The sequence below is a fragment of the Streptococcus sp. 2020WUSS089 genome (assembly GCF_044427405.1).
GTDB classification, from domain to species: domain Bacteria; phylum Bacillota; class Bacilli; order Lactobacillales; family Streptococcaceae; genus Streptococcus; species Streptococcus hashimotonensis.
Window position 1 is genome coordinate 229,991 of sequence record NZ_JAOTGD010000002.1, and the last position, 49,690, is coordinate 279,680.

Below are 49,690 nucleotides of genomic sequence, written 5' to 3' on the forward strand. Positions count from 1 at the left end.
AAATTGACTCACTTACTGACTCGGAGATAGACTCAGAAACTGATTCTGAAATCGACTCGCTGACCGATTCAGAGGTAGATTCTGATACAGATTCTGAAATTGATTCTGATGTAGATTCCGAAATAGATTCGCTAACTGACTCGGAGATGGATTCAGATACGGATTCTGAAATCGACTCGCTGACCGATTCAGAGATAGATTCTGAGACGGATTCGGAAATGGATTCAGATGTAGATTCCGAAATAGATTCGCTAACTGATTCTGAAAGGGACTCAGAGACGGATTCGGAAATTGACTCGCTTACCGATTCTGAGATAGATTCTGAGACTGATTCGGAAATCGATTCACTTACTGATTCTGAAAGGGACTCACTTGCCGACTCAGAGATAGACTCAGATGTAGATTCCGAAATAGATTCGCTCACTGACTCAGAGATAGACTCGCTGACTGATTCTGAAATTGACTCAGATGTAGATTCTGAAATCGATTCACTTACTGACTCTGAGATAGATTCACTTACCGATTCAGAGATAGATTCGGAGACGGATTCGGAAATTGATTCAGATGTAGATTCAGATGTAGATTCAGATGTAGATTCAGATACGGATTCTGAAATCGAGTCGCTGACCGACTCGGAGATGGACTCAGATACAGATTCTGAAATCGATTCACTTACTGACTCTGAGATAGATTCAGATGTAGATTCAGAAATGGATTCACTCACTGACTCTGAGATAGATTCAGATGTAGATTCAGAAATGGATTCACTCACTGACTCTGAGATGGATTCAGATACAGATTCTGAAATAGATTCGCTTACCGACTCTGAGAGGGATTCAGAGACAGATTCGGAAATCGAGTCGCTGACTGACTCGGAAAGGGACTCAGATACAGATTCTGAAAGGGATTCGCTAACTGACTCGGAGATGGACTCAGATACAGATTCTGAAATCGACTCGCTGACTGACTCCGAAATAGATTCATAGACGGATTCGGAAATAGATTCGCTAACTGATTCTGAAATTGATTCTAAGACTGATTCAGAAATGGATTCGCTGACTGACTCGGAGATAGATTCAGATACGGATTCCGAAATGGATTCACTTACTGATTCGGAAATTGATTCAGATGTAGATTCAGATACGGATTCTGAAATCGATTCACTTACTGACTCGGAAATCGATTCAGATACGGATTCAGAAATCGACTCACTTACTGACTCTGAGATAGATTCAGATACGGATTCCGAAATGGATTCACTTACTGACTCGGAAATTGATTCAGATACAGATTCAGAAAGGGACTCACTCACTGACTCTGAGATTGATTCAGAGACTGATTCTGAGATAGACTCGCTAACTGATTCTGAAATTGACTCGCTGACTGACTCGGAAAGGGACTCAGATACAGATTCTGAAAGGGATTCGCTAACTGACTCGGAGATGGACTCAGAGACGGATTCAGAAATGGATTCGCTGACTGACTCTGAGATAGATTCAGATACGGATTCAGAAATGGATTCACTTACTGATTCGGAAATGGATTCGCTGACTGACTCGGAGATAGACTCAGATGTAGATTCAGAGATTGACTCGCTGACCGACTCTGAGATGGACTCAGATACAGATTCTGAAATTGATTCGCTGACTGACTCTGAGATAGATTCTGAGACCGATTCGGAAATCGACTCGCTGACTGACTCTGAGATGGATTCAGATACGGATTCTGAAAGCGATTCGCTGACTGACTCGGAAATGGACTCAGATACAGATTCTGAAATTGATTCGCTGACTGACTCTGAGATAGACTCAGATACAGATTCTGAAAGGGATTCGCTGACTGATTCTGAGACGGATTCAGAGACAGACTCGCTAACTGACTCCGATACCGATTCAGAAATGGATTCGCTGACTGACTCGGAGATAGACTCAGATGTAGATTCTGAAATCGACTCGCTGACTGACTCGGAGATAGATTCTGAGACGGATTCTGAAAGGGATTCACTAACTGACTCGGAGATAGACTCAGATACGGATTCTGAAAGCGATTCGCTGACCGACTCGGAGATGGATTCAGAGACAGATTCTGAAATTGATTCGCTGACTGACTCAGAGATAGACTCAGAGACTGATTCTGAAAGCGATTCGCTTACTGACTCGGAGATAGATTCTGATACGGATTCTGAAAGGGACTCGCTTACTGACTCGGAAATTGATTCAGATACGGATTCTGAAAGCGATTCGCTGACCGACTCGGAGATGGACTCAGAGACTGATTCTGAAATTGATTCACTCACTGACTCGGAAATCGATTCAGATACGGATTCAGAGATAGATTCTGAGACTGACTCGGAGATTGACTCGCTTACCGATTCAGAGACAGATTCAGAAAGGGACTCACTCACTGATTCAGAGATAGATTCAGATGTGGATTCTGAAATCGATTCGCTCACTGACTCGGAGATTGATTCTGAGACGGATTCTGAGATGGACTCAGAGACTGACTCGGAAATAGACTCAGATACGGATTCTGAAATCGATTCACTAACTGACTCAGAAAGTGACTCGCTTACCGATTCTGAGATGGATTCTGAAAGGGATTCACTCACTGACTCTGAGATGGATTCAGATACGGATTCAGAAATAGATTCGCTGACTGATTCTGAAATAGACTCACTTACCGACTCGGAGATAGATTCAGATGTGGATTCTGAGATGGATTCACTCACTGACTCGGAGATGGATTCACTTACTGATTCCGAAACAGACTCGCTTACCGATTCTACAACTGACTCTGAGATCGACTCACTGACTGATTCAGAAACAGATTCAATAACTGATTCGGAAATCGATTCTGAAATAGAGCTTGAAACAGACTCACTACTGGACTCCGATATAGACTGTCGGACCGACTCACTGCTAGATTCACTAGTTGATTTCGCGATAGATTCTGATTCTGAGTTAGAAATTGACTCTGACATTGACTCAAAGGTAGACTCACTAATCGAGGTAGATATTGATTCAGAAGTGGATAACGAAATGGAGGTCGAATTGTATTCACCCCTGGCAATTGCCGCATTAGAAAACATGTAGTTTTCGTTAGTCCATTGACTTCCAGTATTCATCGCACTGTTCGCATAGGTCGTTTCTGTCAAAATATTCTTTGTTGAATTGACATCAACTCGGCTGCTAACAACAATTAACAACGGTGAACCTGTATAGCCACCAATATTCAACCGTAAGGATTGACCATTTGTGCCAAAACTGGAGGTTATCCTATTTGAAGCATCTGCATAGTTCGAAAAATCCCCCTCCATACTATCAATAAACTGTCCTTGTGGCACACTATAGGCACGAATAGTAGTTGTTGCCGCTGAAAAACTGGATGCCCCTTTGGAAACAATCTGCAAAATTTCATTGTAGTTATTATTGTTCCTTCCGTTCTCGTTTAAATAGATAACATGGTCATAAGTTCCGTTTGTTAAATTAATATTGGTCAAATACGCCCGAAGAGAATAGGCACCATCTATACGAGTTGCAGGATTTGAATAAACTACGTTTGCATAACGGCTATCTGAATATTGATTATTCAAAGTGACAGCAAACTGCTGGCTTCCTTCACTCTGTACAACTTTCTGGTCCACAAATACCGAAAGATTAATACTTCCAGTAACAGATTTTAAATCATCAACATTAGAATTTAGAGTATAGGTAATTGTACGAGCATCATGATTCCAAACCCCTGTTGCAATAACTTTTCCATCTACCACAATATCAGGAATTTTTACGTCTGCCGGTACCCCGCTACCTGATAGATTCAAACTTTGGGATAACGTTACTGTGAATTGATCTCCAGCTTTAGCTAAATCATTGACAGAAAATTGAATCGTGGCACGAAGTTGTCCCCCTGATAAGCCCATTGGTTCAACCGTCGAGGGAATCGATAATGAAACAGTTCCTGAAGTGATGACTTCTTGATTGGTCAACCTTCTAAAACCACTACCGACACTTGCCGAATAAGTCCGAAACTCTTCAGCCAAACGTGTCAAATTGATTGCATCCTGACCATACTCCAAGGCTGCTTTATCTAATTCCTCTTGTGTCCGACTCTTATCTTGTAATAGTTGTTCAGCCAGTTTTAACTTTTCTTCTAAGCGAGTTCGTGCCTCCAGGTAATCTTTATAAGCCTGAGAATCTGCCTGTTCACCGGGGTCAACCAATTCCGTAAGCGCTGCTTTCATCGAAGCTATTATAGCCTCTAGTCGACTATTATCCCTTGCAAGAGGAACAGTTTCCTCCTCCGATATTGATTCTTCAACAGTCTCCTCCACTACCTCTTCTATAACAGGTTCTGTACTTTCTGAAACACTATGCTCACCATCAATAGATGCGGGCTCAGCATTCTCCGATGCAACCGTATTCATTGTGACTTCATCAGTCATTGCCAGCGCTGTTTCTTCTGTATACTCTGAAGCATATACGACATCCTCAGTCACAACTTGCTCTATCGCTACACCGCTCAATAACGCCCCTATAGATACGATCCCCTTGACCATTGATGGACTTGAAATTCTTACATCATCCAAATCTCTTGCCAATTTTCTTTTGCGAACAAGACGTGTTACTCTACGTAGCCACTTCTTTTTTACCTTATGAAGGCGCACCTTTGTCTCGCTGATTAGTTCAACAGTTCGTCCTCCATCTTCACCTGTTCCCATAGAAATACCTCCTTTTATTATATTGTTTTTTGGCCTATTATTAGTTTAACATTGTGATTTTATTTTAGAAAGGAAATATATGCAAAAATATCTGTTTTTACTCTGTTTTTTTTGTACTAAAAATCTATACATGTTTATTGGTAGTCATGAAATACTGGCAAAAGGTATCATCTAATAAGAGAAAATCTCTTACAAATCATATCTTTTCCCTGATAACATTTTTTAATTTTGACTCGCAATACGGCCATTGGAAATCAAATAAGCTCCCCCTATTCGTGTTGATACTAACACATAATAACAAGCAAAAAAAGGAATTTCTTCCTTCCCACATTCCCATCCCCCTATTACTTGAGCATAAAAAAGAGAGAGAATACTTGTATTCTCTCTACTATTTACTTAATACAACATGGGCGATAAATTTTATAAGTCAAAGTCGATGCGAAAACGCATAGTACTATCGTCAACCACTGTGAAACTATAATTAAAACCATGCTTATCCAAAACTTGCTTCACTAAATACAAACCAATCCCAGTCCCCCCATCTTGCTTAGCACGACTATAATCCGGTCTATAGAAAGGAAGGAACAACTTTTCTATCTCATCTTCAGGTAAAATATGGGCCACTTCATTATCCACAATAAACGTCCCTTGTTTGCAAATCAGACTAATCTTTCCTCCTGAACGACTGTATCGGAAAGCATTATCAATAATATTTTTTAAAGCCTTCATCAACAAGACACGATCACCTTTTATAGATGTCGGAGACAATATAGTTGAGAATTGATACTGGTTAACAATCGCTAATGCATTGTAACTCGCCATTGATTCCTGAAGTACTTCATCTAGTTGGAAAATCTCTTCCTGATTTCGAGTAGAAATTTCCATATTAGTTGCATCCAAGATGGAATGTACCAACTCTGATTGATTTTGTAAAATTGTACGACATTTTTTCAAATAAAGGTCATGATTTTTAAATTCTCCTACATTATAAATCATTCCCTCTACAAGCCCCATCATACTGGCAATCGGAGTCTTTAGTTCATGAGAAGTCATCCGAAGAAATTCTGATTTTTCACGTTCTCTATTCTGTGCCTGTTTCGTCTCTATTCTCAACTCTTCAATACTCATTAACAATTTAGAGTAGAGACGATTCACATCCTGAGCCAAAACAGAAATTTCATCCTGACCAACTACCTGACATTCAATCCCGCTTTCTAAACTTTGCATCTTACGTGCAGTTTCTGAAATCAAAGCAATTCGTCGAGTAGACAATTTACTATAAATTGCTCCCACAATCAGTGCCAGAATAACAATCAAGATCATCACGAAAGGATAGAGGGTCAAGAGTGATTGACTGACTTGTGAAAGACCTGTAAAGCCATATTCCGCCATCAGTATATAGGTTGATTTTTCTTTAGAAACAAGCGTTGTCGACCATGACCCTACTTCATCGTAGGAGCTAAGATTTTTATAATTAGGATGTCTCCCCTGATCATCAGTTATCAATTCTTCTCTTGGCCAGAGTCGCTCACCATTACTATCAAAAAGACTATACAATAAATCTGGACGATTCAAATCATACTTTTCAATATTGGTCAGAATATCTTCGTTCGATTGACCGTCCAAATTAACCATAACAGTATTAAAATTATCTCGTAATTCTTGACGTCTCTGCTGATTATAATAAATCGGCATAGCAAAATAAAGTAGGGCAACGAGAATGAGGGATGTAACTGAAATTAGAGATGTAACGATAATAAATTGTCTACGGGCAAGTTTCATCTAACCCTCTTCAATTTGGTAACCACGACCAACTACCGTTTTTAAGTGTAAGCTAGGCAACTTTTTACGAATATTTTTAATATGATTATCTAACACACGACTATCCAATTCTGTATACCCCCAAATTCCCATCATTAGATTATCTCGACTCACAATATTACCTTTTCTTTTTGCCAAGTAGAGGAAGACCTCATACTCTTTCTTCGTTAACTGTACTTCCTGCTCCCCTACATGAACATAGCCAGCCTGTTGATCAATAAGGATGTCACCTATTCGTATAGTCTCATCCACATGTTTTACTTTTAAAATATTTTCAATTCTCTTCATTAAAACAAGAGGTGAAAACGGCTTTGTCACAAAATCACTTATATCCTGATTAAAGCTAATTAATTGAGTATACTCATCACTTAAAGCAGTCAAAACCAATACTGGAACAGATGAAATTTTCCGAACTGCTGTCAATAACTCCAATCCTGTCATCGTCGGCACCATAATATCCAAAATAAGTAGATCAAATTCCATTTTCTGGATTTCTTCTAATGCCTGTCCACCGTCAAATAGAGGTAAAACATCGTGACCACTATCTCTTAAAAATTCGCAGACTACCTGATTAATAACTAAATCATCTTCTAATACTAAAATTTTTGCCATGCGCTCTCCTTCCATTTTTATAAAACAATCTAGCAATTCTAACAATTAGGTAGCCTGCAATGGCAAAACTCCTAATTCTTAGCGAAAATGATTACACGCCCGCAAACGTTCGTTCGCAAGCCTACTCGCTATCTATTTTTATCGGAAACAAAATAAAGCCTCTGCAAGAACTCAAAACTGTACAGAGGTAAATAATGTAAAAATTCCACCTCATATCACTAAGCTTACGAAACAAAAGTTCGTGTCGTCCAACTTTTTGTTCATACAGCTTGTTTTCGTTAAAAATAGATTAACGAGCATGTCAAGGTGACTAGTGGAATCAATAAAATATCTTGCTCAAAAATTAAAACATTGTAAGAAAACTAATGAAAAAACAAGTCTTCTACTTTCAAACATGTTCCAATCATTGAGCTGTCATTCAAACAATCTAACTGTCCCCCCGAACAGCCTCTATAAAATATCACAATTGCTTGGTAAAAACGAAGGTCTCATCAGATGAATTTGCTACAAAAGTAAGTAGTCTTGATCTCTGTGATTCCAAATGCAAAATATATTCATTTTAGCAAAGATATTATATATATAATCCCCAAAAAATTCAACTAATCTGTTCAAAAATATTTTTATCAATCAAACATAGTCTATTTCCCGTGCAATATCAACAGAGTTTATGTTGAAATATGTTGATATTTTTTCAAAAAACAGAAAAAAAATACATTAAACATGGTTTTTGTGTAGATTTTTTTGATATTATTATAAAGCAAGTGTGATCGGAATAATTTGAATATCAACCTAGCCATTCACTTTTTAGTATATGCTAGATTTGATTGGTCTTATATATTTATAGTTGCATTTAGCAAACTATTTTCCCCCAAAAATATACGACCAATTTTTCAAAAATATGTTGTAAATCCTCCCCCAGGTAATATACAACTCGTTTAATCACTTGCTTGGTAAAAAGAGAGAGCAATCACGTTAACTGTGACTGCTCTTTTATTTTTATATAGATTAGAGTATTCCTTAGTTTATAAAAATAGCACTCACAATAGATGAAGTGCTATTTTCATTTATCACTTAGTTGATTTCCGTACTTTGATTCCGTGGTTAAGAACTACCTCACGGTTTTCCAACTCTTCCTTATGCATGATTTTGGTGAGCATGCGCATAGCAATTGCACCAATATCGTATAGCGGCTGATTGATAGAGGTCAGGTTTGGACGGGTAAACTTGGTCACTAGGGAATCATCACTTGTAATGATTTCAAAGTCTTCTGGAACCTTGATGCCCATATCACTGACACCATTCAATAGACCAGCAGCAATCTCATCTTCTGCAACATAAGCTGCAGTTGCTCCGGCATTCAAAATACGTTCTGCTAGAGCGTAGCCTTCCTCGTATTTATACTTGGATTCAAAAACCAATCCTTCGTTAAACTCGATTCCGTTGTCCTTCAAGCCTTGTTTGTAGCCTGCAAAACGAACTTTACCATTGATGTCATCTACAAGCGGCCCTGATACAAAGGCAATTTTCTTGTTGTTCTTAGCTAACAGATTGACTGCATCAACACTAGCGGCAGCATAGTCAATATTGACACTAGGTAATTGGTGCTCCAAATCCACGGTACCAGCTAAAACAATCGGTGTACGTGAGCGTGAAAACTCCGCACGAATCTTGTCTGTCAAATGATAGCCCATGAAAATGATTCCGTCCACCTGTTTTGAGAATAGGGTATTTACTACATTGATTTCTTTCTCATCATTTTCATCACTGTTTGCTAAGACGATATTGTATTTGTACATATCGGCAATATCATCGATACCTTTGGCCAAGGTTGCAAAATAAGCATTAGCAATGTTTGGAATCACAACCCCCACAGTGGTAGTCTTCTTGCTGGCCAAGCCACGTGCAACAGCATTCGGACGATAATCCAAACGGTCGATGACTTCTAATACTTTTTTACGAGTATTTTCCTTTACGTTTTTATTCCCATTTACCACGCGCGATACTGTCGCCATGGATACACCTGCTTCGCGGGCAACGTCATAAATCGTTACCGTATCGTCAGTGTTTAACATACGTTATGTACTCCCTTTCAATAGTTCTAGTTCTATGAAAATTACGCTTTCACTCAAGTATAGTGTATCACTTTTTGAAACCACTTTCAAGAGAAAAACACCATTTTTTTGATAATACTTGCAATTTTTTTCATTTTTTGGAACAATAGTCTATATAATAAACGAAACTTTCACTTTTTTTACCACTACATGCTAGAAAGGTCTCCACTATGTCAAAATTACATCATGTTAAATCCTACTTAGAAGCCAACAAAATGGACTTGGCCATCTTCTCTGATCCAGTTAGCATCTATTATCTGACTGGCTATCATAGCGATCCTCATGAGCGCCACATGATGCTCTTTGTTATGCCTGACCACGACTCACTACTCTTTCTCCCTGCCTTGGATGTAGAACGTGCGGTTGCGACGGTTGACTTTCCTGTAGCCGGCTATATGGACTCAGAAAATCCATGGCAGATTATCAAGAGCAAATTGCCACAAAAATCTTTCTCAGCAATCGGTGCAGAATTTGATAATTTGAATTTAACCCGCTACCATGGTCTTCAGTCTATCTTTAGCCAACCATTTTCAGACATTACACCTCTGATTAATACTATGAAATTGATCAAGTCTCGTGATGAAATTGAAAAAATGCTGGTTGCTGGAGAGTTTGCGGATAAGGCTATGCAGGTTGGGTTTAACAATATCTCACTCAACGTAACCGAAACGGATATTATTGCTCAGATTGAATTTGAAATGAAGAAACAAGGCATCTCAAAAATGAGCTTTGAGACCATGGTCTTAACAGGCGACAATGCCGCAAATCCACACGGTATTCCCTCAACAAACAAAATCGAGAATAACGCTCTGCTATTGTTCGACCTAGGCGTGGAAGCTTTGGGCTATACGTCTGATATGACACGGACTGTCGCTGTCGGTAAACCTGATCAGTTTAAAAAAGATATTTACAACTTGACTCTGGAGGCTCACATGGCGGCTGTCAATATGATTAAGCCTGGTGTGACTGCTGGTGAGATTGACTATGCCGCTCGCTCTGTGATTGAAAAAGCAGGTTATGGCGAGTACTTCAACCACCGACTCGGTCACGGTTTGGGAATGAGTGTCCATGAATTCCCATCGATTATGGAAGGCAATGATTTGGTCATCGAAGAAGGTATGTGTTTCTCTGTCGAGCCTGGTATTTACATCCCTGGAAAAGTTGGTGTTCGTATCGAGGATTGTGGTTACGTTACCAAAAATGGCTTTGAAGTCTTTACAAAAACACCAAAAGAATTACTGTATTTTGAAGGGTAACCCCCTTCTTTTTTATGCTGTATACTCTTGAATAGCATCTCCACACCTCCAATTAATTATTTAAAATCACATCGTGCTATCCGTTAAAAAACTTTCCAATCTCTTATATACAAAAGTAGCTAGTACAAATTGTACTAGCTACTTTTGTATTTTATCGTAAACTCAGACGAACTATTTCTTCTCCTCTTTTTTACGTTTCTTGTACAAACCACCAAGAAGAAGACCCGCTCCAAGCATGCCTGCCCAAGCTGATGACTGTTCACCTGTATTTGGCAACACGCCTTGTCTACGCGGAGTTTGAGACTGACGAGACGGAGTTGATTCTGACTCTGAAATTGATTCAGATACTGATTCTGAAATCGATTCACTTACTGACTCGGAAATAGATTCGGAAATTGATTCACTCACTGACTCAGAGATAGACTCGCTAACTGATTCTGAAATCGATTCACTTACTGACTCGGAGATAGATTCTGATGTAGATTCAGAGATTGACTCGCTTACCGATTCTGAGATGGATTCTGAAATGGATTCACTTACCGACTCGGAGAGGGATTCAGATACGGATTCGGAAATTGATTCACTTACTGACTCGGAAATGGACTCAGAGACGGATTCGGAAATGGACTCGCTGACTGACTCGGAAAGGGACTCAGATACAGATTCGGAAATTGATTCGCTGACTGACTCTGAAAGAGATTCAGATGTGGATTCAGAAATCGACTCGCTCACTGACTCTGAGAGGGATTCAGATACCGATTCTGAAATCGACTCGCTGACTGACTCGGAAAGGGACTCAGATACAGATTCTGAAATTGATTCGCTGACTGACTCTGAAAGAGATTCAGATGTGGATTCAGAAATCGACTCGCTCACTGACTCGGAGATGGATTCAGATACCGATTCTGAAATCGACTCAGAAACTGACTCTGAAAGAGATTCAGATGTGGATTCTGAAATGGACTCGCTGACTGACTCGGAGAGGGACTCAGAAACTGATTCAGAAATCGACTCGCTGACCGACTCTGAAATTGACTCAGATACAGATTCTGAAATTGATTCGCTGACTGACTCGGAAAGGGACTCAGATACAGATTCTGAAATTGATTCGCTGACTGACTCGGAAAGGGACTCGGATACAGATTCTGAAATTGATTCGCTGACTGACTCGGAAAGGGACTCAGATACAGATTCTGAAATTGATTCGCTGACTGACTCGGAAAGGGACTCAGATACAGATTCAGAGATTGACTCGCTGACTGATTCTGAAAGCGACTCGGAGATGGATTCTGATACGGATTCAGAAATGGATTCGCTAACTGACTCAGAGATAGATTCAGAGACGGATTCAGAAATTGACTCGCTTACTGATTCTGAAAGGGACTCGCTGACCGACTCTGAGATAGATTCAGAAATCGACTCACTTACTGACTCAGAGACGGATTCGGAAAGGGACTCGGAGATTGATTCCGAAAGGGACTCGGATACAGATTCGGAAATAGATTCGCTGACGGATTCAGAAAGGGATTCTGACACAGATTCGGAAATTGACTCAGATGTAGATTCAGAAATTGATTCGCTTACCGACTCGGAGATGGACTCAGATACAGATTCGGAAATTGATTCTGAGACTGACTCTGAAAGAGATTCAGATGTGGATTCAGAAATTGACTCACTTACTGACTCGGAAATTGACTCAGAGACGGATTCGGAAATTGATTCAGATGTAGATTCCGAAATAGATTCGCTCACTGACTCAGAGATAGACTCGCTGACTGACTCGGAGATAGATTCTGAGACGGATTCGGAAATTGATTCAGATACCGATTCAGAAATAGATTCGCTGACTGACTCGGAGATGGACTCAGAAACTGATTCTGAAATCGACTCGCTGACCGATTCTGAGATGGATTCAGATGTAGATTCAGAAATAGATTCGCTCACTGACTCGGAGATAGACTCAGATGTGGATTCAGAAATTGACTCGCTCACTGACTCGGAAAGGGACTCAGATACCGATTCGGAAATCGACTCGCTGACCGATTCAGAGATAGACTCAGAGACAGATTCTGAAATAGATTCGCTGACTGATTCAGAGATAGATTCACTTACTGATTCAGAAATCGACTCGCTTACCGACTCGGAGAGGGATTCAGAGACGGATTCAGAGATAGACTCGCTTACCGACTCTGAGATAGATTCTGAGACGGATTCGGAAATCGACTCGCTGACTGATTCTGAAATTGACTCAGATGTAGATTCAGAAATAGACTCGCTGACCGATTCAGAGATAGATTCTGATACAGATTCTGAAATTGACTCAGATGTAGATTCGGAAATTGATTCACTCACTGACTCAGAGATAGACTCAGATACGGATTCTGAAATTGACTCAGATGTAGATTCGGAAATTGATTCACTCACTGACTCAGAGATAGACTCAGATACGGATTCTGAAATTGACTCGCTAACTGATTCTGAGACGGATTCGGAAATAGATTCGCTCACTGACTCTGAGATAGATTCAGAGACTGATTCTGAAAGCGATTCAGATGTAGATTCTGAAATCGACTCGCTGACTGACTCGGAGATGGACTCAGATACAGATTCGGAAATGGACTCGCTGACTGACTCGGAGATAGACTCAGATGTTGATTCAGAAATTGATTCGCTGACTGACTCGGAGATAGACTCGCTAACTGATTCTGAGATGGATTCTGATGTAGACTCAGAAATTGATTCACTTACTGACTCTGAAAGGGATTCAGAGACTGATTCGGAAATTGACTCAGAGACGGATTCTGAAAGGGACTCGCTGACCGACTCGGAGATGGATTCAGATGTAGATTCAGAAATTGACTCGCTGACTGACTCTGAGATGGATTCAGATGTAGATTCAGAAATTGACTCGCTGACTGACTCGGAGATGGATTCAGATGTAGATTCAGAAATTGACTCGCTTACTGACTCGGAGAGGGATTCAGATGTAGATTCAGAAATTGACTCGCTGACTGACTCTGAGACTGATTCGGAAATGGATTCAGAGACTGACTCAGAGATAGACTCGCTGACTGACTCGGAAATAGACTCAGAGACGGATTCGGAAATCGATTCACTTACTGATTCTGAAATTGATTCAGATGTAGATTCCGAAATAGATTCGCTGACTGACTCTGAGATGGATTCAGATGTAGATTCTGAAAGAGACTCGCTGACTGACTCGGAAATTGATTCTGAGACGGATTCGGAAATTGATTCGCTCACTGACTCTGAGATGGATTCAGATACAGACTCGGAAAGGGACTCAGATGTGGATTCTGAAATCGATTCGCTGACTGACTCGGAGAGGGATTCAGATACAGACTCGGAAAGGGACTCAGATACAGATTCTGAAATTGATTCACTCACTGACTCTGAAAGAGATTCAGATGTGGATTCAGAAATTGACTCAGAGACGGATTCGGAAATGGATTCAGAGACTGACTCTGAAATTGATTCGCTGACTGACTCTGAGATAGACTCAGATGTAGATTCTGAAATCGACTCGCTGACCGATTCGGAAATTGATTCAGATGTAGATTCAGAAATCGACTCGCTAACTGACTCGGAGATAGACTCAGATGTAGATTCAGAAATCGACTCGCTGACTGACTCTGAGATGGATTCACTTACTGATTCAACAACCGATTCTCGGACTGATTCAGAAATTGACTCTGATACCGATTCTCGAACTGACTCTGACAATGACTCTGATACCGATTCTCGAACTGACTCTGACAATGAGTTCGAAATCGAATTTGAAATAGATTCTGAACTTGAAACAGACTCTGAGTTAGACAAGGACTCGGACTTACTTGCTGATTCTGAGTTAGACAGGGACTCAGATTTACTTGCTGATTCTGAGTTAGACAGGGACTCAGATTTACTTGCTGATTCTGAATTAGACAAGGACTCGGATTTACTTGCTGACTCTGAGTTAGACAGGGACTCGGACTTACTTGCTGACTCTGAATTAGACAGGGACTCAGACTTACTTGCTGACTCTGAATTAGATAGGGACTCAGACTTACTTGCTGACTCTGAATTAGACAGGGACTCAGACTTACTTGCTGATTCTGAGTTAGACAGGGACTCAGATTTACTTGCTGATTCTGAATTAGACAAGGACTCGGATTTACTTGCTGACTCTGAATTAGACAGGGACTCAGACTTACTTGCTGATTCTGAATTAGACAGGGACTCAGATTTACTTGCTGATTCTGAATTAGACAAGGACTCGGATTTACTTGCTGACTCTGAATTAGACAGGGACTCAGACTTACTTGCTGACTCTGAATTAGACAAGGACTCAGATTTACTTGTCGACTCTGATGTTGAAATTCTACTCTCACCCTCAGCGATAGCATAGTTCGCAAAGATTGAGTTCTCTGTTGTCCAGATAGCACCTGTCGTATTCGAACTATTAGCGTAAATTGAAGTAACATGAATTTTATCTGTTGCATCAATATCTACAGATGATTTTATAAGAACAAGGAGAGGTGATGCCGTATAGCCATTCATTTGGACTTTGATCGATGAGCCATCCGGTGCATAGGTCACAGTTGTCATACTCGTCACATCTGTATACTTACTAAAATCGCCCTCCATACTGTCGATAAAGCCACCCACAGGAACGCTATAAACAATAACTTCTGAATTCTCAGGAGTATAGGTAACTGATGAAGTATCCGTTCGTACAGTCAAGCTATCATTGTAGCGTAAATTCGTGTTCATCCCATTTTCGTTCAAATAGACGACTTGTTCATAGGTTCCAGCTTTTCGATCAATATTTGTGAAAAAGCTCCTAATAGAATACATACCACCATTTGACGCAGGATTGGAGTAGACTACATTCTGTGATTTTGATACCGTCTCACCATCTACCGTAACAGTAAAAGTTTGTACTCCCTCATTCTGCACAGTTCGTTGATCAACAAATACCGAGAGTTCAATTTGTCCAGAAATATTATCATTATTAGTCACATATTCTGTCATTGTATAGGTAATTGTACGGCTTGCGTAATCCCAAGTTCCTGTTGCGACTATATTTCCATTGACAACAATATTTGGAATAACTGCATCATTAACAACACCATTTCCTGTTGTATTCAAGGTATCAGAAAGGACAATTTTAAATGTATCACCCGCTTTAGCTGCATCATCAAGTGTAAATTTAATGACCGAGTACATGTCTCCGCCATTGGCTCCCATTGGCTCGATTGCCGTATTAGGAACATTCAATTCAATATCAACATTTGAGAGAACTGAAGTGGAAGCCAATACACGGAAACCAGACCCCTCAACTACTTTGATAGTTGTAAGCTGGGTAATACGACCTGTCAAACTAATAGCTGATTGAGCTGAGGAAGTCGCAAGGCTCGTTACTTGTTCCTGGGTCAATGTTTCATCTATAAGCGCTGCTTCTGCCTTTGTTAAAGCTGCTTCTGCAGTTTCCAAGGCTTTCAAGTACTTAGCATATTTATCTGTAGTTGTATCAACATTTTCTGGAACAGACTTAGACAGTGCATCTTTCAACGACGCAATTGCTTGTTCTAGTAGGCTTTTATCGACCTTCTCTTCCTCAGTAGTCGCACTATTATCACTTTGAGCTACTTCTGAAGTGGCAGTCTCTACTGAGGTGGTTACTGAATCAGTAGACGCAGTAGTTGTTTCACTTGTCGCAGTTTCCACAGTCGGAGTCGTTTCCATAATAACCGTATCCGCCGTTCCAAGCGTTGTATCTGTTGCAACTTCTGATGCCATTGTGGTTTCCTCTGCTCGGACCGTTTCATCCAAAACTAGACCACCACCTAGAACCGTTCCTGCAGCAATTACTCCTCGTAGGATTTTAGCAGAATCCGAGATTCCCGAATTTATAGCATACTCATCTACCTCGCTTGCAGATCGCTTAAATTTGATAAAGCCAATTTGAGTCATAACAGTGCGTACCCAGTGCTTTCCAGCCTTATGCATTTTTACACGGGTTTTACGGCTTGTCTCACTCATATATTTTTGTGTTTTCTTCATTCTTTCCTCGTTCCATTGTTAGACTCTCATCCAGTTTAACTGCTTAACGATCCTGTCGCTTCCCCCAACAATTGTAACTCATAAGATATGAAAGTCTACAAAAATTATTTTCCCCCACATTCACTTCAATGAATGTTTATGTATAAAAATAAAATAGCTTCAACACTAGAGAAAACTCTAATGTTGAAGCATAATAACTAATTCAGAATTTATTCATTCCAATCAGATTAATGCTTAATCTGTTTATTTTTCTTTGCGACGACGTGACGCCACTGCAACTGTACCCAACAAAGCTAAACCTACCAATGCAAGTGCAGATGTGCTTTCACCTGTTTCTGGCAAGATTGCGCTTGTCTTAGGTGTTACTTTTGTTGTCTCAGTCACCGGTGTAGTTGACGGAGTTGTTGGTTGGTTCGGTGTTGTTGGTGTAGTAGGTGTAGTAGGTGTTGTTGGCTCCTCATTTTCTTGCTTATAAACGTAAGTTACATGAGTTTCACCTTCAACTACTTTACCTTTTGCATTATTTGGAATACGAGATTCTACAAGAATGTAACGTTTTCCATTGAATACAATCACTTTTGGACGATTGTCTGAAGTATCGTAGTCTCCGCCTACTGTACCGTTCTCAGTATCAACTACTGGTGTCTTGATAACATTACCATTTTCATCAACATAATGAACAATTACTTTACCTTGTTTTTCAACAACTGGTGGAACAACTGGTGTTTCGACTTTCTCTTTGTACTCGTATGTGATAGTTTGTTCACCTTCTACAACTGTACCGTTGCTTGGGGCATCACCTTCATTTGTACGTGTACGAACAAGTTCGTAAGTCTTACCATCTTTTGTGATAGTTGCTGGTGGTGTGTCACCATATGGCTCATCGACTGGTGTATCGGTTGGTTTAACTGACTTATCGTCTGCGATTTCAGTCTCTGTACCTTCGATAACGTAACGAGCTACTACTGAACCTGTCTTAACAACTGGTGTTTCAACAACTTCTTTGTACTCGTAAGTGATAGTTTGTTCACCTTCTACAACTGTACCGTTGCTTGGGGCATCACCTTCATTTGTACGTGTACGAACAAGTTCGTAAGTCTTACCATCTTTTGTGATAGTTGCTGGTGGTGTGTCACCATATGGCTCATCGACTGGTGTATCGGTTGGTTTAACTGACTTATCGTCTGCGATTTCAGTCTCTGTACCCTCGATAACGTAACGAGCTACTACTGAACCTGTCTTAACAACTGGTGTTTCTACAACCTCTTTGTACTCGTAAGTAATGGTTTGTTCGCCTTCAACAACTGTACCGTTGCTTGGGGCATCACCTTCGTTTGAGCGTGTACGAACGAGTTCGTAGGTCTTACCATCTTTTGTGATTGTAGCTGGTGGTGTGTCGCCGTATGGCTCATCAACTGGTGTATCGGTTGGTTTAACTGACTTATCGTCTGCGATTTCAGTTTCTGTTCCTTCGATAACGTAACGAGCTACTACTGAACCTGTCTTAACAACTGGTGTTTCAACTTTAGTATAGATATAAACTACAGTCTTCTCACCTTCTTCAACTTCACCTGTTGGTGTTGCACCTGTTTCATCAACTTTAACAAATGTGTAGCCTTCGAAGTTACCAACTGTTGTTTCATAGGTTGAACCTACTTCACCATCACGAACGACATCTGTTGTATCCGCAAGAACCTCACCTTTATCAGTGATGTGACGAACAAGGACGCTACCTGTCTTAGCAACTGGTGCTTCAACTTTAGTGTAGATGTAAACTACAGTCTTCTCACCTTCTTCAACTTCACCTGTTGGTGTAGCACCTGTTTCATCAACTTTAACAAATGTGTAGCCTTCGAAGTTACCAACTGTTGTTTCATAGGTTGAACCTACCTCACCGTCACGAACAACATCAGTTGTATCTGCAAGAACCTCACCTTTATCAGTGATGTGACGAACAAGGACGCTACCTGTTTTCTTCTCAACTGGATCTGGTGTATCAACAACTTCTTTGTACTCGTAAGTGATAGTTTGTTCACCTTCTACAACTGTACCGTTGCTTGGGGCATCACCTTCATTTGTACGAGTGCGTACAAGTGTATAAGTCTTACCGCCAAATGAAATTGTAGTTGGAGGTGTGTCGCCGTATGGCTCATCTACTGGTGTATCGGTTGGTTTAACTGTCTTATCGTCTGCGATTTCAGTTTCTGTTCCTTCGATAACGTAACGAGCTACGACTGAACCTGTCTTAACGACTGGTGTTTCTTCTTTTTCTTTGTACTCGTATGTGATGGTTTGTTCGCCTTCTACAACTGTACCGTTGCTTGGGGCATCGCCTTCATTTGTACGTGTACGAACAAGTTCGTAAGTCTTACCATCTTTTTCGATTGTAGTTGGTGGTGTGTCACCATATGGCTCATCGACTGGTGTGTCAGTTGGTTTAACTGTCTTATCGTCTGCGATTTCAGTTTCTGTACCCTCGATAACGTAACGAGCTACGACTGAACCTGTCTTAACGACTGGTGTTTCAACTTTTTCGTATACGTAAGTAACTGTCTTAGTACCTTCTTCAACAGTTCCTTCTACCGCATCTGAACTTACCAAGTGACCGTCTTCTGTTGTTTCACCAACTGTGTGTGTACCTGCAACAACACGTTTGTAAGTCACGCCATCTTTTTCAATTGTTTCTGGATACTCATCCGCTGATTCTTTAGTGTTGTAAGTTGAACCAACTTCGCCGTCAGTTGTATCTTTAACAGTTGTCTTCAACTCAAGACCGTCTGTATCAACGTAAGTGATAACAACGTTACCTGTCTTAGGTGCTTCAACTTTTTCTTTGTACTCGTATGTAATAGTTTGTTCGCCTTCTTTAACAACACCGTTTTCTGGGGCGTCACCTTCGTTTGTACGTGTACGAACAAGTTCGTAGGTCTTACCATCTTTTTCGATTGTTGCTGGTGGTGTATCACCGTATGGCTCATCTACTGGTGTATCGGTTGGTTTAACTGATTTATCATCTGCGATTTCATCTTCTGTTCCTTCGATAACGTAACGAGCTACGACTGAACCTGTCTTAACAACTGGGGTTTCTACTTTTTCTTTGTACTCGTAGGTGATGGTTTGTTCGCCTTCTTTAACAACACCGTTGTCTGGGGCATCACCTTCATTTGTACGTGTACGAACAAGCTCGTAAGTCTTACCATCTTTTGTGATAGTAGCTGGTGGTGTATCACCGTATGGCTCATCTACTGGTGTATCGGTCGGTTTAACTGATTTATCATCTGCGATTTCATCTTCTGTTCCTTCGATAACGTAACGAGCTACAACTGAACCTGTCTTAACAACTGGGGTTTCTACTTTTTCTTTGTACTCGTATGTGATAGTTTGTTCGCCTTCTTTAACAACACCGTTTTCTGGGGCGTCACCTTCGTTTGTACGTGTACGAACAAGCTCGTAAGTCTTACCATCTTTTGTGATAGTAGCTGGTGGTGTATCACCGTATGGCTCACCTACTGGTGTATCGGTTGGTTTAACTGATTTATCATCTGCGATTTCATCTTCTGTTCCTTCGATAACGTAACGAGCTACTACTGAACCTGTCTTAACAACTGGGGTTTCTACTTTTTCGTATACGTAAGTGACTGTCTTAGTACCTTCTTCAACAGTTCCTTCTGCCGCATCTGAACTTACCAAGTGACCGTCTTCTGTTGTTTCACCAACTTTGTGCGTACCTGCAACGACACGTTTGTAAGTCACACCATCTTTTTCGATTGTTTCTGGGTACTCATCCGCTGATTCTTTAGTGTTGTAAGTTGAACCAACTTCGCCGTCAGTTGTATCTTTAACAGTTGTCTTCAACTCAAGACCTTCTGTGTCAACGTAAGTAATGACAACGTTACCTGTCTTAGGTGTTTCAACTTTTTCTTTGTAGACGTAAGTGATTTTTGTTACACCTTCAGCAACTGTACCTGTTACTGGAGCAACACCAAATGTTGTCGTTGTTGCAGTAAGGTTATTGTCTTCACCGACTGTACCAACTGTATAAGTACCTGCAGGAACAAGTTCATACGTTTTACCATCTTTTTCGATAACTGCTGGTTTTTCAGTTGTACCTGTGATTTGTTCTGCGTTATATGCCGTACCTACAGCAGTTCCTTCTGGTGAATCAACGTATTGTTTCTGAAGAACATTACCTTCTGTGTCAACGTAGTCAACGACAACTGATCCAGTTTTCACTTCTTGGTATACATAGGTAACTTTCTTCGTACCTTCTGCAACTTCACCTGAAACTGCATCTGTTCCCAAATCTTTAGTTGTTACTGTCAAGTTTCCATCTGTTCCAACAGTACCTACATTGTAGTTACCAGCAGGGACTAATTTGTAAGTCTTACCATCTTTAGTAATCACAGATGGACGCTCTGAAGTGTCTGTTGAAGCTTTTGTACCTGTATCGTTTGCTGTATTGTAAGCAGTACCAGGTGCTACATTGGCAGTATCAACAAACTGTGTACCAATCTTGTTTCCGTCTGTATCAACGTAATCAACGATAACTGAACCTTTCACTTCTTCATATACGTAAGTGATTGATTTAGTACCTTCAGCAACTGTACCTGTTGGTGTATCTGTACCGAATGTAAAGCTTCCAGCATTTTCAGACAAGCTACCGTCTGCATTAACTTTACCAACTGTTGCAGTTGTTTCTTTTGCAACCAACTTGTAAGTCTTACCGTCTTTGGTAATCACTGCTGGACGCTCTGTTGTTTTATCTGATGCGACTGTACCAGAGTCTGCCGTTGTATCGTAGGCTGTACCTACCGCTTGGTTTGTAGTGTCTTTGAACTCTGTACCGATTACGTTACCTTCAGTATCGACATAGTTAACAACTACTGAACCGTACTTAGTATTACTCAAACGAACTGAGAAACGAAGAAGGTCTGCGTTTGTCGTTGAATTACCTACATCTTCAACTTTTTCTGACCAGAATTTATTCAAACCGTTGACACCATCTCCATAGCTAGTGCTGTTGAAGAATACTGGGTCAGTTTTATAAGTTTCCGTTGGATACTCTGTAAATGGAGTTGATTGATGGAAAAGTTTGAAGGTTACTTGTTTAAATGTACCTACCAATCGGATTGAACCAGTACCAGCCGGTACCAAGTTAGGAAGACGGTAATCCCATAGATACATATCATCGTTTCCAACGACTGCTTTATCATAGGTGTTCTTTTCAGTTACATTAATAGTTGTATCTGTAACTGTCAAGTTTGTTCCTGTTAGTTTTTCTAACTTAACATCAGGTGTGACAAGTTTAAAGTTTGTACTATTAAATGATCCTCTAGCAAGGAATACTTCACCTGTTTTGACATCATCGACAATTGCCTTACCACTACCACCAATACCTGAAAGGTCGATGATTGGGTTAGTTACTTCTTCGCTAAAAGTCAATGTCAACTCAGCATTCTCAACTTCACCACTATAGTTCAGTTTTTCAGAAAAATCCGCAGCTGGAGTTGAAGGTGATGGCTGAAGGTAAATCCCCATCGCTGGAATAGATGCAGGTTCTGGAGTTCCTGCCAACATATCTGGTGTAGCACTGTAAGCTGCTTGGTTCTCACCTGGCACTAGGTAGCTGACACCAACTTCATTACCATTTGTCGGAGTGATAGTTGCCGTCACAGTAATAGTTGAACCATCTTGTTCAGTAATAGTTGATTCAGCAGTTGTATGTGCTGTATAAGCCCACTCTGTCATTTGCGGGTTAACATTAGCATTACTTGATGGAATTGTATCTGTAAATGTCCATTCTCCATTTGCAGAATAAGTTTCCTCCGCTGCATAAACAACTACTTGCGGTGCAGCGAAAGATTCCACCGCTGCGCCTGCCATAAATAGCGTCGCACCTACAGTAACAGAAGCAAGTCCACGCTTAAATTTGCGCAACGAGAAATACTCCTGCTTCTTGATCATCTTTTTTGATTGATCTTTAAACATATGTCTAAATTCTCCCCTAAATTTTTTGACATCCACCTCATATAATAAAGCGAAAATCTATAAGCTAATTATATATCCTATCATATATTTCGTCAATCAAAATGGCTTAGGATTATTTTGTTTTTTTTGTGTACTTTTTATTAAGAATTAACATTTAATATATTATTTCTTGAACATTTTCTTATAAAAATATCTTTTTGTTCGTTTTTTTGTCTTTTGTATCTATTTTTTCATAGCAGGAGATTTCTACAAACAACTACTATATTTTTGAATATTTATTCTTTTTTTCTTAAACCTCTTCATTATAAACAGATGTAATCGGTTGCTATATTATTTTTTTTTAATATTTTAGTGAATAATACTTCCTATTATCTTGAAATATATTCATTTATTTTAACCATACAATTTTTCAATGTTTTTTATAATCCGAACATCAGTATTTACACAAAAAACAGATAGAAATCATCTGTTGAATAAAACAAACTCCCTACAAATAATAGGGAGTTCTAATAGCATTAAAAATTTCGTCCGTTTTTACCGTAACCGTATTTTTCCATAAAGTCTTGACGGAATTCCAAAAGGTTGTCATCCATGATTGCTTGACGGACATTCTTCATCAAATTAATCAAGAAGTAGAGATTGTGATAACTTGTCAAACGAATACCAAATGTCTCGTCAGCCTTAAGTAAATGGCGGAGATACGCACGTGTATAGTTTTTACATGTGTAGCAATCGCACTCTGGATCTAACGGTGTAAAGTCCTCAGCGAACTGAGCATTTTTCACTACAAGACGTCCACGACTGGTCATACAGGTTCCATTACGTGCAATACGTGTTGGTAATACACAGTCAAACATATCAACCCCACGAATCACGCCATCAATCAAGCTATCTGGTGCTCCAACACCCATGAGATAGCGTGGTTTATTCTCTGGTAAAAGAGGGGTCGTGAAGTCCAGTACAGCATTCATTTCAGCGTGTGTTTCACCAACAGCCAATCCTCCAATAGAGTATCCTGGAAAATCCATGCTAACCAAATCATGGGCTGATTGGCGACGGAGATCTTCAAAACCAGCACCTTGTACAATACCAAATAAGCCTTGGTCATGCGGACGGCGGTGAGCCTTGAGACCACGTTCTGCCCAACGACTTGTTCTTTCGATGGATTTTTTTACATAGTCATAAGGCTGGTAGAACTGCGGACACTCATCAAAGCTCATCATAATATCAGAGCCAAGATTGTTCTGAATAGAGATAGCTTTTTCAGGTGACAGGAACATCTTACTACCATTGAGATGGTTTTTGAAGGTCACACCTTCTTCTGAGATATTGCGACTATCCGCCAAAGAATAAACCTGGAAACCACCAGAGTCAGTCAGAATCGGTTGATCCCAATTCATAAACTTGTGCAAACCACCTGCACGCGCCACCAATTCGTCACCTGGACGAAGCCAGAGATGATAGGTATTGGATAGAATAATTCCTGAACCCATCGCCTTCAATTCTTCAGGCGACATGGTTTTTACCGTTGCCTGAGTTCCAACTGGCATAAACATGGGGGTTGGAAAGGTCCCGTGTGGGGTAATGATTTCGCCCAAACGTGCACCTGTGTGCTTTTCTTTCTTAATCAAGCGATACTTGATTGGAACATCTGTCATGTTTTATTTACCTCCCGCTAGGAAAAACAGTCCTAGGATATTAGTTCTGGATTCACAGTTCAGCTCTTTCATATCATACATAAAAGCACTTTACTGTGAATACAGTTTCTTAATCTTGCATGGTCTAATCCATCAGAATGTCTTAAATGTTCTCGCTTATTTCAGCGATATTTACCTTGTCTTCTACTTATTTAATAGTAAATAGATAGGCACATCACAACAAACTGACAAATTACCACAGCACCTTCCAGTCTATCAAAAAAAGCCTAGCTTGTCATCTAGAATTATGTTACAATGTTGGGTAAGGAGGTTATGTAGATGTTTACAATTTCTAATATACGCGAGCGGGCTCGCCAAACACTAAACGAGACACCTGGTATCTATCAAGTGGCTGTCATCCCCGTCACTATTTCTGTTATCGTTCAGTTAATTTCTTTCTCTCGCAATAGCCTTGCTGGAGTGTCGGCTGAGGAACTTGCTAGTCCTAGCTACTTTATTTCTACCTCCTTGTTTCCAATATTTTACGGATTGCTATTAGGACTACTGCACTTATCCATTATATGCACTATATTTCATCTTATCAAAGGGGTAAAAACTTCCACATCATTTAAAGATGCGCTGATGATTTTCAATCATAAAGATTTCTGGAAAATCTTTCGAACCTACATTTTAAAAAGTTTCTTGCTCTTCCTTTGGGGACTCCTGTTTTACCTTGGCATCGGTCTACTTATCGGTGCTGGAACGATGATTACAATTATAGCTGCATCCAGTCAAACCTTGGATCCTAATGCGCTTCCTATGGAAATCCTTGCCATACTGGGGCTAATGGCTATGGGAGGTATCCTACTTATGCTTTTAGGGTTGGCTCTTTATATTCCACAAATCTATGCCTACTCACAGGTAGAATATATCTTGTTTGAACAATTGGAACGCGAAGAATATACAAGTGCCTTTTCAATCATTCGGTCTAGTCGAAAGTTGATGAAAGGTTACAAGTTTAAACGCTTTACACTTGATTTATCCTTCATTGGCTGGTTCCTTCTTGTCATTATTACATTTGGCCTGGCTGGTTTATATGTATGGCCGTATCACTATGCTGCCCAAATGCACTTCCATGAAGAAATTTTAGATGATCAGGCTAAGAAAATGAGTTACGTATAAAAGTAAGAGCGATATATGCTCTTATTTTTATACACGCTTTTTATGTTGATATTTAAGAAAAAAATATAGTAATAATTGGTACAAACATTTGGATTGTGTTATACTATGACTGAGGAGCGACAAAGGACTATTTTAGCCTGCTTGGTATTGGAGCAGATTTCTTCCTTTCTATTTTTACGCCATGTGTAGTAATTTGTTCCAATTCTAAGCGTTCCTCACTTAGAGTCATCCAGCAGTTCAATGGTTCATTGAGCTGCTTTTTCGATGAAAAAGGGAGTGAGAAAGAACTCGACTGGTCTAAAAAAGAGTTCGTCTTCTCACCCCCGCACAGTTGATTAGGTCAGATTTGGAGTGTAATACACGAACAAATCTGCCAATCAACCACTGCGCTGAGATGTTGACACGAACTCTGAGTAGTAGCCGCTGGGCTTTTTGCCCAGCCTCTATTCGTATTGTTCTTTCATTTCAAGATATTCAATCTTGATACATTTATTCATGACAATATCGTTACGACCTGCCTGACGCAACAGTTTTTCTGCTTCTTGACTTTCTAAACCAAGTTGAGCCCAGAAAACTTTGGCGTTCGACTGGATAAATTCCTGGGCTACCTCTGGTAAAAATTCACTTCTACGGAAAACATCTACAATATCAATAGGTTGGTCAATCTCTGCTAGACTACTATAGACCAATTCTCCTAAAATAGTCCCACCAGCAGCCTTGGGATTAACTGGAATAATTTTATAGCCCGCTTCCTGCATGAGCTTGGAAACACGGTAGGCTGCTGTCTCTTCTCGACTAGACAAACCAACCACCGCAATGGTCTTAGCATTTTTCAGATAGTCAAAGATAATGTCCTGACTAGGATTTTGGAAGGAATAAGACATAGAGACCTCCTTTAATGTATATTAAATGTTAGAATCAATAAAAACTTAATGAATAAAGGTTGCTATAACACAATCTTGTCAGTTTTATCGTCATTTAGTTTTTCTTTTATTACTTCGTTAACTCGCTTTGCCGTACTCCAGTACAGCCTGCAGCTCGTTGCCTACTACTAAAAGTAAACTAAAAGACTATAACTCGTTACTGATTATAGCTTGTCTACCTTAATTATTTTTTAGCAATTTGGTACACGACATCCTTAACTTGCCCGATAACCTTTTTAAGGTTGGTCCGATCTTTATCGGTTCCTGGATCTAAGGAATAATAGATTGAACCCACAACCACGGAGTCATCATAAGCAGCTGTCGATTCCATCCGATAAAAAGTCAGACGAGCTAATTTTTGATCTGTTAATAACTGTCGCCCAACCTGCCATTCCTGACCATTGATTGTGACAACCGTCTTTTCACTGAAAGAATGATTTGTTTCAACCATCCGTGCTTCTAATTCCTCCGGCGTCATATTGCGACCGTCTTCCAATGGAGACTGATTAAAAGCATTGATATTATAGAGTTGGACCATGTAATTGCTGGAACCTTCTTTAACATCATAGACTGCAGCGACTGTCTCATCCTGAGTATTTTCTGCATTAATTGTCCAAGTAGATGGTACATCATAATAACGGAAATATTCCTTGATATTCCCATTTTCATCTTTTTCAGCAACACCATTATTGGCCGCATAAATCTTGTGGCCTTTTTGTGTTTCGTCAGCAGGTGGTGTACTATTAACAGCTACAAGCTCTGCATTTGCTAAAACATTGAACTGTTCGTTCGTAGTATCCTGCTTTTCTTGCAAAATCGGTAAAGTGGTTGAAAACTCTTCCCCTGAGGAAGCTGGTGTTTTCTCTGCCTTCTGCGATGTTTTTCCGCAACCTGCGAGCAGAAGACTACATAAACCAATACAAAGAACTATCTTTTTCATACTCTTCCTTTCTTACTTAGCTTCATACCATGTCGGTCCCTCATTTTCATCCGCAATCAATGGTACAGACAGGCTAATCGCCGATTCCATGGTCTCTTTTACCATGGCTTTTACCGTTTCTAGCTCTGCCACTGGGACTTCCAAAACAATCTCATCGTGTACTTGCAATAACATACGTGTCGCAAGACCTGCTTCAGTCAAAGCCTTGTCAAGATTAATCATGGCTACTTTGAGAATATCTGCAGCCGAGCCTTGAATTGGTGAGTTGATGGCTGTTCGTTCCGCAAAATTACGGACATTGAAATTGCGAGAGTTTATATCTGGTAATTCACGACGGCGTTTGTAAATCGTCTCTACATAACCCTTATCACGTGCCTCACGAACAATGGTTTCCATGTAATTCTTAATTCCTGGGAAGCGTTCAAAATAGGTATCGATATAGGCTTTAGCTTCCTTACGTGTAATCCCCAAGTTATTGGATAGACCGAAATCTGAAATACCATAGACGACACCGAAGTTTACAGCCTTGGCATTCCGACGGTCATTTGGTGTCACATCCTCAGCTTTTTCGATACCGAAGACCCGCATAGCTGTCGAAGTGTGAATATCTGCACCTTGCTGGAAGGCCTCAATCAAATGCTGGTCCTGAGAAATATGAGCCAAGACGCGCAATTCAATCTGTGAATAGTCCGATGCCAAAAGGACACTATTTTCAAGAGATGGCACAAATGCCTTACGAATCAAGCGCCCTTGTTCTAGACGAACAGGAATATTTTGCAAGTTAGGGTCGGTCGAAGATAGGCGACCTGTTTGTGTCAAATCCTGTACATAGCGGGTATGAATCTTACCATCTTCTAAAATGGCATCCTGCAAGCCGACTACATAAGTTGATTGAAGCTTGGTAATCTGACGGTATTCCAAGATTTTTGAAACAACTGGTGCAATTGGCGCTAATCGTTCTAAGACATCCACTGCTGTTGAATAGCCTGTCTTGGTCTTCTTGGTATATTCCAACGGCAGTCCCATATCTTCAAAGAGAATGGTCCCAAGCTGCTTAGGCGAATTGATATTAAATTCCTGACCAGCTAGTTCATAGATTTCCTTGGTCAACTGGTCAATCAAAACTTCATTTTCAGATTGCATAGCTTTGAGAGTCTCAGCTTCCACTTTAATACCAGCAATCTCCATCTTAGCTAAAACATTTGCCAGTGGCAACTCCATGTCAAACAAAAGATCTAATTGCTGATTTTCTTCTAATTTGGTCAGCATCGGCTCTTCTGTCTCAATCAAAACCTGAACCTTACGTGCCAAGTGTGGGAAAAAGATCTCGCGTTCTGGCAAGTCTAACTTAGCACCCTTGCCATAAATTGCCTCATCTGGAACAAGACTGGTCTGACCATAGAGGTTGGCAATGGTTGTTAGGGAGTTGTCCTCAACGGTGGAAAGCAAGTATTTGGCTAGACGGCTATCGAAAGTAGCTGGAGGTAGCGTAATCTCTTTTCGGTCAAGAAGAACTTTTCCACGCTTAAAGTCATAGGTTTTTATGGTTTGGTTTTCGAAAAAGTCACGCAAGACTGGACTATCAAGTAGCTCAGGCCCTCCGACATAGATTTTCTCCTTATCCCCCCAAGCTAAACCAACCAAATCCTCTCGGTGATAATTTTCACCCAAGATTTCAAAATAGAAAAACTGGTCTTTTTTGAGCATAGCGGAGCTGATTTCCGTTACGATTTGGAAATCGAGTACCGCTTCCTCTTGCGAGCTGGTCGTACCTAACTGAGCCCTTAATTGCTTGAAGCCCATGTCATCATAAAATTGTCCCAGTTCATCCAGCTTAGGACCTTGATAAACAATGTCATCCAGACCAATTTCGATTGGTGCCTGAGTATCAATGGTAGCAAGTGTACGAGATAGGAAGGCCTTCTCCTTATCAGCAATCAGGTTTTCTTTCATCTTAGAAGCCTTCATGCTGTCAATGTTTTCGTAGATACCATCCAAAGAACCAAATTCTGTCAGGAGTTTTAGACCGGTTTTTTCACCGATTTTGGTCACCCCAGGGATGTTATCGGACTTATCGCCCATGAGGGCCTTGAGGTCGATAAACTGAGTAGGGGTAATCCCCATTTTTTCCATGAGGTAGGCTGGGGTAAATTCTTCGAATTCGGCTACCCCTTTCTTGGAAATTTCGACTACGGTGTTCTCATCAGTCAGCTGGATCAAATCCTTATCACCGCTAACAATGGTCACATCGAAAGGAATGTCTGTCCGCTCTGCCATTTTGTCCAAGGTACCGATAATGTCATCTGCCTCATACTGATCCAGTTCGTAATGCTTGACTCCCATGGCATCCAACATCTGACGGATAAAAGGAAACTGCTCACGGAATTCGTCTGGAGTCTTGGCACGACCTGCCTTATAGTCTGCATACATCTCCGTACGGAAAGTGGTCTTTCCAGCATCAAAAGCCACGAGAATATGGGTCGGTTCAATCCGCTTCATCATGTGGTCCAGCATGAGATTGAAGCCGTAGATAGCATTGGTGTGAAGACCTGTCGGACTCTTAAAACGATCAATTTGATTATAAAGTGCAAAGAAAGCACGGAAGGCTACCGAAGAGCCATCGATTAATAATAATTTATTTTTTTTCATGTCTCTATTATAGCATGAAACGTATGTTTTAGTGGACTAGGGAGGGCTGGAATAATAGAAAATCCCAGTCAGTGACTAGGATTTCTCTTTTCGATAATAAATGTTCTTTGCGACTACTAAACTATGTGGTTTTTCATATTCTTGATCTAGGTAAGATTGGTAGGTTCCTGGAGCAATGAAACCGCGCAAGCCTAGGACATCTGTTCCTGCTTGACCGATTACTGAATCGGCCAAAAGGACGCAGTTGGTTGAGAGGACAAAGTAGGTTTTGAATTTTGATTTTTTAAATTTGAAAAGTGCTGCCCCAATTGCCTCTTTCATGCGGTAGGCATACATTTCGATAGGCTGGCCGTCTGACCTTCTAGAGACCTTTTCCGCACTTGGTTGCCATGGAAGCAGTAAACCTTCTATTTCAGCTAGTCACGTTTCTACTGCTTTTTCCTGCTCAGAACTCAATGCTAATTGATAGCCCAACATAGTCATTCCTTCTTGGTTACAAAAATCAATGTAGGCCTGACGTTCAGCTTTAAACAAAACTCCGTCACCAATTGCACCACCCAAACGCTCCGACAGGACATCGTATGAACCAAAACCGTAGACCTGCCCTTTGTAACTCAAATCAACATGCCCAACTGCTCCGAACCCTTCTTCTCCAACGTGTACAAAGACTTCTAAGGCTGGAAGCTCCGCAATTTCTTTGCGGCGGTTATAGATAGATTGAGCCGTTTGTCCCTTATTATCCGCCAAGTAATCATTGACTTTTTGCAGGGTCATGCGAGGAATCAAAGCTGCTAAAAATAATGGTAGGGGCAAACGGACATGGCGCTTAAGATTTTGTTGCTCAATAGCCTCTTCAAACAAGAAACCATCACGCAGATTAGTTAGTCCGTACAAGACCAGATACCCACCTATGACAATTGTTTGAACAACTAGCTGTGTGCCTGATACAAAGAGAGAGGCGATGCCTAACAGGGATAGCCAAACTCCGTCAATCAAAAAACGAATCCGTGGCTGCACCCCATCTTTTCTATATAGATAGAAAGTAATGAAATTAATGACTGCCGTAAAAAGCTGGTAAATCCCTATAAAAATAGCTGCAAAATAGAGAGGAATTTGAATAGCCAAATCAATACTTGCCAAAATACCAAATAACACTGCTTTTCCCACTAGGGCAAGCACACTTTCACTCGACTTCTTCTTTCTGAAAAATATCATGCTTAATTCATATAAAGCCAAAAAGAATAAACCTGCGTGAACAAATCGAAGAATCAGTCCTGGAAATTGCCAACCAGCAATTAAAAATCCAATACCGATGAAGACTAAAATCAGACCTTCTCCAACTAATTTTCGACCTGTTAATCCTAAATCACTTATTTTTTTCATGAGATGATTATAGCATACTTATAGACTTGTGTTTACAGAAAAATCCTAGATACACTAGGATTTTTGAATCGCAAGACTGTCGTTCTCTTTTTAAAATTCCTTCCAAACCCAGACTGTACCTCGCTCTCCTTTTTCAAGGCTCGGGTTAAAACAGTCTATTCCCAGACTGTGCCTCGCTCTCCCATTTTAAGGCTCGGGTTAAAACAGTCTATTCCCAGACTGTGCCTCGCTTTCCCATTTCAAGGCTCGGGTTAAAACAGTCTATTCCCAGACTGTGCCTCGCTCTCCTTTTTCAAGGCTCGGGTTAAAACAGTCTATTCCCAGACTGTTTTAATCAACCGACTTCAAGGCCTCCAGCATATCCACCTTTCTCAGATGGTGATTGACGTACCAACCAAGAGCAGCCAAAATTCCACTAATGGCTAAGATAGGAATGAGATAGACTTCTAGTCCGACAGATGGATTGAATCGGATACTGTCCGAACCAATCATGGCAAGAAGGAGCTTGTGGAGATAGATACCGCCAACCAGTCCAACCAACATACCAATCAGCGAAAGAGCAATGGTTTCACGATAGATGTACATGGTCACCTCTTTATTGTGGAAGCCCAGTACCTTGATCGTAGATAATTCACGAATCCGTTCAGACATATTGATAATTGTAAGGTTGTAAAGAATAACCAAGCCAAGCAAGATGGATAGAATGACTAGAATGGTCATGATGGTCTGAAGCGAGCCTGCAATCGTGGTAAGCATGTCTATAAGAGAAGTATTTTGAACCAAACTTCTAACTGCTAGCATCGCTAAGAGTTGACTTGCAAGAGTCTGAATATGCCCCAACTGACTGTCTTTCAACTGAACCAGATAGGCATTAGCAGTCTTCTGCTTGCCGGTCACTTGTTCGTAGTAGCTATCTGTCATATAGATAAAATGCCCTGCGTACATATCAGCCACAGCCTCTACCCTGACTGAAACTTCCTTATCTTCCAAGGTCAGTGATAACTTATCACCAACTGAAACTCCGTAGATTTGCGCCAATTTTTCTGTGAGAACAATTCCCCTATCACTCAGTTTAATAGGCTGACCTGTCGAACTTTCCAGACTAACTTGATTTCCAAAATCCCGACGGTCTGAAATGTAGAGACTAATCGATAGATTCTTTCTCTGACCGTTTTCTTCCATCGTTTGATTGAGCTGTTCAAAAGCCACTGGCAAGGATTGGCGAACCTGATCTGACTGAAGAAAATGTGTTAACTTATCCAACTCTTCCTCAGTAGCTCTGCTATTTTCCACCACCAACATATCATAATGGATCAGCTCCCCAAACTGTCGTTGGACAACTCCTGAAATAGAGGAACGGATACCCAGTCCTCCAAAAAGAAGGGCGACGGTCCCTGCTACTCCAAAGATGGTCATAAGCATACGAAGCTTGTAGCGGAAGATATTGCGAGCTGTCACCTTATGGGTAAAGCTTAGACGAGACCAGATAGCCGGCCATTTTTCAAGCCAAATGCTGGAGCCTGTAACCGGTGGCTTAGGTAAAAGTAGCTGAGCAGGTTTTTCTATCAGTTCCCGACGAGCCACCAAGTAAGCTGGCAGGACCGAGGAAGCCAGAGACAGGAGCAAGGCTAAACCTGTCCAAAGGGGATAAAAATAAAGTTTAGCTGGTCCAATCACGGTTGTCTGCGTAATAATGTTGGAAATAAGTGGAGACAAGAGGAGATTCCCTGCTATTATGCCGACTATTGTTCCTGCCAGACCTGCCGCCAAACCATAGAGAATGAACTTAGCCATAATCTGTCTATTCGTATAGCCAAGGGCCTTGAAGAGACCTGACTGGGTTCGCTCTTCATCGACAAAACGGGCCATGGTAGTAAAGGTCACTAGAGCTGCAACAAGGTAGAGAACAACTGGGAAGACATTGCCCACTGCTGCAATAGACCTAGTCGCATTGCTATAGGTAGTATAGCCATCCCCCCCTGGTAGGCTTGTTCGAGTATAGACCTGATAAGGCGCTTTTTCCAGCTTACTTAAGTCGGATTTAGCCTGAGCAATCTCGGTTTGAGCTTGGCTAATTTCTTGATCGGCCGAAGCTTTCTTTTCAGAAAATTGGGATTGAGCTTGACTTAACTCTTTATCAGCCTCCTCCAAACGGAGTTCTTCCTGACGGAGCAGTTGATTTGAAGACTCTAACTGACTCAGTCCCCATTCATAGTCTTCTACTCCTTTATTGTAGGCTGCAATGCCTTGTTCATACTGACTCAAACCTGCTTGATAACGGGCCAAACCTGCCTGATATTCTTGATTCCAAGTTTGGTACTGGGCTAGATTGCTATTGTATTCATTTTGTTTGGTTTGATAGTAATCATAACCTTGTAAATAGGCTTGGTTGGCCTGCTCATGTACAGATTCCATTTGGTCTAATCGGCTTTTCTCAACATCCAAACCTTCCTGTCTAGCCAACAAGTCAGGATAGTCTGAGAGGGTTTGGCCTTCTTGCAAGTGATTGGCAATTTCAAGGTCTAACTCTTGCTGAGCTTGAAACCAACTAGCTCTCCCTGTGGAAATCTGAGATGCGGTCTGACTCAGTTGGGCATTTTGGGAATCCAATTCTTGCTTGGCCTTTTCTAACTGCTGGGCTGACGTTTCTAATTCCATCTGATAGCCGTCTAGAAACGAAGCAGTCTGTTCTAATTGAGCCTTACGCCCATCCAATTCCTTTTTACTTTCTTCCAATTCAAACTTATTTTTTAATAGTTGGGCTTGGGCAGCTCGTAATTCAGCTTCCGTTTGGACAACCTTAGCCCTACCACGTGCAAACTCTCTACGACCTGTCGCTAATTGCTCCTCCCCTGTTTCCAGTTCTGACTCGGCCTGTTCAAGCTGGGATTGAGCCTGAGCAATTTCCTCTTCCCCTTTTGAAATATCTGTCTGTCCATCTGACTGAATAGCTGCCAATCGTTGTTCATCATTGTTAGCCAATAACTTTTCTAAGTCTTCTTGGTGCTGGTCCAACCTGTCTTGATAGGCCTGACTGTAATATGGTAAATCAACCAAATCATCATAGCGAATACGGGCAATAGTGTAAACTTCTGATTTGAAGGTATCCTGACTAACAAGGCCATAGCCACCTAACTGCCCGTCACCACTTGCAGCCATGCCCATGGTTTCATTGTCCCAAATTTCTGCTGATGCGACAAAGCCCACAAGAGTAAAACTTGTCTGTGTCAAGATTTTTCCATCCTTATCAGACTCCGTCACTTGAACAGTATCGTCCAATTTATAACGATTTTTTAAAGAAGCTGATAGGGCTATTTGCCCCTTTTGACTGGGCATTTCCCCTTCTACTAGCTTATAGGTCGATAGGGTCTTGGGAGCTGAAAACAGCCGAATTGCAGTCTGTCCTTCATTAGTAACCACATCTTTAAAGTAGCCCGCTTCAAGAGTAGCACCTTCTATCGTTTCTAATTCGTCAAGGTCAGCTTGACTAAGTCCCAGACCTGAAATTACTGCCAAATCCATTGTCCTATGGTCAGCGATATAGGCTTGGGCCGTCTTTTCCATATTGGGAGCTGTTACTTTCAGACCTGTCAAAGCTAGAGCTCCTAGCATCATCAGGCTAAATATGGACAAAAAACGCCCCTTGGAAGAAAGCAGAGATTGTCTCATATCCTTCCAGTAGATTTTCTTTTTCATAGTTTCACCCACTAATATTCTAGGCTTGCAATATCCTGTGGTTCTGCGTGTAACTCAACGGAGTGTACACGGGCATCCCGCATTCGAATCACTCTGTCTGCAATAGGGGCTAGGGAACTATTGTGGGTAACGATAATCACCGTCGCCCCCTGCTTGCGGGACATATCTTGTAGGATTTGCAAGACCTGCTTACCTGTTTGATAATCCAGGGCACCTGTCGGTTCATCACAGAGGAGAATTTTAGGATTTTTTGCAACGGCACGGGCAATGGCCACACGTTGTTGTTCGCCGCCTGAAAGCTGAGCGGGGAAATTATTGATACGGTGACCGAGTCCGACCTGTTCCAAGACCTCCTCGGCATCCAAGGCATCCTTGACGATTTCTGCTGCCAACTCCACATTTTCCTTGGCGGTCAGATTGGCAACTAAGTTATAAAATTGAAAGACAAAACCTACATCATCTCTACGATAATTGGTCAGTTCATGACTTGACAGCTTGGCGATATCTACACCGTCAATCCAAACCTCCCCCTCGTCATTGCTATCCATGCCACCTAAAATATTGAGCAGAGTGGATTTGCCCGCACCCGATGAGCCAAGAATGATGACCAGCTCCCCCTTTTCAATCTCAAAGGACACACCGTCATTTGCCACAATGGTCGCATCCCCCATTTGGTAGTATTTTGACGAATTCTTTACTTGGATGTAGGACATGGCACACCTCGCTTCTTCTCTTCCTAACAACTATATTCTTACTACTTATTATAGCACAAAAGAGGGATTCTCACCCTCTCTGATCATCTATTATACTTGGGCAATAGCAGAGCCACCATAGAGTTTCAATTCTTCTCTGATGATCTGGTAGTAGTAGCGATCAAAAGCCTTCCAAGCCTGCCTGCTAGTCTCACTCAATCGCAGATCACCCAGTCCAACCAAAAAGCTAGTCGAACGGTAGAATTTCTCAATCGCAATCAGTTCTGTATTGGTGACCGTCCTGGCCTCCGACAATATGCGTGTCGTCTCTGTCAAATTATGTTGGAACCGTTGCTCATCAGCTGTTCCGACTTTATCTGCTTGAAAGGCCTGATTCAAGTCTTGAATGAGGGCCAAAACGTCTTGAATAATCTGTGTCTTTTCCATAAAAGACCCTCCTTTGAATTATTGAATTTAGTATATCAAATTAGACAAAGATATTCAAGTCCTTTGTAGAATCCCTTGATTTATATTTATGTTGATATTATAATTATAGGGAGTAACACATTTATACATCTATCCGTTCGCCATTTCTCCCTTGGAGGTATCTATGTTTCAAATTGAAGGTAAGCTATTTTTCCGTAGCAAGAAAAACTTAGTCGCTATCTTGGTCATGCTGATGACTATTCTAGCTAGTTCCCTTCTAGCAGGCTACCATAATCGGCAAGCCAAATTAAAGGTCATCCAACACTATGAACAGTCTATCCGAAATTTTGAAAATATCATACAAGATTTAGAAACACAGTATCAGAATCAAACTCTCAGTGAAGAGGATTACCAGGCTGAACAAACATTTTTTACAGACTATATTGCCAACTACCAGAAGGAGATTGAGGCGGTCAAAAAGGAGGACTGGACCTATTTTTATGAGAAAAATATCCAGCACTATCAGCAGGATGGCCAATACGTCAGCCTTTCCTACCGAAGCTATGAATTTACCCCACAAACCATCGAAAATACCTTCTTGATTTCCAAATATCTGTTAGAAAAGGAGATACCCTCTGCCTTTCCAACTGAGCTTTACCTGACAGCCTTTGAAAATCCCAAAACACCAACAGACAGAGAAATCGTCAAAAGCCGGGGCCAGCAGGCCTTAAAAGGAACCAGTCATGAAATCTGGCAAGGGCAAAAACAGCTGGGGCTAATCATCTCTCTCCCCCTATTTCTCTTAACTTTCACCAATTTTTTCATTAAGGACCAGCAGGGAACTAGCCGGCAGATTCGACTTTTGCAAACTCTAGGTCTGAGTAGGATTCGGATTACTACTAATAAATACTTAGCCTACCTGACACTATATACCACCCTATTTCTCACTCTCTATCTGAGCCATTTTCTCATCGCTTTTTTGCTAAATGGCAATAGTAGCTGGATCTATCCCGTCACCACCTATAGCAGTAAGGGAATTGATTTCAGCCTGATCCAAACAGCTATCAAACCTATTTACCAAGTCATCTTACTGGCCTGTGGCATGCACTATCTCTACCTGCTATTTTTGCTGGGAGTGGCACAGACCTTGGCTAGAGTTTTAAAAAATGGACTGGCTGGACTGGTTGTCACACTAGGACTTTTCATCTCTGCCAACTTCTATCCCCATATCTTCAATCCATTTAGCCTATGGAAGGCAGGCAATCTGGCGGACGGAAGTGCTATCATCTACCAGCAATTAACAGGATACAGTATTCCAAAAGTCTTTACGGTTCTTCTCATCAGTAACCTGCTCATCTATTGCCTGCAATTCTATCTCCTGACAAGAAAAAGTGAGGTCTAACCATGCGATTATCCATACACAATTTGTGCAAATCCTACGGGAAAAAGAACATACTAGACCAGCTAAACCTAGAACTGGTGGAGCCTGGAATCTGGGCCTTGATTGGGCCAAACGGTTCTGGAAAGACTACCCTCCTAGACTGCATAGCCAACCTGCAAACCTTTGATTCGGGAGAGATTTCAATAAATGGCAAAAAGCACGATAATCCAACTGTCTACCAAACCTTTTCCTACCTACAGGACAACCGTGTTCTCTACCCTGAATTGACTGGGCTGGAACATTTGCGATTGGTCCAAACTATACAGGGTTTACCCAAAGAGCGGATTGAGGAAGTCATTGAAGAAATCGGTATCCGTGATTATGTGAAGATCCCTGTCAAAAATTATTCCCTGGGAATGAAGCAACATCTCCTGCTGGCTATCGGTATTATGAACAAGCCCCAGGTCATGCTCTTGGATGAACCCTTGAACGGCTTGGACCCAACCAGCTACATCCAGACCAGAAAATTGCTCCAGAAACTAGCCAAAAATGGTTCAACCATTATCGTGTCTTCCCACCAATTAAACGAGGTGGACCAGCTAACCGACCAGTTGCTCTTTCTTAAACAGGGAAAAATCATTGAGTGGAAACTGGAACAGGTTGGGCGACAATATGCCGTTCAGACTAGTGACAATCAGACAGTTTATCAGAAACTTGGGCAAGTGAAGGGACTGACCTTGGCCAATGATAGCATTCAGGTAGACACGAGTATTCACAGTCTGCATTTCTACCTAGACCAGCTCATGTCTTGTCAGGTGGAAATTTTGGATATTAGCATTCAGGAGCACCAGTCCGAAGAAATCTATAAAGAACTATTTGAATAGGGAGGCTTGACCATGAATCTATTGTCCCTTTTCATTCTACGACTGAAACGTAATGCTATTTTTCTAGCCCTCATAACTGCTGTGGCTCTTATCCCACTTGCTCTGTCCTATCGGAATATTCTAGAGGCCGAAAACCTGCGATTTGAGGATCGAACCCGCATCATACAAGTCAAAAAAGAAGCTGAAATTGTCTTGTATGCTGACGATAAGGAAGCCCAAGCCTTAGACCAGGAAAGCATGGATTATTATAAAAAACTCTTGGAACTGGCGACCACCTACTTAGAAAAGGAACATATCCAAGGCAAAAGTCAGGAGGTCTTGGAAACTGAGTTAGAACTCTATCAGACCTTGCAAAACTGGGAGGCAAAGGGAAATAGAATCAATCATTTTACGAGCAGCGAACTGGCAGAACGTATCACAGTCTATAAAAAAGTTCTAGAGCAAACTCTGACCTTTCACTACCCTACTGCTCCCAAGGATTTTTATCTGACCTTGTTACAATTTCTTCCAGCTAGTAACTATATGATTCCTCTCGTCATCTGCTGTCTCTTAGTCTGGCTTCTGATGACTGACCTTTCCAAACATCGTGGTCTCCTCTTTATCAACGGACTATCCCCTGGTCAATATGCCACTAGCCTGACCTTACTTGCTCTTCTCCTCCAAGTTGCTATCTATGCTCTCATCCTGTTCATGCTACTTCTATTGGCACATCAGTTCCGATTTACCTTCCAAGAACAATATCCCATTCTGATTGGCGCGAATCCTCAGTCTACCATAACAGTAGGGAAGCAGTTGCAGAAACTCTTGCTGGAAATGGCTGGTGTGACAGTTTTCTATCTAGCCTTTATCCGATTAGCAACTGCTAAATTCCTACAGAGATATAAGCGAAAATAAGCCACACCGAGCAAGGTGGCTTTTTGCCATCAAAAAACGATGCCTGTTCAGACACCGTAATATTCTTTTATTTAACAGCCTCCAAAGCCGCTTCATAGTCTGGATGTTCGTTGACATTGTCCAGGTATTCTACATAGGTGATTTGGTTGTCGGCATTGAGGACAAAGACCGCACGCGCCAGCAAATTCCACTCTCGCATAAGTACACCGTAGGATTTACCAAAGGCATGGTCATAGTAATCAGACAGGGTGATGGCATCCTCCAAACCAGCAGCCCCACACCAGCGTTTTTGGGCAAAAGGCAGGTCTGCTGAAATCGTCACGACAACCGTATTGTCACGGTCAGCCAGTTCCTGATTGAAGCGACGAGTCTGGGTATCGCAAATCCCTGTGTCAATAGAAGGCACCACACTGATGACCTTAGTCTGCTTGCCAAAGTCCTTCAAACTTTTCAGGCTCAAGTCATTAGCCATGAGCACAAAATCAGGAGCTACATCTCCCACTTGCAATCGTGGACCTACCAAGGTCACTGGTTTTCCAATAAAGGTTGTCATAAAACATCTCCCTTGCACTTAATATATCTATTGTAAGCGTTTATGACGAAAAATACCAGTTTTTTGACTAGTATTTTCATTATAGTTTGTAGGTTTTCAATCGCAGAGCGTTCAAGACGACTGACACTGAGCTGAGGGCCATGGCTGCACCTGCAAACATAGGACTGAGCAGAGGACCACTAAATACATGTAAGAGACCCATGGCGATTGGAATGCCAATCACATTGTAAGCAAAGGCCCAGAAGAGATTTTGTTTGATAGTCCGCATGGTTGCCTGGCTGAGTTTAACAGCCTTGACCACATCCAAAATGTCACTATGCATGAGAACAATGTCGGCAGACTCAATGGCAATATCAGTCCCTGAACCAATAGCTAGACCCACATGGGCTTGAGCTAGGGCTGGGGCATCGTTGATACCATCCCCTACCATGGCGACTGTCTTGCCCTGTTCTTGTAAGAGCTTGACTTGGTTGGCCTTATCATCTGGTAGGACCTGACTGACCACCTGCTCAATGCCGACTTCCTTGGCAATGGCCTGGGCAGTTTTTTCATTGTCCCCTGTCAGCATGACCACTTCTAATCCCATAGCTTGCAGAGCCTGGACAGCCTGACGGCTGGTCTCTTTTACTTTATCAGCAATGGCAATGACTGCTAGTAATTCTTGCTGGGTGGCTAGGAAAACAGGCGTCTTGGCTTGATGGGCAAATGCCTCCGCAACTGCAGGTCCTTGGGAAACATCAATTCCCTGTTCTTGCATTAACCGTTCATTTCCCAGATAGATGGTCTGCTCTGCTATTGTCACCGAAAGACCACGACCAGAAAGTGCCTGAAAATCGGTGGCGGGCAAGAGAGTAATCTTTTCTGTCTGAGCTGCTTGCAGGAGAGCCTGAGCCAAGGGATGCTCGGAAAATTGCTCGCTACTTGCTGCCAGCTGGAGAACTTGCTCACGATTTTTAGCAGACACCAGATGAATGTCTGTCACCTGTGGCTTGCCCTCTGTAATGGTCCCAGTCTTGTCAAAGACAATGGTGTTCACACCTTGTAGGGTTTCAATAGCTTGACCAGACTTGAACAGAAGACCGTTTTCTGCCCCTTTTCCAGTTCCTACCATGATAGCCGTAGGGGTTGCTAGACCCAGAGCACAAGGGCAGGCGATAACCAAGACGGCGATGATAATACTAAGTGAAAAAATCCATGATTCTTGCCCCAAGAAGTACCAGGCCAGCCCAGACAAGAATGCCAAGCCCATGACAACTGGCACAAAGACGGCAGATACTTGGTCAGCGAGTTTGGCAATGGGGGCCTTAGACCCTTGAGCCTCTTCTACCAAGCGAATGATCTGAGCCAGAGTCGTATCACGACCAACCTTGGTAGCCTGCATGGTAATGGCACCTTGCTGGTTAAGGGTACCGCCAAAAACACTGTCGCCTTCAGCCTTCTTCACTGGCAGGCTCTCACCCGTCAGCATAGACTCATCCACACGTGTCTGGCCTTCTAGAACTTGACCGTCAACAGGAATCTGCTGACCTGGGCGAACAATGACCTGGTCACCGACCACCACATCTTCAATCGGCACTTGCATTTCCTGCCCATTTCGCAAGACCTGGGCCGTCTTGGGAGCAAGGTCCATCAATTTCTTAATGGCCTCAGAAGTCTGACCTTTGGCTCTAGCTTCAAAATATTTTCCTAGGGTAATCAAGGTCAAGATAACGGCGGCTGATTCAAAATACAGTTCTGGATGGTGACCGTGCATGGCTACTTCTTTTCCCATCAGAAGAAAAGCAATCATCAACAGACCTTGAACCAAGGCTGCTCCAGTCCCAACAGCAATCAAGGAATCCATATTGGGATGGCCTTGCAAGAGAGTTTTAAAGCCTTTTTGGAAAAAACTGCGTCCGATATAGAGGACAGGGATGAGCAAGATGACTTGGCTGACCGCATAGACTAGCGGTTGATGGAGCAAGGCTGGTAATGGAAGACCGCCCCAAGGCAACATTGGCCCCATAGCAATATAGAGCAGTGGAAGAGTAAAGACTGCTGACCAGACAAATCGTTTCCAAAGACCGTCTTCCTTGCTTGGTCCCTTATCCACCGTCTCTTCCACTTGATCTGGTCTGAACAGTTGATAACCTGCTTGCTCAACTGTTTTTTCAAGACTGGCTGGATTTTGCCTATCACGGCTATAACGGATGGTTGCCTTTTCTGTTGCCAGATTTACAGAGACTTCTTCTACACCCTCTAGTTTGCCCAGAGCTTTTTCAACCGTCATAGCACAGGAAGCACAGGTCATGCCTGAAATGTCATAAGACTCGGTCACCAAGTTATCGACTAACTGGTATCCCGCCTTTTCAACTGCCTGACAAATATCCTCTAGTCCCAAAAGCTTTTCATCGTAGTTAACACTCAATTTTTCAGTCGCCAGGTTAACACTGGCCTCTTCTACTCCTGCTAGTTTACCAACAGCTTTTTCAACCGTCAGAGCACAAGAGGCGCAGGTCATGCCTTGAATGGGATAGCTTGCTTGTTTCATAGGTTACTCCTTTTCCGACTACATCTGTAAACAAATTATACAACATACGACTACATTTGTAAACATTTTTGATTGATACTCTTCAAAAATCAAAATCAGACGTTGTTGACTTGATTTGATGAGTGAAAGGATCCAGTGGAGTCTTTCAGCCTGTTACCTTGAAACAAAATAGTAACAGGGTTCTATCTGCGTAAGTAGAAACGAACTACGTTCGCTCTATCTCTAACCTCCAAAGGTTCCCCAAACCTTTGGAGCTAATCTGTTTTTGATTTTCATTAAGTATAAAAAATAGATTGGAGAGACCCCAACCTATTTCTTACTAGTCTGATTTGACTCTACAAGACCATAGTGGCAGTTTACCATGGAAATCATAGAAGCAAATTTAATAAATAAAACAAGCAATGTACTTTTAATACATCTTTATCGAATCGACTACATTCGCTATACCTATCTAAGACATATCAATCAGTCGTGTCTCCCAGGTGAAATAGTTTTTTCAAACGTGCCCATAAACTTTGCTTTTTAATTTTTGTAGCAATTGCTGGTACTTCTTTTCCATCTGACTGAGTCGCATGTCTATCGGTCGAAGACTTATCTTCACCAATGTAAGGATCTCTTTCGTCCATACGGCTAACATCAACGACAGTAGATGGACCGCTTGAAAAATAATATAGTTCTTCGAGTATATCGGCAGTTTCTGAACTCTCCAATGTAATACTTGGAATAAATTCCTGACTCGATTGATACCCAATTACTAATGGAGGCACAATGGCATCAAAGATTGGATAACGGCTATACCAATCGCCAAAAGATACCTCTCCTGTAGTTAAGTTGACTGCTGCTTCCCTTTCGAAAAGCACTTCCCCAATATATGAATCAGCTACTTCTTCTCTCTCTTCATTTAGATAACAGATTGTTCTCCTGATTTTTCTTTCAAGATGATGGGGAGTCAAATGTGGAATACGACGTAAATACTGAGCCAAGTCCAAGGGGAGTTCTTGATAGTCATTTTCAATCATTTCGCGATGAACTTCAACTATCCGTGCTTGAAGATACAACTCCACATCACGATAATAGTCTTCTTCACCGACCACCTTCGTCTCCAACAGCTCATAACCCTCGTCTTTATAGATGTCAACTAATTGCTCCAAATTATACGGAGCCTCTTCACCTGTTCGAATCACCAACTGAAGTTCTTCAAGAACCTGCAAGGTACTGACATCTATGATCCGAATATAGAATCGATATGGACAAGAATAATAGCGTACGATTTCATTAAAAACAAGCTTCTCACCTGTTGGAGTAACAGAATATTCTGGTATTAACTGCCTTTGAGTTTCATAACCAACTAAATCTGGAACCCTAACTTCTGGGAACGGTGCCTCGACTTCCCACTCACCATATCGGACTGACTGCGTCGCAAGGTTTAATTCCGCTGTCCGGCTGACTCTGCTTTCTTGAACAATGTCTGGGAATAAGGTCTGACCCGTGTCAGATAAAAATTGAACAACTCGTTGATTGATATAAGTTAAATCGTGTAATTCCAATCCTACTGGAACCATCGTCGAACAACCATCCAAATCCATCATTCTATAAGCCGGTAACGGATGCTCATAATCGATAGTCATCACTTTCGAACGTAGGGTAACAGTATAGTGAAGTTCTTGCTCGCTAAACGATAGGATAGATGGACAATCACTAGTCAGAATTTCATACCCTGGAAATGTTAGCAGTTGGTGGGAAACTTCTTCTCCCAGCATACCTGTTAACACTTCTTTTCCTAAACTGCCGTGCTCAGATTGGTAATCGATATGAATATTTCCAACCTTTGGTCGATAATAAACATGGACAACCTCATTCTCTGTGATAAGGGAGGATGGTTTTGCCGGTACATATCCCACCTCCATGTCAAAATCATCCAAGACTGGCGAAAGAATCTTATCAAATCCTGATGAGGTGGAACAAGTCCATTGACCGTAGGTAATTTCACCCGTCGCTATCTCAACAAGGGCATGACGTGAGAAATGAATGACTTGCCGTTCCTCTTTAAAAGGTGCATGACCAACACATTGGAAATAGATGGTACGTGTTACAGTCTTAGTTAAATCTTCCATCTCGAGACCACTTGGCCAAGATAGGCGTGGATAACCTTCTATAGTCGAAAAAGCTTCTTTTGGTGATTCTGTCGTTACCTTTTCTTTGACTGAGTGAACATAGAGCGTTAATTCCGTATCGATTTGTTGGTACTGAATTTCTATTTTTTTATGTTTCTTAGGAAGGCAGTATCCTGCATCAGTCAGAGGTAGTAACATCTGATTGAAGACACGAGTAATCTCTTCTGTGTCTGGATTATGACATTTCCTTTCCCTCAGTAATACACCATCAGATTCTCGAAAAATACGAAGAGTATATACGGTTTCTCGTTCACTATAATATACTGTTATTTCTTGATGTGCGCTGTAAGGAGTGACCTCCGTAGAGGAAACACGGAGATGGTCCGCATAAAATTGAGGATGTTCAGGAGGCGTAATCTCTTCGAAAGTAAGGTGATTATGATCCCATGGTTGATAAGTAATTAAACCTGAGACAAGGTTTACCTGCGCACTCCGAGAGAAGCTTACCATATCTAGTCTATCAGGAAAAGCCTCTTCCCCATTTTCATACAAAAAACGAATCCGACGGTGAACCGTACGCTTCAACTCCTCTTCGGTCACACCCTTTGGCCAAAACGGCCCTGTAGGACTATTTTCATCAACAACCGTTCCAGCTTTTTTCGGCTGATTTGGCATTACCGTGAGGAGGCGAGGACGGAGAATAATCTGATAGGTGTTCTCTTCTCCATCATCAACACCAAAAATCCCGTCTGTTGGATAGTCATTTGAGACCAACTCATAACCAGCTGCCAAGTATGGCTGGATTTTCTCATCTGGACGATAGTGAATTGGATCTCCAGCTTTTCCAAATAGTTGAATAGTATCTAGTTCTACGCCATCTTCCTCAAGGACTAATTTAATGAGAATCTTTTGGATAATTTTAGAGTACGTGATGGACTCAATCCGATTTTGTTTCATCGGCGAAAGATGATTCCATGCAGGAATATGGAGTGGCTTAGCCAAATAACCAGAGATTTTGGGTGCTTCAACGGCTGGAAAAACCGTTGTCTCACCTTCCCACGGACCATAATAGATATGACCTGTTACCAAGTTCCATTGAGCCCGTCTATAAAAATGTGCAACCTGATAAATCGGTTCTAGAATTACTTCCCCCTCTTCATCGTAGAAATGAACGGTTCGCTGGACTTCCCGATGAAGTTCTTCTTCTCCTAATTCTGAAGGCCATACAATACTATCTTCCATTTCCGGATAGACACGTTCTCCTACCGCTGGATAGGTAGTTGGCACATCAATATCCATCACTACTGGCCTCATCTGGATAACGATAGGAACATTGCCTTCTGCATGAATATATTGAGAAGATTCCAAGTCATTACGAACCACTTCATAACCCTTTGCAATAAGGCCCTGAACAAGCGATGCAACAGGATAACGAATCACATCACCCGTTTTTCCATTGAAAGTATCCTCTGCAAGAATTGCCCCAGTTTCTTCATCTACTACTTGAATAGGAATTTCTCTGGTACTACGTCTATAGACAATAGTCGTCGAAACTTGGTTTGTAGGCAAGGAAAGAACCTCAATAGCAGGAATTTCTCGTTCTGATGGAGTAAAGCCAGGAAGCTCTTGCACAGAATACAGAGGAAAAGATTTATTACCTGTAGAAGACCTCCAAGGTAGATAGGTCAATTCTTCCGTCACAAAATTAAACATGGCTGTTCGTGATAAGACTATCTGTTGAACAACAGGAGGGAGAGCCTGACGACCATCTTCGTAGGTAAAAGAGAGTATCCGTTCAAAAACATTGACCAAGTCTGCCTCAGCGACACCCTCTGGCCATGTTAATTTTCCTTTTCCGTCAACTGCTGTTCCTGGAACTTTAGGCTCAGACGGTAGTACTAATACCACTCTTTCTTTCAAATACAGAGTAATAAAAACTTCTGAATCGACTTCCTCTGTTGTGATGTTTTCAACTGTATATCCCTTATTTAGCCAAATAGCTAACTCTTTAGCATTATCATAATCTTGCGGGCTTTCAATAGTTTTCTTAGCTACTTCTACATGGCGATCTATATCCATGACGCTTACAGTCACCATTTGTTGAGAATACGTCACATAAGTCTCCTTTCTCACTTTTAGTTTTCTATTCAATCGGTTTTATTTTACGTAACAAAAATGGAGCAGAGGAAGAGAATCCCTCCCACTATAGGACCCCTTCTCCACTCCACTATCTATTAAACACTTGGGCTACTCAATAAAAAGCTTCACCTTCGTCATTAGAAATATTAGTATGTTTCTGCAAGCAGAATTGGTATTTTGGAAAGAATTTATTCATATAAGTAATGATTAGATCTTGATAACATTGTCTGGGGGGATGAGGTATCAAGAGAATTCAGTAAAACTTAGTGGGGTTGAATAGCCCAATAAAATACGAATGAGTCAACAGGAGTTAAGTAAACTAACCAGCCACTATTCCTCTTCTTTACGTTTTCTCATAGCGAGAGCTGTGCCGCCTAAGAGAGCTGCTACAACAAAAGCAATTTCTTGATTAGAGGCATCGCCTGTATTTGGCAACTGTTTATTTGTTCCTACTGAAGATGGTTGACCAAGCTTAGTCGCACCAGAAGTTGGAGTTTTAACGGAAGAATTTGAATTTGTTCCACTATCTTTCGCACCGCCATCAGTATCCTTCTTAGGATCTTCTGGGGTTTTCTTGTCGTCTGATGGGTCAAGTGGGTTAGTACCATTTTTCTTCTCGTCACCATCGTTCACGCCACCACCGTCGGTGTCTGGATTTAATGGATCAGTTCCGCCTTTCTTCTCGTCACCGTCTTTAACGCCGTCTCCATCGGTATCTGGGTTCTTAGGATCGGTGCCGTCGGTCTTCTCATCTCCATCCTTAACGCCATCGCCGTCGGTGTCTGGGTTCTTAGGATCAGTGCCGTCGATCTTCTCATCTCCATCCTTAACGCCATCGCCGTCAGTATCTGGATTCTTAGGATCAGTGCCGTCGGTCTTCTCGTCACCATCTTTGACGCCATCGCCGTCGGTGTCTGGGTTCTTAGGATCAGTGCCGTCTTTCTTCTCGTCACCGTCTTTGACGCCATCGCCGTCGGTATCTGGGTTCTTAGGATCGGTGCCGTCGGTCTTCTCATCACCGTCTTTAACGCCGTCGCCATCGGTATCTGGGTTCTTAGGATCAGTGCCGTCGATCTTCTCATCTCCATCCTTAACGCCATCGCCGTCAGTGTCTGGATTTAATGGATCTGTACCATCTTTCTTCTCGTCACCGTCGTTGACGCCGTCGCCATCGGTATCTGGGTTCTTAGGATCGGTGCCGTCGATCTTCTCATCTCCATCCTTAACGCCATCGCCGTCAGTGTCTGGATTTAATGGATCTGTACTATCTTTCTTCTCGTCACCATCGTTGACGCCGTCGCCGTCGGTATCTGGATTTAATGGATCTGTACCATCTTTCTTCTCATCCTCATCAGTAACACCGTCGCCATCAGTATCCTTGTTAGGATCCGTCACTTTAACTGTTACTGGGACTTCATCCTTAGAGCCGTCTGGGTAAGTCACGACTACGGTTGCTGGCTTGTCGCCTGGCGTCGTTGTGTCTGGCTTATCTTTCCACTCGTAGGTTGTACCTGATGGAAGGTCACCTTTATTGGAGATGCCGTCTTCAGCTTTCGGTGTGTCGCCTACTTTAGCTGGCACGTCTTGACCTTTCGGCGTAAAGTCATCTGCTTGAGTCTTCGGTACAGTTACTGATGTTGGGTCACTTGGGTTCTTACCTGGTTCGGTTTGCGTACCAGTATAAGTATCACCTGGTTTAGCTGGCGTGATTGGGGCTGTCCATGTACCATCTGGGTTGACTGGAACAGTTACTGTATTGCCGTCTGGCAAGGTTACGGTTACTGTACCACCTGGGGTACCTTCGCCTCCGATTGTCGTATCACCTGGATTAACTGGGTTAATTGTTGGTGGCACACTGTCTTCCTTAGCTGGCTCAGTCACTTTAACCGTTACTGGGACTTCATCCTTAGAGCCGTCTGGGTAAGTCACGACTACAGTCGCTGGCTTGTCACCTGGCGTTGTCGTGTCTGGCTTATCTTTCCACTCGTAGGTTGTGCCAGCTGGAAGGTCGCCTTTATTGGAGATGCCGTCTTCAGCTTTCGGTGTGTCGCCGACTTTGGCTGAGACGTCTTGACCAGTTGGGGTGTAGTCATCTGATTGCGGAGTTACTTTAACCGTTACTGGAACTTCATCCTTAGAGCCGTCTGGATAAGTCACAACTACGGTTGCTGGCTTGTCACCTGGCGTTGTTGTGTCTGGCTTATCTTTCCACTCGTAGGTTGTACCTGATGGAAGGTCGCCTTTGTTAGAGATACCGTCTTCAGCTTTTGGTGTGTCGCCGACTTTAGCTGGCACGTCTTGACCTTTCGGCGTGAAGTCGTCTGCTTGGGTCTTCGGTACAGTTACTGATGTTGGGTCACTTGGATTCTTACCTGGCTCTGTTTGCGTACCTGTATAAGTATCACCTGGTTTAGCTGGGGTGATTGGGGCTGTCCATGTACCATCTGGATTGACTGGAACAGTTACGGTATTACCATCTGGCAAGGTTACGGTTACTGTGCCACCTGGGGTGCCTTCGCCTCCGATTGTCGTATCACCTGGGTTGACTGGATTGATTGTCGGTGGAACGCTATCTTCCTTAGCTGGCTCAGTCACTTTAACCGTTACTGGGACTTCATCCTTAGAACCGTCTGGGTAAGTCACGACTATGGTTGCTGGTTTGTCGCCTGGCGTTGTCGTGTCTGGCTTATCTTTCCACTCGTAGGTTGTACCTGATGGGAGGTCGCCTTTGTTGGAGATACCGTCTTCAGCTTTCGGTGTGTCGCCGACTTTAGCTGGGACGTCTTGACCTTTCGGTGTGAAGTCGTCTGCCTGAGTCTTCGGTACAGTTACTGATGTTGGATCACTTGGATTCTTACCTGGTTCGGTTTGAATGCCTGTATAAGTGTCACCTGGTTTGGCTGGGGTGATTGGGGCTGTCCATGTACCATCTGGTTTGACTGGAACAGTTACTGTATTGCCATCTGGCAAGGTTACGGTTACTGTACCACCTGGGGTACCTTCGCCTCCGATTGTCGTATCACCTGGATTAACTGGGTTAATTGTTGGTGGCACACTGTCTTCCTTAGCTGGCTCAGTCACTTTAACCGTTACTGG

Annotated in this window: 24 protein-coding genes and 1 pseudogene; 6 read left to right on the plus strand and 19 right to left on the minus strand. The window is 41.9% G+C overall.

Going from position 1 to position 49,690, the window contains the following annotated elements:
* Positions 1-146: 146 nt before the first annotated feature.
* On the plus strand, positions 147-986 hold the full coding sequence (locus ODU46_RS03560; protein ID WP_398579236.1) for a hypothetical protein: 840 nt from the start codon (positions 147-149) through the stop codon (positions 984-986).
* 485 nt (positions 987-1,471) lie between these two features.
* Here the strand turns inward: ODU46_RS03560 and ODU46_RS03565 are convergent.
* The 4 genes and pseudogenes from ODU46_RS03565 to ccpA all read right to left on the minus strand — a co-directional run.
* Positions 1,472-4,717: pseudogene (locus ODU46_RS03565) on the minus strand (Ig-like domain-containing protein); the annotation flags it as partial.
* A gap of 420 nt (positions 4,718-5,137) precedes the next feature.
* Positions 5,138-6,499: a HAMP domain-containing sensor histidine kinase gene (locus tag ODU46_RS03570; protein ID WP_114866698.1), complete on the minus strand. Its 1,362-nt coding sequence runs from the start codon at positions 6,497-6,499 to the stop codon at positions 5,138-5,140.
* The gene (locus ODU46_RS03575; protein WP_024384330.1) at positions 6,500-7,150 is read right to left on the minus strand and encodes a response regulator transcription factor; all 651 of its coding nucleotides are present in this window, start codon (positions 7,148-7,150) and stop codon (positions 6,500-6,502) included.
* Between the two features lie 1,067 nt (positions 7,151-8,217).
* Complete coding sequence (gene ccpA, locus ODU46_RS03580; RefSeq protein WP_004298830.1) at positions 8,218-9,222, minus strand: catabolite control protein A; 1,005 nt, start codon at positions 9,220-9,222, stop codon at positions 8,218-8,220.
* Between the two features lie 209 nt (positions 9,223-9,431).
* Between ccpA and ODU46_RS03585 the strand changes: the two genes are divergently transcribed.
* On the plus strand, positions 9,432-10,517 hold the full coding sequence (locus ODU46_RS03585; RefSeq protein ID WP_024409133.1) for a Xaa-Pro peptidase family protein: 1,086 nt from the start codon (positions 9,432-9,434) through the stop codon (positions 10,515-10,517).
* A gap of 171 nt (positions 10,518-10,688) precedes the next feature.
* On the opposite strand, the gene ODU46_RS03590 is transcribed toward ODU46_RS03585, so the two are convergent.
* The 3 genes from ODU46_RS03590 to tgt all read right to left on the minus strand — a co-directional run bounded on the left by ODU46_RS03590 (position 10,689) and on the right by tgt (position 24,229).
* Positions 10,689-16,583, minus strand: a complete 5,895-nt coding sequence (locus ODU46_RS03590) for a DUF445 family protein (RefSeq protein WP_398579252.1) — start codon at positions 16,581-16,583, stop codon at positions 10,689-10,691.
* A 243-nt stretch (positions 16,584-16,826) separates the two neighbouring features.
* A complete protein-coding gene (locus tag ODU46_RS03595) occupies positions 16,827-22,571 on the minus strand; it encodes a MucBP domain-containing protein (RefSeq protein ID WP_398579237.1) in 5,745 nt (1,914 codons plus the stop codon).
* Positions 22,572-23,086: 515 nt separating this feature from the next.
* Positions 23,087-24,229 carry a tRNA guanosine(34) transglycosylase Tgt gene (gene tgt / locus ODU46_RS03600; RefSeq protein WP_024414817.1) on the minus strand — a complete coding sequence of 381 codons (1,143 nt, stop codon included), beginning with the start codon at positions 24,227-24,229 and terminating at the stop codon, positions 23,087-23,089.
* Positions 24,230-24,547: 318 nt separating this feature from the next.
* Between tgt and ODU46_RS03605 the strand changes: the two genes are divergently transcribed.
* Positions 24,548-25,390: a DUF975 family protein gene (locus tag ODU46_RS03605; RefSeq protein WP_024407038.1), complete on the plus strand. Its 843-nt coding sequence runs from the start codon at positions 24,548-24,550 to the stop codon at positions 25,388-25,390.
* A 443-nt stretch (positions 25,391-25,833) separates the two neighbouring features.
* On the opposite strand, the gene ODU46_RS03610 is transcribed toward ODU46_RS03605, so the two are convergent.
* The 8 genes from ODU46_RS03610 to ODU46_RS03645 form a co-directional block, all read right to left on the minus strand.
* Positions 25,834-26,274, minus strand: coding sequence for a CoA-binding protein (locus tag ODU46_RS03610; protein ID WP_044693088.1), 441 nt, complete (start codon positions 26,272-26,274; stop codon positions 25,834-25,836).
* Between the two features lie 223 nt (positions 26,275-26,497).
* Positions 26,498-27,253 (minus strand): hypothetical protein, encoded by a 756-nt coding sequence (locus tag ODU46_RS03615; protein ID WP_044677002.1) that lies wholly within the window; start codon positions 27,251-27,253, stop codon positions 26,498-26,500.
* A 12-nt stretch (positions 27,254-27,265) separates the two neighbouring features.
* Positions 27,266-29,902, minus strand: a complete 2,637-nt coding sequence (gene polA / locus ODU46_RS03620) for a DNA polymerase I (protein WP_222812441.1) — start codon at positions 29,900-29,902, stop codon at positions 27,266-27,268.
* 75 nt (positions 29,903-29,977) lie between these two features.
* Complete coding sequence (locus ODU46_RS03625; RefSeq protein WP_398579238.1) at positions 29,978-30,223, minus strand: hypothetical protein; 246 nt, start codon at positions 30,221-30,223, stop codon at positions 29,978-29,980.
* A gap of 99 nt (positions 30,224-30,322) precedes the next feature.
* Positions 30,323-31,285, minus strand: a complete 963-nt coding sequence (locus ODU46_RS03630; protein ID WP_398579239.1) for a hypothetical protein — start codon at positions 31,283-31,285, stop codon at positions 30,323-30,325.
* A gap of 330 nt (positions 31,286-31,615) precedes the next feature.
* Entirely contained in the window at positions 31,616-34,981 is a 3,366-nt protein-coding gene (locus ODU46_RS03635) for an FtsX-like permease family protein (RefSeq protein WP_398579240.1), read from the minus strand.
* Positions 34,982-34,992: 11 nt separating this feature from the next.
* Positions 34,993-35,694: an ABC transporter ATP-binding protein gene (locus ODU46_RS03640; RefSeq protein WP_253215912.1), complete on the minus strand. Its 702-nt coding sequence runs from the start codon at positions 35,692-35,694 to the stop codon at positions 34,993-34,995.
* 90 nt (positions 35,695-35,784) lie between these two features.
* Entirely contained in the window at positions 35,785-36,120 is a 336-nt protein-coding gene (locus ODU46_RS03645; RefSeq protein WP_398579241.1) for a helicase BlpT, read from the minus strand.
* 163 nt (positions 36,121-36,283) lie between these two features.
* On the opposite strand from ODU46_RS03645, the gene ODU46_RS03650 reads away from it, so the two are divergent.
* Genes ODU46_RS03650 through ODU46_RS03660 form a run of 3 tightly spaced genes read left to right on the plus strand, consistent with a single transcriptional unit; the run spans position 36,284 to position 39,258 of the window.
* A complete protein-coding gene (locus tag ODU46_RS03650; protein ID WP_398579242.1) occupies positions 36,284-37,501 on the plus strand; it encodes a hypothetical protein in 1,218 nt (405 codons plus the stop codon).
* A 2-nt stretch (positions 37,502-37,503) separates the two neighbouring features.
* Complete coding sequence (locus tag ODU46_RS03655) at positions 37,504-38,364, plus strand: ABC transporter ATP-binding protein (protein ID WP_222812445.1); 861 nt, start codon at positions 37,504-37,506, stop codon at positions 38,362-38,364.
* Positions 38,365-38,376: 12 nt separating this feature from the next.
* Complete coding sequence (locus ODU46_RS03660; protein WP_398579243.1) at positions 38,377-39,258, plus strand: hypothetical protein; 882 nt, start codon at positions 38,377-38,379, stop codon at positions 39,256-39,258.
* 67 nt (positions 39,259-39,325) lie between these two features.
* On the opposite strand, the gene tpx is transcribed toward ODU46_RS03660, so the two are convergent.
* The 4 genes from tpx to ODU46_RS03680 form a co-directional block, all read right to left on the minus strand.
* A complete protein-coding gene (gene tpx, locus ODU46_RS03665; protein ID WP_398579244.1) occupies positions 39,326-39,811 on the minus strand; it encodes a thiol peroxidase in 486 nt (161 codons plus the stop codon).
* Between the two features lie 79 nt (positions 39,812-39,890).
* A complete protein-coding gene (locus tag ODU46_RS03670) occupies positions 39,891-42,341 on the minus strand; it encodes a heavy metal translocating P-type ATPase (protein ID WP_398579245.1) in 2,451 nt (816 codons plus the stop codon).
* A 461-nt stretch (positions 42,342-42,802) separates the two neighbouring features.
* Positions 42,803-46,570, minus strand: a complete 3,768-nt coding sequence (locus ODU46_RS03675; protein WP_398579246.1) for a hypothetical protein — start codon at positions 46,568-46,570, stop codon at positions 42,803-42,805.
* Positions 46,571-46,924: 354 nt separating this feature from the next.
* On the minus strand, positions 46,925-49,690 hold a 2,766-nt coding region (locus ODU46_RS03680), incomplete at its 5' end, for a Rib/alpha-like domain-containing protein (RefSeq protein ID WP_398579247.1).

Bases quoted from the DNA above. Each gene is read 5' to 3' on its own strand.
- ODU46_RS03560 (WP_398579236.1), top strand. From the start codon at position 147: ATGGATTCAGATACGGATTCTGAAATCGACTCGCTGACCGATTCAGAG.
- ODU46_RS03570 (WP_114866698.1), bottom strand. From the start codon at position 6,499: ATGAAACTTGCCCGTAGACAATTTATTATCGTTACATCTCTAATTTCA.
- ODU46_RS03575 (WP_024384330.1), bottom strand. From the start codon at position 7,150: ATGGCAAAAATTTTAGTATTAGAAGATGATTTAGTTATTAATCAGGTA.
- ccpA (WP_004298830.1), bottom strand. From the start codon at position 9,222: ATGTTAAACACTGACGATACGGTAACGATTTATGACGTTGCCCGCGAA.
- ODU46_RS03585 (WP_024409133.1), top strand. From the start codon at position 9,432: ATGTCAAAATTACATCATGTTAAATCCTACTTAGAAGCCAACAAAATG.
- ODU46_RS03590 (WP_398579252.1), bottom strand. From the start codon at position 16,583: ATGAAGAAAACACAAAAATATATGAGTGAGACAAGCCGTAAAACCCGT.
- ODU46_RS03595 (WP_398579237.1), bottom strand. From the start codon at position 22,571: ATGTTTAAAGATCAATCAAAAAAGATGATCAAGAAGCAGGAGTATTTC.
- tgt (WP_024414817.1), bottom strand. From the start codon at position 24,229: ATGACAGATGTTCCAATCAAGTATCGCTTGATTAAGAAAGAAAAGCAC.
- ODU46_RS03605 (WP_024407038.1), top strand. From the start codon at position 24,548: ATGTTTACAATTTCTAATATACGCGAGCGGGCTCGCCAAACACTAAAC.
- ODU46_RS03610 (WP_044693088.1), bottom strand. From the start codon at position 26,274: ATGTCTTATTCCTTCCAAAATCCTAGTCAGGACATTATCTTTGACTAT.
- ODU46_RS03615 (WP_044677002.1), bottom strand. From the start codon at position 27,253: ATGAAAAAGATAGTTCTTTGTATTGGTTTATGTAGTCTTCTGCTCGCA.
- polA (WP_222812441.1), bottom strand. From the start codon at position 29,902: ATGAAAAAAAATAAATTATTATTAATCGATGGCTCTTCGGTAGCCTTC.
- ODU46_RS03625 (WP_398579238.1), bottom strand. From the start codon at position 30,223: ATGAAAGAGGCAATTGGGGCAGCACTTTTCAAATTTAAAAAATCAAAA.
- ODU46_RS03630 (WP_398579239.1), bottom strand. From the start codon at position 31,285: ATGAAAAAAATAAGTGATTTAGGATTAACAGGTCGAAAATTAGTTGGA.
- ODU46_RS03635 (WP_398579240.1), bottom strand. From the start codon at position 34,981: ATGAAAAAGAAAATCTACTGGAAGGATATGAGACAATCTCTGCTTTCT.
- ODU46_RS03640 (WP_253215912.1), bottom strand. From the start codon at position 35,694: ATGTCCTACATCCAAGTAAAGAATTCGTCAAAATACTACCAAATGGGG.
- ODU46_RS03645 (WP_398579241.1), bottom strand. From the start codon at position 36,120: ATGGAAAAGACACAGATTATTCAAGACGTTTTGGCCCTCATTCAAGAC.
- ODU46_RS03650 (WP_398579242.1), top strand. From the start codon at position 36,284: ATGTTTCAAATTGAAGGTAAGCTATTTTTCCGTAGCAAGAAAAACTTA.
- ODU46_RS03655 (WP_222812445.1), top strand. From the start codon at position 37,504: ATGCGATTATCCATACACAATTTGTGCAAATCCTACGGGAAAAAGAAC.
- ODU46_RS03660 (WP_398579243.1), top strand. From the start codon at position 38,377: ATGAATCTATTGTCCCTTTTCATTCTACGACTGAAACGTAATGCTATT.
- tpx (WP_398579244.1), bottom strand. From the start codon at position 39,811: ATGACAACCTTTATTGGAAAACCAGTGACCTTGGTAGGTCCACGATTG.
- ODU46_RS03670 (WP_398579245.1), bottom strand. From the start codon at position 42,341: ATGAAACAAGCAAGCTATCCCATTCAAGGCATGACCTGCGCCTCTTGT.